The sequence below is a fragment of the Streptomyces sp. NPDC029014 genome, assembly GCF_055564695.1.
Genome location: NZ_JBVHVT010000081.1, coordinates 1 through 41553, shown reverse-complemented (window position 1 = coordinate 41553; position 41553 = coordinate 1). Strand labels below are relative to the sequence as shown.

General features: G+C 73.2%; 36 protein-coding genes. 18 read left to right on the top strand and 18 right to left on the bottom strand.

Annotation, left to right across the window (positions count from 1 at the left end; translation table 11 throughout):
- Positions 1 to 236 precede the first annotated feature (236 nt).
- The 5 genes from ACZ4VL_RS32565 to ACZ4VL_RS32545 form a co-directional block, all read right to left on the bottom strand.
- Positions 237 to 722, bottom strand: a complete 486-nt coding sequence (locus ACZ4VL_RS32565; RefSeq protein WP_361097569.1) for a hypothetical protein — start codon at positions 720 to 722, stop codon at positions 237 to 239.
- A gap of 231 nt (positions 723 to 953) precedes the next feature.
- Entirely contained in the window at positions 954 to 1766 is an 813-nt protein-coding gene (locus ACZ4VL_RS32560) for an arylamine N-acetyltransferase family protein (RefSeq protein WP_468207263.1), read from the bottom strand.
- Positions 1767 to 1801: 35 nt separating this feature from the next.
- A complete protein-coding gene (locus tag ACZ4VL_RS32555; RefSeq protein WP_468207260.1) occupies positions 1802 to 3193 on the bottom strand; it encodes an FAD-binding oxidoreductase in 1392 nt (463 codons plus the stop codon).
- Between the two features lie 26 nt (positions 3194 to 3219).
- Positions 3220 to 4452 carry an MFS transporter gene (locus ACZ4VL_RS32550; protein WP_468207257.1) on the bottom strand — a complete coding sequence of 411 codons (1233 nt, stop codon included), beginning with the start codon at positions 4450 to 4452 and terminating at the stop codon, positions 3220 to 3222.
- A gap of 73 nt (positions 4453 to 4525) precedes the next feature.
- A complete protein-coding gene (locus tag ACZ4VL_RS32545; RefSeq protein WP_468207254.1) occupies positions 4526 to 6145 on the bottom strand; it encodes a carboxylesterase/lipase family protein in 1620 nt (539 codons plus the stop codon).
- A gap of 233 nt (positions 6146 to 6378) precedes the next feature.
- On the opposite strand from ACZ4VL_RS32545, the gene ACZ4VL_RS32540 reads away from it, so the two are divergent.
- The 6 genes from ACZ4VL_RS32540 to ACZ4VL_RS32515 all read left to right on the top strand — a co-directional run bounded on the left by ACZ4VL_RS32540 (position 6379) and on the right by ACZ4VL_RS32515 (position 12028).
- On the top strand, positions 6379 to 7182 hold the full coding sequence (locus tag ACZ4VL_RS32540) for an arylamine N-acetyltransferase family protein (RefSeq protein WP_468207251.1): 804 nt from the start codon (positions 6379 to 6381) through the stop codon (positions 7180 to 7182).
- A 102-nt stretch (positions 7183 to 7284) separates the two neighbouring features.
- The gene (locus ACZ4VL_RS32535) at positions 7285 to 8388 is read left to right on the top strand and encodes a phenylacetate--CoA ligase family protein (protein ID WP_468207248.1); all 1104 of its coding nucleotides are present in this window, start codon (positions 7285 to 7287) and stop codon (positions 8386 to 8388) included.
- A complete protein-coding gene (locus tag ACZ4VL_RS32530; protein WP_468207245.1) occupies positions 8388 to 9761 on the top strand; it encodes an aldehyde dehydrogenase family protein in 1374 nt (457 codons plus the stop codon). Before ACZ4VL_RS32535 ends, ACZ4VL_RS32530 begins: the two co-directional genes overlap by 1 nt.
- Before the next feature lie 159 nt (positions 9762 to 9920).
- Positions 9921 to 11099, top strand: coding sequence for an acyltransferase family protein (locus ACZ4VL_RS32525; RefSeq protein ID WP_468207242.1), 1179 nt, complete (start codon positions 9921 to 9923; stop codon positions 11097 to 11099).
- Between the two features lie 454 nt (positions 11100 to 11553).
- Positions 11554 to 11787, top strand: coding sequence for a hypothetical protein (locus ACZ4VL_RS32520; RefSeq protein ID WP_468207240.1), 234 nt, complete (start codon positions 11554 to 11556; stop codon positions 11785 to 11787).
- A 13-nt stretch (positions 11788 to 11800) separates the two neighbouring features.
- Positions 11801 to 12028, top strand: coding sequence for a hypothetical protein (locus ACZ4VL_RS32515; RefSeq protein WP_468207237.1), 228 nt, complete (start codon positions 11801 to 11803; stop codon positions 12026 to 12028).
- A gap of 178 nt (positions 12029 to 12206) precedes the next feature.
- Here the strand turns inward: ACZ4VL_RS32515 and ACZ4VL_RS32510 are convergent, their stop codons facing one another.
- Positions 12207 to 12521 carry a 4a-hydroxytetrahydrobiopterin dehydratase gene (locus ACZ4VL_RS32510; protein WP_361097538.1) on the bottom strand — a complete coding sequence of 105 codons (315 nt, stop codon included), beginning with the start codon at positions 12519 to 12521 and terminating at the stop codon, positions 12207 to 12209.
- A gap of 1 nt (position 12522) precedes the next feature.
- Entirely contained in the window at positions 12523 to 13770 is a 1248-nt protein-coding gene (locus ACZ4VL_RS32505; protein ID WP_468207234.1) for a Twin-arginine translocation pathway signal, read from the bottom strand.
- Between the two features lie 144 nt (positions 13771 to 13914).
- On the opposite strand from ACZ4VL_RS32505, the gene ACZ4VL_RS32500 reads away from it, so the two are divergent.
- On the top strand, positions 13915 to 14229 hold the full coding sequence (locus tag ACZ4VL_RS32500) for a DUF6415 family natural product biosynthesis protein (RefSeq protein ID WP_468207231.1): 315 nt from the start codon (positions 13915 to 13917) through the stop codon (positions 14227 to 14229).
- A 145-nt stretch (positions 14230 to 14374) separates the two neighbouring features.
- Here ACZ4VL_RS32500 and ACZ4VL_RS32495 read toward each other — a convergent pair whose 3' ends face one another.
- From ACZ4VL_RS32495 to ACZ4VL_RS32455, 9 genes are all read right to left on the bottom strand, one after another.
- Positions 14375 to 15604: an FAD-dependent oxidoreductase gene (locus ACZ4VL_RS32495; RefSeq protein WP_468207228.1), complete on the bottom strand. Its 1230-nt coding sequence runs from the start codon at positions 15602 to 15604 to the stop codon at positions 14375 to 14377.
- Positions 15601 to 17022: an FAD-dependent oxidoreductase gene (locus ACZ4VL_RS32490; RefSeq protein ID WP_468207225.1), complete on the bottom strand. Its 1422-nt coding sequence runs from the start codon at positions 17020 to 17022 to the stop codon at positions 15601 to 15603. The genes ACZ4VL_RS32495 and ACZ4VL_RS32490 overlap by 4 nt, the downstream gene beginning before the upstream one ends.
- The gene (locus tag ACZ4VL_RS32485) at positions 17019 to 19268 is read right to left on the bottom strand and encodes a molybdopterin oxidoreductase family protein (RefSeq protein ID WP_468207222.1); all 2250 of its coding nucleotides are present in this window, start codon (positions 19266 to 19268) and stop codon (positions 17019 to 17021) included. Before ACZ4VL_RS32485 ends, ACZ4VL_RS32490 begins: the two co-directional genes overlap by 4 nt.
- On the bottom strand, positions 19261 to 20676 hold the full coding sequence (locus tag ACZ4VL_RS32480) for an MFS transporter (protein WP_468207219.1): 1416 nt from the start codon (positions 20674 to 20676) through the stop codon (positions 19261 to 19263). Before ACZ4VL_RS32480 ends, ACZ4VL_RS32485 begins: the two co-directional genes overlap by 8 nt.
- 70 nt (positions 20677 to 20746) lie before the next feature.
- On the bottom strand, positions 20747 to 22210 hold the full coding sequence (locus tag ACZ4VL_RS32475; protein WP_468207216.1) for a nitrosuccinate lyase: 1464 nt from the start codon (positions 22208 to 22210) through the stop codon (positions 20747 to 20749).
- Positions 22207 to 24192: an FAD/NAD(P)-binding protein gene (locus ACZ4VL_RS32470; RefSeq protein WP_468207213.1), complete on the bottom strand. Its 1986-nt coding sequence runs from the start codon at positions 24190 to 24192 to the stop codon at positions 22207 to 22209. Before ACZ4VL_RS32470 ends, ACZ4VL_RS32475 begins: the two co-directional genes overlap by 4 nt.
- Positions 24189 to 25424 carry an FAD-dependent oxidoreductase gene (locus tag ACZ4VL_RS32465; protein ID WP_468207210.1) on the bottom strand — a complete coding sequence of 412 codons (1236 nt, stop codon included), beginning with the start codon at positions 25422 to 25424 and terminating at the stop codon, positions 24189 to 24191. Before ACZ4VL_RS32465 ends, ACZ4VL_RS32470 begins: the two co-directional genes overlap by 4 nt.
- Positions 25424 to 27028, bottom strand: coding sequence for a class I adenylate-forming enzyme family protein (locus tag ACZ4VL_RS32460; protein ID WP_468207207.1), 1605 nt, complete (start codon positions 27026 to 27028; stop codon positions 25424 to 25426). The genes ACZ4VL_RS32465 and ACZ4VL_RS32460 overlap by 1 nt, the downstream gene beginning before the upstream one ends.
- Before the next feature lie 110 nt (positions 27029 to 27138).
- Entirely contained in the window at positions 27139 to 27690 is a 552-nt protein-coding gene (locus ACZ4VL_RS32455; protein ID WP_468207205.1) for an SRPBCC family protein, read from the bottom strand.
- A gap of 174 nt (positions 27691 to 27864) precedes the next feature.
- Here ACZ4VL_RS32455 and ACZ4VL_RS32450 point away from each other — a divergent pair, with 174 nt between their 5' ends.
- From ACZ4VL_RS32450 to ACZ4VL_RS32435, 4 genes are all read left to right on the top strand, one after another.
- Entirely contained in the window at positions 27865 to 28518 is a 654-nt protein-coding gene (locus tag ACZ4VL_RS32450; protein WP_468207202.1) for a TetR/AcrR family transcriptional regulator, read from the top strand.
- Positions 28519 to 28694: 176 nt separating this feature from the next.
- Positions 28695 to 29405, top strand: coding sequence for a DUF6232 family protein (locus tag ACZ4VL_RS32445; protein WP_468207199.1), 711 nt, complete (start codon positions 28695 to 28697; stop codon positions 29403 to 29405).
- A complete protein-coding gene (locus tag ACZ4VL_RS32440; protein WP_468207196.1) occupies positions 29402 to 29761 on the top strand; it encodes a hypothetical protein in 360 nt (119 codons plus the stop codon). The genes ACZ4VL_RS32445 and ACZ4VL_RS32440 overlap by 4 nt, the downstream gene beginning before the upstream one ends.
- A gap of 300 nt (positions 29762 to 30061) precedes the next feature.
- Positions 30062 to 30640: a Uma2 family endonuclease gene (locus tag ACZ4VL_RS32435; protein WP_468207193.1), complete on the top strand. Its 579-nt coding sequence runs from the start codon at positions 30062 to 30064 to the stop codon at positions 30638 to 30640.
- Between the two features lie 75 nt (positions 30641 to 30715).
- Here the strand turns inward: ACZ4VL_RS32435 and ACZ4VL_RS32430 are convergent, their stop codons facing one another.
- Positions 30716 to 31627, bottom strand: coding sequence for a pirin family protein (locus tag ACZ4VL_RS32430; RefSeq protein ID WP_468207191.1), 912 nt, complete (start codon positions 31625 to 31627; stop codon positions 30716 to 30718).
- 242 nt (positions 31628 to 31869) lie between these two features.
- Between ACZ4VL_RS32430 and ACZ4VL_RS32425 the strand changes: the two genes are divergently transcribed.
- From ACZ4VL_RS32425 to ACZ4VL_RS32405, 5 genes are all read left to right on the top strand, one after another.
- A complete protein-coding gene (locus ACZ4VL_RS32425; RefSeq protein WP_468207188.1) occupies positions 31870 to 32448 on the top strand; it encodes an NADPH-dependent FMN reductase in 579 nt (192 codons plus the stop codon).
- Between the two features lie 325 nt (positions 32449 to 32773).
- Positions 32774 to 33757 carry an NADPH:quinone reductase gene (locus tag ACZ4VL_RS32420; protein ID WP_468207185.1) on the top strand — a complete coding sequence of 328 codons (984 nt, stop codon included), beginning with the start codon at positions 32774 to 32776 and terminating at the stop codon, positions 33755 to 33757.
- Between the two features lie 186 nt (positions 33758 to 33943).
- A complete protein-coding gene (locus ACZ4VL_RS32415; protein ID WP_468207183.1) occupies positions 33944 to 35434 on the top strand; it encodes an MFS transporter in 1491 nt (496 codons plus the stop codon).
- A 209-nt stretch (positions 35435 to 35643) separates the two neighbouring features.
- Entirely contained in the window at positions 35644 to 37551 is a 1908-nt protein-coding gene (locus ACZ4VL_RS32410; RefSeq protein WP_468207181.1) for a C1 family peptidase, read from the top strand.
- A 23-nt stretch (positions 37552 to 37574) separates the two neighbouring features.
- A complete protein-coding gene (locus tag ACZ4VL_RS32405; protein WP_468207179.1) occupies positions 37575 to 37895 on the top strand; it encodes a hypothetical protein in 321 nt (106 codons plus the stop codon).
- Here ACZ4VL_RS32405 and ACZ4VL_RS32400 read toward each other — a convergent pair.
- Complete coding sequence (locus ACZ4VL_RS32400) at positions 37867 to 39126, bottom strand: DUF418 domain-containing protein (RefSeq protein WP_468207176.1); 1260 nt, start codon at positions 39124 to 39126, stop codon at positions 37867 to 37869. The genes ACZ4VL_RS32405 and ACZ4VL_RS32400 overlap by 29 nt on opposite strands.
- Before the next feature lie 146 nt (positions 39127 to 39272).
- Here ACZ4VL_RS32400 and ACZ4VL_RS32395 point away from each other — a divergent pair, with 146 nt between their 5' ends.
- Positions 39273 to 40025: a GntR family transcriptional regulator gene (locus tag ACZ4VL_RS32395; protein ID WP_468207174.1), complete on the top strand. Its 753-nt coding sequence runs from the start codon at positions 39273 to 39275 to the stop codon at positions 40023 to 40025.
- The gene (locus ACZ4VL_RS32390; RefSeq protein ID WP_468207172.1) at positions 40022 to 41413 is read left to right on the top strand and encodes an MFS transporter; all 1392 of its coding nucleotides are present in this window, start codon (positions 40022 to 40024) and stop codon (positions 41411 to 41413) included. Before ACZ4VL_RS32395 ends, ACZ4VL_RS32390 begins: the two co-directional genes overlap by 4 nt.
- Positions 41414 to 41553: the final 140 nt, after the last annotated feature.

Sequence of the window (41553 nt, the reverse complement as noted above, 5' to 3'; positions counted from 1 at the left end):
CCCCCCCCCCCCCCCCCCCCCCCCCCCCCCCCCCCCCCCCCCCCCCCCCCCCCCCCCCCCCCCCCCCCCCCCCCCCCCCCCCCCCCCCCCCCGGCCCCGTTCTCCGTGCGTCCGCCGGGGCGGGGAGGACCGTACGGGGTTTTCCGTCGGGGGAAAGCCGTACGGGCCCGGCGGGGGGATCGCCGGGCCCGTACGGGCGCCACAGGGGGAAGGGACGTGGCGGGTGGAGCGGTGGGTCAGCGGGGCTGGACGTTGATGCGGTAGCCCTTGCCGGTGGAGGAGCCGCCGGTGACGAGGGTGCCGTCCAGCTGGTGGATCTGGTAGGCGAAGTCGAAGTTGGCGGTGGTGCGGCCGGTGACGGTGATGTTGGCCTTGAAGGTGATGGTGGAGTTGGCCTTGCCGTCGGTGCCGATGAGCAGCGCGGTGTCGGTGTCCGAGTAGGTGCCGCAGCCGGTCAGCTTCCACTCGCCGTGCGAGGCGGTCGTGGTGTTGTTGGGCGAGGAGAAGTTGACGGTGCCGGCCGTGGCGGTGGCGCTGCCGTGGTAGCTGCCGAGGAAGGTCTCCTTGGTGTTGTCGTCCACGACCCGCCAGCTGCCGGGCAGGGTCAGGCAGCCGCTGCCGCCCTCGACCGCGGCGTTCGCCGAGCCCGTGACGGCCGTCGCGGTGGCGAGCGCGGCGATACCCGCGAATACCGCGGCCTTGATACGGGTGCTCTTGCGCATGTGAGTTTCTCCCAATGAATTCGAAACGGGGGGGTTTTCGGTACCGGGGCCGGCGGGTGAACGCGGCGGCTTCAATTTCTATGATGGCCCGCCGAATTCCTGTGCGGTATGGACCAGCTTCCGATCCGTCAGGTCGAATTCTCGGCCGGTACCGGCCCGTAAAAGGCCCCTGTGCCGCACCCGGGACACGGGATGCGGCACAGGGGCCGGACCTGCGGAGAAAAGGCGCGGTCAGTCGATCTGCATGATGATGCGGACCGCCGGGTCGACGTCCGGCTGCTTCGGCATGGTGTCGACCACGATGCCGAAGTGCTCCTCGTACGCGGCCCGCAGCGCCGCGTCGTCGGCCAGCAGGACGGTTTCCTTGCCGTCCGCGGTGGTGAGGGTCAGTTCGCGGCCGTTGACGGTGGCGCGGCCGTCCTCGTTCTGCTGGCAGGCGATGAGGTTGTGCAGGAACACCGAGTCCGGCGCCGTGCGGTACCACCACAGCGTCGGATAGAAGTCGGCGATCCGCACCGGGCGCTCGTCGAGCCGGTACTGGACCTGACCGTCCAGCTCGACCTGGAGGCCTCCCTCCGCGGGCTGCAGCACGCGGAAGTCGCCGTGCGGGTCCTTCTGCACCTCGTCCGTGCCGATGGGCAGCGGGAACCGGCTGCCCTTGCCGAAGCCCACGTCGACCATCCAGTCCTGGCCGTCGACGTGGACGCGCAGCGCCAGGTGGCACAGCGGGGCGCCGAACTCGCCGCCGAGGAAGACCGCCCCGGGGAGGATCTCCACCGCGAAGCCGAGGGCCTCCAGCAGGTGACCGAAGGACGGGTTCAGCTCGTAGCAGCCGCCGCCGCGCCGCCGGGTGACGATCTTCTCGTAGAGGAAGTCGCGCTCCAGGCTCAGCTCGGCGCCCTCCACGTGGTAGTCGATGTTCTCGAAGGGGACCGACAGCACGTGGCGCTCCTGGAGGTGCCGCAGCGCGTGGATGTCGGCCTGCTCCGGCCGGCGCGCGCCGATGCGCTCCAGGTACGCGTCCACCATCGCTTCGCTGAGCATGTCGTCTCTTCTCTCCTCGTTCGTCGCGCCCCCCGTCATCGGGAACGCCAGCCGGTCGGCGGGATGTTGTGGTTCACCCGGAACAGGTTCTGCGGGTCGTGGGCGTCCTTGACGGCCACGAGCCGGGCGTAGGTCTGCGCGTCGTACGCCGAGCGCAGGTGCTCGGCGGAGGATTCGAGGGCGCTGATGAAGCTGAGGAACGGGCCGCCGATGCGCCACGGCTCCATGGTGTCCATGAGCCGTTCCTGGAACTCCCGTACGTCCTGGATGTGTTCGGGCCACACCGGGGCGCCGGCGAACAGCGTGTACGCGGTGTCGCGGTGCGGCAGCGCGTTGGGGTGCTCGGGCTCCCGGCCCAGCGCGCCGCCCAGGTGGCGCAGCTCGACGCCGGGGCGGACGGAGTCCGCGCCCTCCTTGATCAGCGGGATCAGGGTGGCGATGGCGGCGTCGTCCAGCTCCCGGATGCGGGTGGAGCGCTCGTAGTACACGGCGGGCACGGTCGGGTCCATGTTGATCTCGGCGACCCGGGTGTAGGGCATGTCGCCGACGGTGTCGAGGACCGGCGGGACGATCTCCCGCAGCGGGCGGACGAGTTCCTCGCCCTCCTCGTTCGTGCCGTTGAAGGCGATCCGGACGTGCGCGAGGAAGCGGCCGCGGACCGGCTCCGGCAGCACGTCGATGTCGGGGAAGCGCATCACGGCGATCGAGGACTGCATCGCGTCCGGGAGGGTCCGCGTCCAGTCGCGCCAGGCCGGCAGTATCTGCTCGATGTGCTCGCCGGGCAGGAAGAGGCCGCCGCCGTAGAGCCGGGAGACGGGGAAGAGGCCGATCTCGATGGAGGTGACCACGCCGAAGTTGCCCTTGCCGCCGCGCAGCGCCCAGAACAGGTCCGGGTGGTCCTCGGGGGAGACGTAGCGCAGCTCGCCGTCGGCGGTGACCAGGTCGACGTTCTTCACGTGGTCGGCGGAGAAGCCGTACGAGCGGCCCAGCGGGCCGAGGCCGCCGCCGAGGGTGTACGAGACCACGCCGACGCCCGGGGAGGCGCCGTTGAGGGGGGCCAGGCCGAAGGCCGCCGCCTCCTCGATGACGCGGCGCCACTGGGCGCCGGGCTCGATGCGGGCGGTGCGGGCGCGCGGGTCGATCCGGACGCCCGTCAGGTTCCGGGTGTTGATCAGGATCGCGCCGTCGGCGGGCAGCGAGGTGCCGTGGCCGGTCGCCTGGACCGCGACGGCGAGGCCGGCCCGGGCGGCGAAGCGTACGGCGGCGATGATGTCGGCGGTGCCGTCGGCGAGGACCACGGCGGCGGGCCGGTTCTCCGGCAGGATCCGGTTGAAGCCGAGCGTCTCCTCCTTGTACGCGTCGGTGCCGGGCAGCAGCAGCGGCCCGCGCAGCTCGGCGCCGAGTGCGGACAGGTCGGTGGCGGACACGGAGGTTCCTTCCTGTAACGGGCGGCTCACTGCGCTGCCTTGGCGGGGGCGCGCAGGCTGGGGAGGGTGAGGGCGGTCAGCAGGACCACTGCGCCGCCGATCCAGGCGACGGTGGTCAGCTGCACGTTGTCGACGATCAGGCCGCCGACGAGGGCGCCGAGCGCGATCGACAGGTTGAAGACGGACACCCACAGCGCGGAGGCGGCCTCCATCGCGTCGGGCGCGTACTTCAGCATCCAGGTCTGCAGGCTGACGGAGACGCCGCCGAAGGCCAGGCCCCACAGGACCAGCAGGGCGATGCCGCCGGCCTGGCTCTTGCCGAGCAGCGGGAACAGCAGCATCGCGGCGGCCAGCGCCACGATGATCACCGTCATGGTGCGGCCCAGGTTCTTCGAGACGGCCGAGCCGGCGACGAAGTTGCCGATGATCCCGGCGACGCCGAAGCCCAGCAGCAGGACGCTGATCAGGTCCTCGTCGATGCCGGAGAGCTGCTGGAGCATGGGGCTGACGTAGGTGTACGCGGCCAGGTGGCCGGTGACGATCAGGGCGGTGGCGATGATGCCGGCGCGCACGCCGCGGTTGCCGAACTGGCCGATCAGCTCGCGCACGCTGACGGGCTTGGTGGCGGGCAGCTTCGGCAGCAGCACCAGCAGGGCGACGAGGACGGCGAACGCGAGCACGCCGACCGTGGCGAACGCGGTGCGCCAGCCGGCCAGGCCGCCGATCAGCGTGCCGGTGGGGACGCCGAGGACGTTGGCGGCGGCCACACCGCCGAAGATGAGCGCGGTGGCCCGGGGCACCGCCGCCGGCTGGACCAGGCGGAAGGCGAGACCGCCCGCGACGGCCCAGAAGCCGCCGATGGTGACGCCGACGAGCACGCGGGAGGCGAGCAGCACCCCGAAGTTCGGCGCGAGCACGGTGATCAGGTTGGCGGCGGCCATCACCGTCATCAGCCCGACCAGCAGGAAGCGGCGGTCCATCCGCCCGACGACCACCGGGATCAGCGGCGCGGACAGCGCCGCGACCAGACCGGGCACGGTCACCATCAGGCCGGCGGTGCCCTCGGAGACGCTCAGGGCGGAGCCGACCGAGGTGAGCAGGCCGATCGGCAGCTGCTCGGCGGTGACCAGGGTGAAGATGCCGACGGCGACGGATACGACGGCGAGCCAGCTCTTCAGCGGGGTGTGCTCCGCGGTCTGCGGCGGCGCGCCGGCGACCGCGGCGTCCGCGGTGTCGGCGGGTGTTTCGAGTGTTGCCATGACAAGAACCTCATTCGTGTAACCGGGGGCGGGGGCCGCCCTGCGGGGAGGCGGCAGGGCGACCGCGGGCAGGTCAGGTGCGGGGGACCCAGCCGGACTCGTCCCAGAACCGCAGTTGCCGGGCCTTGGACGTGCCGGCCACCTCGGTGATCCGCTCACCGCCGAGGACCAGCGTGCTCGGCGTGCCGGGGTCGAAGACCGGCCACGCGGGCAGGCCGGGACCGGCGGGCACGCCGTCGCGGGCGAAGGCGGCGACCAGGTCCATGAAGGTCTCGGACACGGTGCGCTCGACGGGCCCGTCGTGGAACAGGGGGGTCGTCTCCGGAACCGGGTAGGTCGCGGCGATCGCGGCGGTGTCGGCGTACGTGCCGAACAGGAACGGCGAGGTCGCCTCGTGCGGGGTGCCGTGGTGCGGGGCGCGCACGGGGTGGGCGAACTCCATCACGTACTGCGGGGTCCTCCCGTGCCGGGCGTGCCGCTCGGACAGCCGCACGATCTGGTAGCGGAACAGCGCGTCGCCCCAGACCTCCGTCCACAGCGACAGCGGGTCCTGCGGGAGCCCCTCGGTCTCGGCGGCCTCCCGGTACGCGGCGATGCAGGCGTCCACCAGCTCGTCGGTCACCTTGGCCGCGCCCTTGTCCAGCACGCCCCGCACGGCCTCGCGCAGCTCGGCCGAGTCGGCGGGCGGCGGGGTCGGGGTCGGCTGCGGCGGGCAGGGGCCGGTGTAGAACGAGCCCTCGGTGCGGGTGTGGACCGCCATCACCGGGACCTCGGGGGTGGGCAGTTCCCAGTCGAAGGCGCTCATCCAGCGGCCGTCGACGACGGGGCCGCGGAACTCGCGGCCGCTGCCGATCGCGCGGTCGCCGGGCAGCCCGCCGAACAGCTCCTCCCAGGCGTACATGAGGTCCTTGGCGGGGACCTCGCGCAGCCCCGGCACGGTCGTGCCGAACCGGCGGGCGAGGGACTCGTACGCGGTGCGGGCGTCGGCCGGGGTCAGTGAGGTGGACGGGTCCCACACGTGGCAGACGCTGATCGGGACGATCCGACGGATGATGTCGCGCAGTTCGGGCAGCAGGGCGAGCTGCCAGGTGCTCGATCCGCCGGCCGAGGTGCCGGCGACGGTGATGTTGTCGGGGTCGCCGCCGAACGCGGCCGCGTTGGCGTGCACCCAGCGCAGCAGCGCCGCCTGGTCCTGCAGGCCCCAGTTGGCGAAGCCGCCCGTCTCCGGGTCGGTGAACTCCTCGTGGAGGCCGAACCCGAGCGCGCCGAGGCGGTAGTTGAAGGTGACGACGACCAGGTCGCCGCGGTCGGCCAGGCGCGCCCCGTCGTACACGGGCAGGCTGCCGCCGCCGACCATCCAGCCGCCGCCGTGGATGTAGACGAGGACCGGGCGGGCGTCGTCCGCGCCGGTGCCCGGCGTCCAGACGTTGGCGTACAGGGAGTCCTCGGAGCTGTCCCGGATGATCGGCTGGAGCGATTCGGGCGCGAACGCGGTCGCGTCGCGCACCCCGTCCCAGGCGGCGGGCGGGCGCGGCGAGGCGAAGCGGAGCTCGCCGACCGGAGGTCGGGCGTACGGGACGCCCCGGAAGACGGAAAGCCGTCCGGCGCGCTCGCCGGCGACCACGCCGGCGGTGGTGCGGGCCAGCACGTCCCCGGTCTCCGGCGAAGGGCTGTGGGCGGCGGAAGGTGCCATGGCCGTGAGTTCTCCATCGTCATCGGCGGGCGGGCAGTCACACCGACTGATCGAATGCCGCGTCGGATGACTCTGGACCATCCGATGCTGGTAACCGCGCGAGGGGCCGGCAACAAGCGACGGGGCACTCTGTCAGGTACCGCTTTGTCCGTCAGCTCGACGGGACGGCTCCGGGTGGCCGTGTATTTTCATTCGGCGTACGCTGCCCGGTTCGAATGGTCGAGGAGAATGCGATGCTGGACGACGCAGAAGTGGCGGGATATCTCGATCGGATTGGCGCGAAGAGGCCCGGTAAAGCCGATCTGGAGGGCCTCGCCCACCTCCAGGAGCGGCACGTCCTGTCCGTTCCGTTCGAAAACATCGACTACCACCTCGGCCGGGAGATCCACCTCGGCGAGGAGGCCGTCGACAAGATCGTGCGGCAGCGCCGCGGCGGCGGCTGCTACGAGGTCAACTCCGCCTTCGGCGTGCTCCTGACCTCCCTCGGGTACGCCGTCGAGGTCCTCCCTGGCCGGGTGTACCGGCCGGACGGGCTGGGCCCGGCCATGTGCCACCTGGCGCTGCGCGTCACCCTGGACGGCGAGCCCTGGCTGGTGGACGCCGGCTTCGGCCGCAACAGCCGCCGCCCGCTCCGCCTGAACGGCCCCGACGTGCAGCAGGACCCGCACGGCGGGTACCTGGTGGCGCCGGCGGAGGCCGGCGGCTTCGACGTGTCCCTCGACGGCCGGCCGCTCTACCGGGTCGACGACCGGCCCTGCCGCCTCGCCGACTTCGGGCCCACCCTGTGGTGGTGGCGCAGCAGCCCGGACTCGCCGTTCCTGCAGGAGCTGTTCTGCTCCCTGCCGCTGGCCGACGGCGGCCGGGTCACGCTGAAGGACAAGCGCCTGGTCAGGATCGAGGGCGGCGAGCGCACGATCGAGGAGCTTCAGACGCCCGAAGCCCTCCTCGACGCGTACCGCAGCCACTTCGGGATGGAAATAGACGAGCTTCCCGAAGGCGACGGTGCGAACCCGGCCGCGGGCGTCCGCCTGGCCTGACACGGGCAGTTGACGGACTCGGCCGAATTGCGTGGACCGGCTCCCGCGGACCGGCGCACGATGCGAAGAGTACGGCGTTACTCCGTACCCGGAAGGAGCATTGTGTCCACCGTTGACCCCCTGCTGGAATTCCCACTCGACACCCAGCCGGACCCCGACGAATTCCTGCGCGCCGCCCTGCGGTGGCATTTCTCCCCGGAAACGGGTTCGCCGTTCTGGCTGGAACGCGCAGGAACTCTCGGGTTCGACCCGCTGACCGACATCAGCGGATTCGACGACCTGAAGAAGTTCCCGAACCTGGCCAACGAGCTGCGCGACGTCCGGGCCGAGGACCTCATACCCCGCGGCTACGGCGAGCGGCCGGACGTCGTCGGCGTCTACGAGAGCGGCGGCACCACCGGCGCGCCCAAGCGCATCGTCCTGCTCAAGGAGTGGCTGGACCGCCTGCTCGCCTGGAGCAGCGGCCAGCTCGACCGCCACGGCGTCCCGCAGGACGTGAACTGGCTCGTCGTCGCCCCGACCGGCCCGCACATGGTCGGTGACGTGATCAAGCGGCAGACCGCTTTCCGCGGCGGCCTCGCCTTCACCGTCGACCTCGACCCGCGCTGGGTGAAGAAGCTCATCGCCGACGGCAAGACCGCCGAGGCCGGCGCCTACGCCGAGCACATCGTCGACCAGGTGGGGTTCCTGCTGCAGACCCAGGACATCGGCGTCCTGATGTGCACCCCGCCGGTGCTGGAGCGCCTCGCGCGCCGCCCCGACCTGGCCAAGCTCATCGACGAGAAGGTCAAGGCGATCAACTGGGTCGGCACGCAGATGGACGCCGACACCCGCTACCTGTACCGCACCGAGGTCTTCCCGAAGGCCCACCTGTACAGCGGCTACGGATCGACGATGATCCTCGGCAACGCGAGCGAGCGCCCGGGCCTGACCGACGACGACCCGTGCATCTACGACCCGTTCGCCCCGCACATGGTCTTCGACGTCGTCGACCCCGAGACCCGCGAGACCGTCGCGTACGGCGAGCGCGGCCAGGTCGTCATGCACCACGTCAGCAAGAGCCTGTTCATGCCGAACAACCTGGAGCGCGACTACGCGACCCGCGTGCCGGCCCCCGAGGGCGTCTGGCAGATCGGCGACTCCGTCGCGGACATCGCCCCGGTCCAGGAGTTCGACAACGAGACCGTCATCGAAGGGGTCTATTAATGAGTGCCGGCCTGATCACGCTCGACGCGCTCGGGCCCGCCGGATCCTTCCGCGCGCGCAAGCGCATGACCGTCACCGACGTGACGGGTGCGCCGGTCGCCGAACTCAGCCTGGTCCCGAAGCTGTTCGTGACCCGCGCGATGGACGCCCTGCGCAAGGCCCGCACGATGCCGACCGCCGAGCGCACCGAGGCGCTGGCCCGGGCGGGGCGCATCTTCGCCGAGGAGACCATCGACGGCCTCACGTTCGCCGAGTACGAGCGCACCGTCGCGCGCGTCTCCGGCGTGCCGATCGGCGTCGTGCAGGCGGCGACCGCCGCCATCATCGAGGCCACCGAGGTGGCGCCGGTCGCCGCCTACCAGGCCCGGCCGACCGGCGCCGTGGACGACTGGCGGGACGAGGGGACCCGGCGCGGCAGCGCCGTGTGGACCCGCAAGGGCGACGTCTTCGCGGTGCACGCCGCCGGCAACCACCCCGGCCCGCACTCGCTGTGGGTCGAGGCCCTCGCCATGGGCTACCGGGTGGCCGTACGCCCCTCCCGGCGCGAGCCGTTCACCCCGCACCGCCTGATCTCCGCGCTGCGGGAGGCCGGCTTCGGCACCGACCAGGTCGTGCTGCTGCCCACGGACTACGAGGCGGCGGACGAGATCCTGCGCAGCGCCGACTACGGGCTGGTCTACGGCGGCGACGAGGTCGTGCGGAAGTACGCGGGGACCCGCGTGCTGCCGCAGGGCCCGGGCCGCTCGAAGATGCTGATCCCGGCCGACGTCGACTGGCGGGACCACCTGGACGTCATCGTGGACTCCATCAGCCACCAGGGCGGTGTGGCCTGCATCAACGCCACCACCGTGCTGATCGACGGGGACCCGGCGCCGCTCGCGCAGGCCATCGCCGAGCGGCTGGCGGAGATCCCGAGCCTGCCGCCGGAGGACGAGAAGGCGGTCCTGGCGGTGCAGCCGGTGGAGGGTGCCCGCAAGCTGGAGAAGTTCCTGCTCTCCCGGGCCGCGGGGACCACCGCGCACCTCGGCGGCGACGGCATCGTGGAGGAGCTCGGCGACGGCAGCGCCGTCCTGCGCCCCTCGGTGCACCAGCTCGACCGGCCGGACGCCGACCAGGCCGGCATCGAACTGCCCTTCCCCTGCGTGTGGGTGGCCCCGTGGTCGCCCGCGGACGGCATCGGCCCGCTGCGCAACTCGCTGGTGCTGACCGCGTTCACGAAGGACGAGGAGCTCATCGACGAGCTGTTGCAGGAGCCGACCGTCAGCAACCTCTACCTGGGCGACCACCCGACGTACTGGATCCGCCCGGGCGTTCCGCACGACAGCTACCTCGGCGAGTTCCTGATGCGGACCAAGACCGTCATCCGCGACTAGACAGCCCGTGTGAAGCACTCGCGCGTCCGGGCCGGCCGTACCCGCGGCGCCCGTACGGACCGCCGCGGCGGCCCGGACCCGCGCACTCCGCCCGCACCACCCTTTCCCGAGAAGGAGCTCGTTGTCATGTCCATGAATGGAACGGAGGGTTCCAGACCTGTGAGACTGCCCAGGCTCGACTCCCTGACCGGTCTCCGCTTCCCCGCGGCCCTCCTGGTCTTCCTCTACCACGCCTCCCTCGGCGTGCCGTGGATCCGGCTCTTCGAGAGCAACACCGCGAACGACCAGTTCGCCACGTACGTCTCGCAGGCCGGCGCCCTCGGCGTCACGTTCTTCTTCGTGCTCAGCGGCTTCGTCCTGACCTGGTCGGCCCGCGAGAAGGACACCTTCCGCGCGTTCTGGCGCCGCCGCTTCGTCAAGATCTACCCGAACTACGTGATCACCTGGGGGCTCGCCCTCGTCACGTTCGCGGCGGTCATGACCGAGCCCTGGCAGGCCGTGGTCAACCTGTTCATGCTCCAGGTGTGGGTGCCCGACTTCGCGACCAACTTCAGCGTGGACCCGCCCAGCTGGTCCCTCGGCGCCGAGGCGATCTTCTACCTCGCCTTCCCGCTGCTCATCCTGTTCATCAGGAAGATCGACCCGGCGAAGCTGAAGTTCTGGATCGCGGGCGTCATGGCCGCCGTCTTCCTCACCCCGACGCTGACCTACGCGGTGATCCCCGGCGGCGGCATGCAGATGCCCGGCGCCGACGGCACCTCCACCGTGCAGTACTGGTTCGCGTACGTCCTGCCGCCCGTGCGCCTGCTCGACTTCGCGCTCGGCATCCTCGTCGCCCGCGCCGTGATGACCGGCCGCTGGCGCAACATCGGCATGACCGCGTCGGCCGTCCTCCTCGCCGTCAGCTACGCGATCGCCCTGAACGTGGAGCACCTGTACGCCCAGCGCGCGGTGACCCTCATCCCGATCGTCCTGATGATCGCCGCCTTCGCCTCGCGCGACGCCGAGAGCAAGCCGACGCCGTTCAACAACCGGTTCATGATCTGGCTCGGCGAGATCTCCTTCGCCTTCTACCTCGTCCACTACATCGTCCTGGCCTACTCCAGGAAGCTGCTGGGCGAGGAGCTCTTCTCCACCCCGGTCGGCATCGCCCTGATCGCCGCCCAGGCGGTCGTCAGCGTGCTCCTCTCCTGGGCCCTCTACGCCTGGGTCGAGGCCCCGCTGACCCGCCGCTTCTCCAGTTCCCGCAAGGCCAAGGCCGCCAAGGCCGCCGCCGCGGCGGCTGCTGCCGCGCCGGGCAGCACCCCCGACCAGCCCCGCGACCGCCTGACGGTCTGACACCGGCCCGGCCCGCCCGGACCCACCCGTCCCGCCGCTCGGCCGCCCCGCCCCACCGGCACCGCACCGCCCCCACCGGTGGACCTCCACCCCACCGGAGCCCACGCCGCCCACCGGAGCGCCGCGCACCACTCCCGGCCGGAATTCAGGCCCGGCCGCCCGCCACGAGCCCATCCCCGCGCCCTTCGGGTTCCCACAGAACCCGAAGGGCGCCGTCATATACCGGGCGCGGCGAATTACCGGTTATTTCCGGTCGAGCGTATGGCCTGATTTCTCCCAACTGGCTGGAATGCGCCTTGCGGCTGGCGGGTTCGCGAAGGCGGAAGTTGATCAAGATCAAAATTCCCTCAAGCAGGGTTCCTGGGTTAGTGGACTGTGGGTAAATTTCTCGCGATCAAGGAGGCGCTGCCTGACCAGTGGCGCATCTCGAAAGTTGAATCGGGGAATTTTGATAATGAAGAAGATTGTCTCGAGCGTTGTCTCGGCTGCAATTAGCAAGCGGGACTGCGAATACCTGGTGAGCAATGTCAGGATGAACGACATGGTGAAGAACTGCCTCATCAAGGGCGGTATCGGAGGGGCGGGCGCCCTGATCGTCGGCCGCTTCGTCAGCAAGGATACCGCCAGGGATATAGCCTCCAAGACGGTCGTCGCCGGCGCCACCGGCTGCCTGGCCGCTCTCGTGTAAGACAGGTGAACTCATGGCCAAGACGGTGTTTACTATCCTCTGGGCAGCTTTGCTTATTGTGGTGAACCAGGTGCTTCATGACAATATCTGGGCGCAGTATGCGGCCACCTTCCTCCTTGGTGGCTGTTATGCCCTCGCCTTCGCCAAGGTGAAATTCCTTCGAGGCGGGAAGGCTCGGGAAGTGTCACATAATCGCGTCTTGGTCGCGGCTTTCCGGAAGTCGACCAAGGGTCGGGCGTGAGATTCGTCGGTGGTGCCTCTTTGGTGCCGCCCGCGAATTTTTTAGGCATTCCGGATCCGGAGATGCAGTTCAGACCAGGAGCGTGGAACGGTCTGGACAGCGATGACGGCTGCCTCCCGCGCCACCACGACAGCGAAGGCCGTTCGCCGCCATGCCCGGGCGTGGGCTTTGCCGTCCCTCAGTCCAGGGGGATGGCTTGGTGTGCGGCGACGATTTCGTCGATGCGGCGGGCGAGGTTGAAGTCGGCCGCGGTCAGACGATGGCCGGCGTCGTGCGTCGTGATGGCCGCCCGGAGGTGGTCGATCCGCAGGTCGAGGTCCGCGTGGTGCTGGATCCGCCGGGACCTGTCGGCGATCGTGACGATCGCGGCCACCGCGGCGTGGTAGCGGATCTCGTAGGTCCGGGTGATCTCGTTGCCCTCCCGCTTCCACCCCGGCAGGGCTGCCAGCTCCCGTTCGATCGATTCGTCGGACAGCGGCTGCGGTACACCCATGTCAGCTCCCCACGGTCACGGGTGCCAGTACCTCGGCGAGGTTCCGGCCTTCGGGCGCATCCTGCCATGGCGTCATGGTCCTCTTCAGGTAATGCAGTTCACGGACCAGGCGCGCGGAGCGGGTTTCGATGGCGATGTCCGCTGCCTCCCGCGCGATCTCGACGGCGTGGTCGGGCTTTCGGGCTGAGGCCGCGGCTGCGGCGTGGCGGCCGAGGTAGACGCCGCGATCCCGCCGGGCGGTCGGCGGCACATCGGCGACGAGCTGAGTCCAAAGGCTGTCGGCCTCGTTGCCCAGGCCGAGACGGCCGTAGCAGGTGGCGCGCTGCACCTCCAGGTAGCCCGGCGTCCGCCGGCATGCGTTGCCCCAGGGGAGGTGGTCGTCAACCCTGCCGAGCAGCCTTCCGGCGGTATCGATGAGCCGGTCCACGGCCTGCCGGTCGCCAGTGAGGCTGGCGCCATGGGCCTGCTGCTGCATGGCCATGATCCGCACCTTGGGGACGAGCCGGTCGGAGTCCTCCAAGGCCGCCTCGCACAGGTCGATGACCCCGGGGCCGTCACCGAGGTCCGTACGGACTTGGGCCAGGTTGACGAGGCTGTAGCCGATCAGCTGCGGGTCTCGGGAGCGAGCCGCGATCTCCTGCGTCACCCCTCGCCAGAACGCGGCCGCGCCGAGATCACCAGCGTCCTGGTACAGCCAGCCGACGAGCGCCGCATAGGCGGCACCGGCACCGAGCAAACCCTGGCGGGTTCGCCCCTCCGCGGACCTGACCAACTTGTCGATCAGCTGGTACTGGGCGGACACGGTTCCGATCAGGTCGTGCGGGCCGAGAAGCATGTCCGCGCGGTAGTGCCCCTCCAACTGTTCCTGGAAGTAGGTGACCAGTGCGGGGTCGACGTACTGCGGGGCGGTCGGGCCGGGCATGAGGGCTGCCGCTGTGACGGAGACGAAGGTCCTGCGCTTCACGTCTTCCTCTTGGTGTCTCTCAGGGCGCATCCACCCGTGGGACGCCGTGAATCCGAGGTCCTCCGGCCACCGTCCGAGCGCATCGTGCAGCACGATCGCGGTCTCTTCCGGCGGCCATCCGGGCCGCGCGCCCTCCCACCGGCGCCATGTCCGGGAACTGACAGTGAAGTGGACGTCATCGAGGAGTCGTTGACCGCGCTGCGTGAGCTGCGCAGCAGCGGCTTCCATGGTGCGCCAGCCGACCCGGAGCCGGGCTGCCCTCAACGCATCGTTGCGGTGGCTCATGAGCCCACTCTGAGGCGCCGTGGCGGCCGTATCCAGCGGTGGCCGCAACGTGGCCACGCGTGGCCACGCGATGGCCTATCCGCCCATCAGCTCGCCTCACCATCATCTACCCATCACACCCGGTGACGACGGCAAGGAGCACACATGGCGGGTATCGAGCAGGCGGAGCTGGACGCGGGGGCGCGGTTGATCGCGCGGGCGCTCGTCCCGTTCGAGCAGAAGCCGGCGGACGGCGAGATCGCCGGGATCGCGGTCGACCTTCAGGTGTACGGCGATCTGTGGTTCCCCGAGGCCGCGGCCATGGACTGCGCGGACGCGGTCCGGGTGCTGGACGAGTGGAACAGCCTGCTGCGCGAAGGGCCGGCCGAGTCGCCGTTCGGGCGGTGGACGCACGCCCGTGCGCTGGCCCGTGTGCTGCGGCGGCTGCACGCGCTGCTGTCCCGGGTCGGGGCCGCGTGAGCGGCGAGCGGGTCTGTGCGCGCTGTCAGCGCGCTATCCACACCGAGGTGTACGTGACGATCAGCCCGTTCTCGGCGTCCGGTGCTCGGCCCGATCTGTACGTCCATGTGTACGGCGATCCTGGCTGCGGCTCCGGTGCCGCGGGTCAGGGCGTCGGGGACAGGAGGCGGTGGGCGGTCGAGGGGGCCGGGCGGCCCACGAAGGGGAGGAGGTCGGTGTAGGCCTGGGCGTCGCCGACCAGGATGCCGCCCAGGAGGGTGCGGCAGTCGGCGTCCAGGACGAGCTTCGCGTATGTGCCCTGCGCCTCGTCCAGGCGGCTCAGTTCGAGGGAGCCCGCGGTGCCGGCGTGGGCGTCGCCGAAGCTTGCCACCTCCACCCCGAGGAGCTTCAGCTTCGTTGACATGTCCGCCTGTTCGAAGGGGGCCGAGGGCAGGTCGAGGAGTTGCCGGGCCACCGATTCGGCCATGCGGTAGCCGGGTGCGGCCAGGCCGTAGCAGCGGCCCGAGACGGCCGCGCACTCGCCGATCGCCCAGATGTGGTCGTCGGCCGTGCGGCACAGGGGGTCCACCCGGAAGCCGCCGCGTTCGCCCGTGTCCAGGCCGGCCGGGGCGGCCAGTTCGTCGCGGGGGCGTACACCCGCCGAGAAGATCACCACGGAGGCTTCGAGGACGGTGCCGTCCGCCAGGGTCACCGCTGCGGCCCGGCCGTCCGGGCCGGCCTGGACCGATGCGGTCGCGACCCCGCAGTGGGCGTGGAGTCCGCGCTCCGCGATCCGTTGTCCGAGGACGTCCCCGCCGGCCGCGTCGACCTGGAGCGGCATCAGTCGCGGGGCGAGTTCGACCACGTGCGGCTCCATGCCGAGCAGCCGGAGTGCGTTGGCCGCCTCCAGGCCGAGGAGGCCGCCGCCGATGACCACGCCGGGGCGGCCCGGCTGGGACGCCGCGCGGATCGCGTCGAGGTCGGTGAGGGTGCGGTAGGCGAAGCAGCCGGGCAGGTCGTGGCCCGGTACGGGCGGGATGAACGGCTTGGAGCCGGTGGCCAGGACCAGGGCGTCGTAGTCGATGGTGTCGCCGGCGGTGGTGGTCACCGTACGGGCGGCGCGGTCCATGGAGGCGACGGCCGTGGCGAGCCGTACCTCCACCCGCGGGTCCGTGAACAGGCCGGGTGCGGGAAGGCTGAGGTCCGTCGCGCTGTGGCCGTCGAGGTACGAGGAGAGGGCGACCCGGTCGTACGCGGGACGGGGTTCTTCGGCCAGGACCACGACCCGCCAGGACCCGGCCGGGTCGAGGGCGCGCAGTTCCTCCACGAGGCGGTGACCGGCCATGCCGTGGCCGGCGAGGACGAGGGTGCGGGGGGTGCGGGGTGTGTGCGTCATGACGTGGTGCTCCCGGGTCGGACCAGGCCGCACAGCGAGCGCACGGCGCTCGTGCAGCCGCCGCAGCCGGTGGTGGCGCGGGTCGCCGCGGCGACCTGTTCCACGTCGGCGGCGCCGGCCCGGCAGGCCTCGGTGATGGCGTGCTTGGTGACGTTGTTGCAGCGGCAGACGACGGCGTCGTCGGGGAGTTCGTCCGCGCCGGGCTCGGCCGGCGGGATGCCGAGCAGGAACTCCAGCCGCCCGGCGGACGGTACGGGCAGACCCCGCTCGTACAGCCGGCTGACGGCGGCGATGGCCCGCGGCAGGCCGAGCAGGACGGCGCCGGTGATCTGCTGGTCGTGCAGGGTGAGGCGGGCGTAGCGGCCGCGGGCCGGGTCGGTGAGCGTGATCACCTCGGCGTCGGCCGGATCCGGGCCCTCGGCTGCCGGGGACGGGTCCCCGCCCAGCCGGACCAGGTCGATGCCGGGCGCCCGCAGGCGGGTGATCTGACGGGTGCCGCGGTGTTCCGGTGCGGCGGTCCCGGTCAGCTGCCGGGCCAGCGACTCGGCCTGCTCCCAGGCGGGTTCGAGGTGTCCGGCGGTGTCCCCGGGGTGCTCCGCGCAGTCGCCGATGGCGTGGATCCGCGGGTCGTCGGTGCGCAGCCGGCCGTCGACGACGATCCGGGAGCGGACCGTGAGCCCGGCCCGGCGGGCGAGTTCCGTCTCGGGCACGGCCCCGGTGCACAGCAGCAGGGTGTCCGCGGCCAGCACGCTGCCGTCGTCCAGGGTGAGTTTGCCGGAGCAGTACCCGGCGGCGCGGCGGCCGGTGTGGAGCTCGACGCCCTGCTCGGCCAGGTGCAGGCCGAGCAGGTCGCCGGCGGTGGCGTCGACGTGCCGGTGCAGGAGGTGCGGCCCGCGGTGGACGAGGGCCACCTCGTGGCCGGCCCGGCGCAGGGCGGCGGCCGCCTCGACGCCGAGCAGTCCGGCGCCCAGGACGACGGTGCGGCGGGCGTCGGGCGCGGCCCGCAGTACGTGTTCGGCGTCGGCGAGGGTGCGCAGGGCCAGGACGCCCTCGGTGCCGCCGGGCCGGGGCAGTCCCGGGATCCGGGGGACGCTCGGGCGGGCGCCGGTGGCCAGGACCAGCGTGTCGTAGCGGTGGGCCGAGCCGTCGTCGGCGTACGCGAGGCGCCGCCGGCGGTCGATGCGGGTCACGGTGGTCCCGGTGCGCACGCGTACGTCCCCGGGCAGTTCGGGCAGGGCGAGGGCGGCGGCGGGCAGGGTGCCGTCGAGGACGGAGCCCAGCAGCACCCGGTGGTAGGGGGCCCGCGGTTCGGCGCCGAGCACCGTCACCCCGCCGCGGTGGCCGTGGTGGTGCAGCCGCTCCGCGAGCCGGTGGGCGGCGCTGCCGCCGCCGACGACCAGCACCTCGCCCGCGCTCACAGCCCGGCTCCGGCGTCGTCGCGGACGGTGGCTTCGGCGGCGGCTTCGGGGGCGGTGGCGTCGAGGCCGGCGGCTTCGGGGGCGGGCCCGACCCGGACCGCGCACACCTTGAACTCGGGCATCCGGCTGCGCGGGTCGAGGGCGTCCGAGGTGATCAGGTTGGCGCGTCCGGCCCCCGCGAAGTGGAACGGCAGGAACACCGTGTCGGTGCGCAGCGAGGGCACCAGCCGGACCCGGGCGGTGGTGCTGCCGCGGGCGGAGGCGACCTCGGCGGCCGCGCCCTCGGTCAGGCCGAGCCGGGCGGCGGTGTCGGGGTGGATCTCGACGAAGGCCTCCGGGGCGGCGGCCGAGAGTTCGGGGACCCGGCGGGTCTGGGCGCCCGACTGGTACTGGGCGAGGACCCGGCCGGTCGTGGCGTACAGCGGGTAGGAGGGGTCGGGGGTCTCGGCGGCGTCGCGGTGCTCGACCTCGGCGAACCGGGCGAGGCCGTCGGGGTGGGCGAAGGCGTCGAGGAACAGCCGCGGTGTCCCGGGGTGCGGGGCGGTCCCGTCGGGGGTCGCGGGGCAGGGCCAGTGCAGGGCTTCGCCGGCGTCGAGCCGCTCGTAGCTGATGCCGGAGTAGTCGGCGCGCCCGCCGCGGGAGGCCCGGCGCAGCTCGTCGAAGACCTCGCGCGGTGCGGCGGGGAAGCGGTCGGGGTCCTGGCCGAGCCGGACGGCGAGGCCGCGGAGCACCTCCAGGTCGCTGCGGGCCTCGCCGGGCGGGGTGAGGAGCCGGCGGCGGCGCAGGACGCGGCCTTCGAGGCTGGTCATGGTGCCCTCTTCCTCCGCCCACTGGGTGACGGGGAGGACGACGTCGGCCATCTCGGCGGTCTCGGAGGGTACGAAGTCGGCGACGACGAGCAGGTCGAGCGAGGCCAGCCGGTCGGCGATGCGGGCCGCGCGGGGTGCGGAGACCACCGGGTTGGAGCCGAAGACGAGCAGGGCGCGGGGCCCGCCGCCGGTGCCGAGGGCGTCGAGGAGTTCGTAGGCGCTGCGGCCGGGGCCGGGCAGGGTGTCGGGGTCGACGCCCCAGACGGCGGCGACGTGGGCGCGGGCCTCGGGGTCGGTGAGCATCCGGTAGCCGGGGAGCTGGTCGGCCTTCTGGCCGTGTTCGCGGCCGCCCTGGCCGTTGCCCTGGCCGGTGAGGCAGCCGTAGCCGCTGCCCTCGCGGCCGGGCAGGCCGAGGGTGAGGGCGAGGTTGATGAACGCGGCGACGGTGTCGGTGCCCTTGCTGTGCTGTTCGGCGCCGCGCCCGGTCAGGACGTACGCCCGCTCGGCGCCGGCCAGGAGGGCGACCGCCTCGCGCATCTCGGCGACGGGGACTCCGGTGACGCGTTCGACCCGCTCGGGCCACCAGGCGGCGGCCCGCCGCCAGGCGGCTTCGAAGCCGGTGGTGCGCTTGTCGAGGTACTCCCGGTCGGTGTGGCCCTCGGTGACGGCCAGGTGCAGCAGGCCGAGGGCGAGGGCGAGGTCGGTGCCGGGGGTGGGTTGGAGGTGTAGGGCGGCGGTCTCGGCGGTGGGGGTGCGGCGCGGGTCGATGACGATCAGCCGGGCCCGGTTCAGGTGGCGCATCAGCGGGGGCATGGTCTCGGCCGGGTTGGCGCCGGCGAGCAGGACGACGTCGGCGGAGGCGAGGTCGGTGACGGGGAAGGGCAGGCCGCGGTCGAGGCCGAAGGCCGCCGAACCGGCGGCGGCCGCCGAGGACATGCAGAACCGGCCGTTGTAGTCGATCTGGCTGGTGCCGAGGGCGACGCGGGCGAACTTGCCGAGCTGGTAGGCCTTTTCGTTGGTGAGGCCGCCGCCGCCGAACACGCCGACCGCGTCGGGGCCGTGCTCGTCGCGGAGCGTCCGCAGCCGGCCGGCGATCAGGTCGAGGGCGGTGTCCCAGTCGGTGGGGGCGAGTTCGCCGTCGGCGCCGCGGACGAGCGGGCGGGTGATGCGGCCGGGGGTGTCGAGGAGGGCGGGGGCGGTCCAGCCCTTCTGGCACAGGCCGCCCTGGTTGACGGGGAAGGCCGGGTCGGGGCGGACGGTGGTGCGGGCGCCGGTGCGGCCGGCGTCCCGGCCGGCGTCCTGGCCGCCGTCGTGGCTGGTGTCGCGGGTGAGCCGGGTGCCGCACTGGAGGGCGCAGTAGGGGCAGTGGGTGGTGACAGTCGCGGTGGTGGCGACGGTGGCGGTGGCGGTGGCGGTGGCGGTGGCGGTCTCAGACACGGGTGGCCTCCGCTCGGGCCGGCTCGGCGGTCGCGGCGCGCGGACGGCCGCCGCCGGGGGTTCCGGCCGGGGCGCTGCGGCGCAGGTAGACCGTCCAGGTGACCAGCACGCAGACCACGTAGAAGCCGAGGAAGGCGAGGAAGGCCGGTTCGCCGGAGGGTTCGGGCCCGCTGTAGGCGCTGCGGAAGACCAGGTTGACGCCGACCCCGCCGAGGGCGCCGACGGCGCCGGCGATGCCGATGACCGCGCCGGAGAGCCGGCGGGCCCGGGCGAAGGCGGCCTCCGCGTCCTGGCCGGAGGTGACCTGTTCCTGGGCCTGCCGGGCGAAGACGGCGGGGATCAGCTTGTAGGTGGAGCCGTTGCCGATGCCGGTCAGGACGAACAGGGCGGTGAACCCGCCGACGAACAGTCCGTACGAGCCGTTCGCGGAGGCGGTGAGCAGGACGCCGGTGCCGGCGGCCATCGCCAGGAAGGTGAGCAGGGTGACCCGGGCGCCGCCCCACCGGTCGGAGAGGAGTCCGCCGAGCGGCCGGAACAGGGAGCCGAGGAGCGGGCCGAGGAAGGTGTAGGAGGCGGACTGGAGGGGGGTGGCGCCGAACTGGCTCTGCAGGACGAGGCCGAAGGCGAAGCCGTAGCCGATGAAGGAGCCGAAGGTGCCGACGTAGAGGAGGGATATCCACCAGGTGTGCGGGTTGCGGGCGGCCTCGCGTTGGGCGCCGGGGGCGCTGCGGACGGCCGTGAAGTTGTCCATCTTCCAGGCGGCGAGGAGCGAGGCCAGCGCGATCAGCGGGATGTAGACGGCGATGACGTACGCGGGGTGGGTGCTGCCGGCGGTGGCGATGACGAGGAGGCCGATCAGCTGGATGGCGGCGACGCCCAGGTTGCCGCCGCCCGCGTTGATGCCGAGGGCCCAGCCCTGGTGGCGTTGCGGGAAGAGGGCGGTGATGTTGGTCATCGAGGAGGCGAAGTTGCCGCCGCCGACTCCGCCGGCCGCTCCGATCAGCAGGAACACCCACAGGGGGGTGCCGGGCCGCTGGACGAACCACAGGGCGGCCAGGGCGGGGACGAGCAGGATCCCGGAGGCGAAGACGGTCCAGTTGCGGCCGCCGAAGCGGGTGACCGCGTGGCTGTAGGGCAGCCGCAGGGCGGCGCCGACGAGGGTGGGGACGACGACGAGGAGGAACTTCTCGGCGGGGGTGAAGCCCAGGCCGATCGCGGGCGACATGAAGAGCACGAGGACGGACCACATGCTCCAGACCGAGAAGCCGATGTGCTCGGAGAGGACCGAGAGGACCAGGTTGCGGCGGGCGATCCGCTTTCCGGTGCGCTGCCAGAACTCCTCGTTCTCGGGGTCCCAGTCCTCGATCCAGCGTCCGGTTGCGGGACGTGCGGGCGCGGGCGACGTCATGGCTCCTCGGCTTTCTGTTCGGTGGCTGACACGTTGAACTATACAGTTCAGTTCAGTTCGAACTCAAGCGTCAGTTCGACCGCTTCAGTGCCCCGTCCACCAGTGCACCCGCGCCCCCGGTGTACGCCGCCGGATCGCACAGCCCGGCCAGTTCCGCACCGCTCCACCGCCCTTGGAGCGCAGGCTCCTCCGCGAGCAGCCCGGCCAGTGACCGGCCGCCGGCCTCCGCCGCCGCGGAGACCCGGGTCAGCAGCTGCTTCGCCGCCGCCTTGCCCAGCTCCGGCGCCAGCACCGCCGCGATCCGCTCGGATACCACCTGGCTGCCCGTCAGCATCAGGTTGTCACGCATCCGTTCGGGCCGGGCCGTCAGCCCCTCTGCGAGCTCGACCGCGGTGTGAGCCGCGCCACCGACCAACCGCAGGGCCTCGCGCAGCAGTTGCCACTCCGCGTGCCAGGCGCCGGCGGACCGCTCGTCCTCCGAGACCAGGCACTGCACCAGCCCCGCCGCCAGCACCGGCACCTGGAGCGCCGCGCTGCGCAGCAGCGTGCTCAGCACCGGGTTGCGCTTGTGCGGCATGGCCGAGGAGCTGCCGCGGCCGGCCACCGCGGGCTCGGCGACCTCGCCGACCTCCGTGCGGGACAGGTTCTGCACGTCGACGGCGATCTTCCCGAGGGCGCCGGCGGTGAAGGCGAGCGCCGCCGCGAGGTCCGCCACCGGGGTCCGCAGCACGTGCCAGGGCAGGGCGGGGCGGGCCAGCCCCGTCTCGGCGGCGTAGGCCTCGACCAGCCGGTCCAGGTACGCGCCCGGGTCCTGCTCCGCCGCGCCGTCGATCCGGGCGTACTCCAGGTATCCGGCGAGGGTTCCGGCGGCTCCGCCGAGGGACACCGGCAGGCCGCCGTCCGCGATCCGGGCGAGGCGCTCGTCCGCGTCCAGGACCAGCTGCCGCCAGCCCGCCGCCTTCAGCCCGAAGGTCGTGGGCACCGCCTGCAGGGCGAGGGTGCGGCCGGCCATCGGCGTGTCCCGGTGCTCGCCGGCCAGCCGGGCCAGGGCGGCGGCGGTGCGGCCCAGGTCCGCCCGGATCAGGCGCAGGGTCCGGGCGGCCACCAGCATGGCTCCGGTGTCGAGGATGTCCTGGCTGGTGGAGCCGCGGTGGACGTACTCGGCGGCCCGCGCGTCCTCGGCGGCGACCACCCGGGTCAGCGCCTGCACCAGCCCGACCACCGGGTTCGCGGTCTCCCGGGCGGCCAGGGCGAGTTCCCGCAGGTCCAGGTTGCCGGCCCGGGCCGCCCGGGTGATGGTGTCGGCGGCCTCCGCCGGGAGGGTGCCGAGCCCGGCCTGGGCGCGGGCCAGGGCGGCCTCGGCGTCGAGCATGGCCTGGAGCCAGGCGAGGTCGCAGACGGCCTCTTCGGCGGGGGTGCCGGCACGTACCGGCGACAGCAGCCCAGCGTCGGTGAGCGCGTCCTGCGCCCCGGCGGCCCTGGTGGCCCCAGAGGCCCCGTCGGTCCCACCGGCAGCGGCTCCGGTGCTGCTCATACCAGGACGCCGGTCAGGTCGGTCTCGGCGGGCAGGGAGACCCCGGCCGGGACGACGGCGGCGGGCGGCAGGGCCAGCACCGAGCGGGCGATGGAGTCGGAGTCGCCGAGGGTGACAGAGTCGACGCCCGGGCGGATGCCGGCCGCGGTGACCCAGTGCACGGACTCGGTGGGGACCCCGTACGCGAACCGGCGCGGGTGGGCGCGGCCGCGGGCGTCGAGGAGCCGGTACGGGCGCCCGGTGACCGCGAGGCCGCCGGACTCGTAGCCGGTGCCGTCGGGGCCGGAGATCCGGTACGTGGTGCACTGCTCGGTGTCGAGGAGGTGGCGCAGCAGCGGGTCGTCGGTGCGGCGCAGGTCGGGCTCGGGCAGTCGGGCCTCGATCAGCACGGTGGAGCGGACCGCGGGGCCGGGGACGTCGCGGGACCGGGCGAGGAAGGCGGCGTCGTCGCCGGCGGCCGTGTCGACGCGGATCTCGGTCCCGGGGCCGGTCAGGACCAGCACCCCGGCGTCGATCAGGGCGATCATCTCCTCGATCCGGGAGGCCGGCGGGCCGATGGAGAGGAAGGCGTTGAGCGGGGTGTACCAGCCTTCCAGGTCGTCGCGGTGCGAGTCGCCGGTCAGGCCGCCGTGGTCGACGGCGAGGCGGATCTCGTTGCGCAGGTCGCGCAGGACGTCCAGGGCCGCCTTGAGGGGGCCGCTGAGGTTGCCGGCCCGGGCCTCGCGGACGTCCTCGGCCAGGTACGCGACCAGCCAGGCCCGGAAGTCCTCGCGGCTGGTGAACTCGCGGTCGCCGTAGGGGCGGGAGAGCTTCTGCCAGTTCCATCGCTCGTCCGCGCCGATGCCGTACACGTCCAGGAGGGAGGCGCGGTCCTCTTCCTCCTCCAGCGACAGGAAGCGGGTGGTGAAGCCCTCGCGCTCGTCGCCGCGGCCGCGGGCCTGGAGCAGGGTGCCGTAGTAGACGCCCTCCGCCTCGCGGGAGATCAGCGGCCACAGGTCGGCGGTGAAGTCGATGCCCTCGCCGTTCTCGCAGCGGCGGCGCAGCTCCGCGATCCGGGCGGGGGTGAGCAGGCGCGGCAGGTACCGGCCGTAGGCGCCCTTCTCGTTCTCGCCGCGGGCGTGGTACGGGATGCCCCGGCGCGAACTGGCGTACAGCACGGGCTCGTTGCCGGAGGGCCGGTAGACGAGGCGGCCGTCGTCCCCGCGGTCGAACCGCCCGCCGCGGCCGGCGGTGAAGAGGGCCATGTGGTCGAAGAAGTTGAGGCCGAGGCCGCGCAGCAGGACGTTCTGGCCGGGCCTGACGACGTTCAGGTCGAGGTCGGCGGGGTTGGCGGGGGTGACGTAGGTGAGGTGGTGGATGCGGGCGAGGCTCGCGGTCTTGGCCTCGCGGGGGGTCAGCCGGGCCGGTACGTGGCCCTGGGCCATGACGATGGCGTCGAGGTCGTTGAGCCGGGTGCCGTTCTCCAGGCGGACGCCCTGCAGGCTGCCCGCGGTGCCGTGGGTGTCGGCCATGGCCACGGCCCGGGAGCGGTGGACCTCGACGGTGACGTGGGCGGGGGCGAGGGCGACGACCCGCTCGAAGGTGGCGCGCAGGTAGCTGCCGTAGAAGGCGCGGCTGGGGTAGGTGTTCGGGCCCAGCCGGCGGGCCTCGGCGACCGTGGCCGGGTCGCCCTCGCCGGACGCGGCGACGGACTGCGCCCACTCGTACAGGCTGGGGCCGGGCTCGATGGGGCCCTCGGTGCGGACGCTGTCGTCGGTGTAGATGGTGATCTGGGAGGCGACCGTGTTCATCAGCAGGTGCTGGGACTGGTCGGGCCGCCAGACCTGGCCGGCGCCGGGCGCCGAGGGGTCGACCACGTGGACGGTGACGGCCTCGTGGGCGGGGGTGCTGCGCTCGTTGGCGCACAGGCGCTCCAGGACGGACAGGCCGCGGGGGCCCGCTCCGATGATGGCCACCTGGATGCGGTCGCGGCGGGTGCTCATCGCTGGTCTCCGTTCGTGGCGGCGGTCGCAGCGGCGGCCGGGGCGGTCGGGGCGTCCGGGGCGGGGACGCGGAAGCCGTGCATCCAGGCGACGTAGTCGTGGAGTTCGTCGCGGGAGAAGGAGCGCAGGACGGTGTTGCGGTCGGTGGCGGCGGCGCCGGCGGTGTGCCAGAGCTTGATGCTCTCCCGGGCCAGGAGCTGGATCCGGCCGGTCCGCTCGGTGCGCTCCGCGTTGAACTTCTCGAAGCGCTGCGGGAACTCGTCGGCGTCGCAGTCGAGCAGGTCGCCGAGGGTCACCGCGTCCTCCAGGCCCTGGCAGGCGCCCTGGGCCACGTAGTGGAGCATCGGGTGGGCGGCGTCGCCGAGGAGGGCGACCCGGCCGTCGACCCAGTTCTCCACCGGGTCGCGGTCGACGAGGACCCAGGACTTCCAGCCCTCGCCGAGGGCGAGCAGGCGCTGCGCGTCCTCGCCGAGCGCGGCGAACTCGCGGCGGATGTCGCCCTGGCTGGCGGGGACGCCGGCGACGGCGTCGGTGGCCTTGTTGTCGCTGCTGGCGGCGAGGTTGAGGTACTTGCCGCCGGCGATCGGGTAGTGCACGAAGTGGCAGCCGGGGCCCGTCCACCAGGTGACGGAGGTCAGGTGGCGCAGCTCCTCGGGGACCTGCTCCATCGGGATGATCGCCCGGTAGACGGTGATCCCGGAGTTGCGGGGGGCGCCGTCGCCGACGAGCTGGGCGCGGATCGCGGAGTGGATGCCGTCGGCGCCGATCAGGGCGTCACCGGTGATGCGCTCGCCGTCCTCCAGGACGACGGTGGCGCTGGTCGCGTCCTGCTCGTAGCCGACCGCGGTGACGGCGCTGCGCAGCCGGATCGCGTCCTCGGCCTGGCAGGCCTCCAGCAGCTTGGTGTGCAGCTCGGCCCGGTGGACGACCGCGTACGGGTTGCCGAACCGCTCCCGGTAGTGCTCGGTCAGGTCGATGCTGGTCACGTGCTCGCCGGTCACGCCGTCCATGAAGGTGAGCGCGTCCATCTGCACGGCGGTGGAGCGGACGGCCTCGCCGAGGCCGAGCCGGTCGAGGGCGTGCAGTCCGTTGGGGGCGAGCTGGATGCCCGCGCCGATCTCGGCGAACTCGGGGGCGCGTTCCAGGACGAGGACCTCGTGGCCCTGCCGGGCGACCGAGAGGGCCGTGGCCAGGCCGCCGATTCCGCCGCCGATGATGATGAGCTTCGACATCAGATCTTCTCCTCGGTGAGCTGCGGGTCGGTGAGCTGCGCGCCGGCGCCGGCGGCGATGAGCCGGGCGAGTTCGAGACGTTTGATCTTGGTGGTGGCCGTCTGCGGCAGGTCGGACTGCCGCCACTGGACGGGGTCGGCCATCGGGGGCAGGCCGACGGTGGCGGCCTTCCAGGCGGTGGCGTCGAGCGGCTTGTCGTCCCGGGTGCAGACCACGGGCACGGCACGGCCGTTCTCGTCGGGGATGATGATGACCTCGGCGAGCTCCTCCAGCCGGGTGAACAGGGTGTCCTCGGCGGCGAGGGTGGAGCCGAAGCCCTCGATCAGGTCGACCTCGCGGTCGAGCAGGTGCACGCAGCCCCACTTGGTGCGGTAGCCGACGTCGCCCATGCGCCACCAGCCGTCGTTGACCTGCTTGTCGTAACGTTCCTGCTCGCCGAGGTAGGTGACGATCCGGCCGTCGCTCCTGACCTCGATGAAGCCGGGGTTGGACTCCGAGACCGGCAGTCCGTTGCGGCTGACGACACGGACGTCGGTCATGCCGGGGAAGGGCATCCCCACGCAGCGTCCGTCGGCGTCGAGCCCGCGCCGCTTGGAGAAGGACCGGGCCACGGCGGGGCCGATCTCGCTCTGCCCGTACAGCTGGCCGAAGATCGGGGCGGTGCGCTTGGTGGCGGCCAGCAGCCGCTGCACGGTGCGCGGGTGGATGGCGTCGAAGGTGCTGGAGAACAACTTGACGTTGGCGAGCGGCCCGCGCGGGTCGTCGGCGAGCTCCTCCCACTCCATGAAGGAGTTGGGGTGGGCCTCCAGGATGCCGGGGCGCAGCTGCGCGAAGAGGTCGGCGGCCTTCTTGGGGTCGGAGTCGGCGAGGACGACGATCGGGTAGCCGCGGAAGAGGGAGATGGCCAGGGCGGTGATCAGGCGGGAGTGCACGAAGGAGACGTGCATCGCGATGGTCTCGCGGCCCGGGAGGAGCGGTCTGGTGATCGCGGCCTGCGGACGGTAGCGCGCCTCCAGGGTGGCCCCGGTGTGGACGGCGAGCTTGGGGGTGCCGGTGGTGCCGGAGGTGTGGGTGATCAGGGTCGGGTGCTCGGGCGGCATCGTCACGGCGGGCACCCGGGGGGAGCCGGCCAGCGAGGCGAGCTCGGTGGCCTCCTTGTAGCTGCCGGAGGTGAGCAGGACCTGCTCGGCCTCGTCGAAGACCGAGGCGGGCAGCTCCGTCTCCAGCTTGTTCTGGTCGGTGAGCAGGTAGGGCTGCTCGGTGCGGCGCACCAGCTCGGCCACGGTCTCGCCGTCGAGCTTCGGCGACAGCAGCACCGGTACCGCGCCGATGCGCACCGCGGCGCAGGCCAGCAGGGTGATGTCGAAGCCGTCGGACTTGTAGATCACGACCCGGCGGCTGGGGCGGACCTGCGCGGCCCAGAGCCGGGAGGCCAGGTCGTCGATCAGGTCGGCCACCTCGGCCACGGTGGCCCTGCGCCCCAGCTCCGGGGCGACGTCGAGGTCGTGGTCGAGGATCACGACGTTCGTCGGGTGCTTCTTGGCGGCCCGCTCGAAGAGGGTCCCGAGCCGTATGCCCTTGTTCCCGATGCGCTGCAGAATCATCGCCTTGCCCTTCTCAAGTCACGTACGGATGGCGTCGGTTGTCGGTGCCGGCGTCGGTTCCCGGTGCTCGCCGGTCGGAGGGTGGAGGGTGGAGACAAGAGGAAGGGCGGTCAGGCGCCCCGGGCGGCCGTCTCCTTGTCGATGACGGTCTTGATCCGGCCCAGGGTCTCGGCCAGGTCGCCGGCGACCTTGTCGCCCCACTCGGCGAAGAACTGCTGCTTGCGGTCGGCGTCCATCTCGGCGGTGATGCCGCGGATGCCCTCGGTGGGGGTGCCCATCCGGAAGTGGTGCACCAGGAGGCTGCCCTCGCCGTCGGCCTCGATCGAGAAGCCCCAGACGCTGTCCTGCTTCTCGCCCCGGCTGTTGTGCATGGCCCACTGGAAGGTCCGGCCCGGCTCGGCCGCGACGACCTCGGCGTACGTCGTCCACTTGCCGCGCACCACCGGCGCCCAGGCGACGACGTTCTCGCTGCGCTCGTTCTCGCCGCGGAAGACCGAGCCGACCGCGCCGGGCTCGCCGGTGGTCCACTCGCCGCCGAGGCACTCGGGGCTCCACTCGCCGCTGCGGGCGAGGTCGCTCACGACCGCGTACACCTCGGCCGGGGTGGCCGAGAGGTGGATCTGGGCCCGGGACCGGAAGAGGGGGGTCTGGGTGCCGCTCATAGCGGGTGTCCTCCTGGTGTGGTGCAACGTCGGATGGCTTCAACTTCCGCTTCTGCCGCCTCGCTTGGGCTGCTCAGCTATATGAACCATACAGTTCAGTTTAATTGAACGCAACGGTTCAGTTCAGTTGGGATCTAGACTGGGTGCGAGCCGAGGAAGTTAGGGACGAACGCCATGACCGCACGGACCAGCACCGTCGAAGCCCCCGCAGGCCCATCCGGGGCGCGCGCCGCGCGCAAACGGCAGGCCATCCTGGCCGCGGCCCGCACGGTCTTCCTGCGCGAGGGGTTCGGGGCCGGGGTCGACCAGCTCGCCGCCGAGGCGGGGGTCTCCAAGGTCACCGTCTACAACCACTTCGGCAGCAAGGAGAACCTGTTCAACGCCGTCATCGGGCAGACCCTCGACGAGGCGCTCGAAGTCGCCCAGTCGGTCATCCAGGCCAAGCTCGCCGAGTCCGACGACGTCCGCGCCGACCTGCTGGAGGCCTGCCGGATCTGGGTCGCCGGACTCACCACACCCGACGTGCTGGCCCTGCGCAACGTGATCGCGGGCGAACGCCACCGCTTCCCCGAGCTCGGCCGGACCTGGCAGGAGGAGGGCCCCGGGCGCCAGCACGCGTCCCTGGCCTCCGCCCTCGGTCGGCTGGACCAGCGCGGGCTGCTGCGCATCCCGGACATGGAACTGGCCGTGCTCCAGCTGTCGGGGCTGGTGCTCTCCCCGCACCTGGTCTACGGGGTGTACGGCACGACGCTGGACGAGGAGCTCGCCGAACGGTTGCTCCGGGGCGGGGTGGACATGTTCCTCAACCAGTACGGGGTGGACCTATAGGCGTCCGCTGCGGCGCCGAACGCTGCCGCCGCCCGGACCGCGCTTGACCATCCGTCAATTTCCTGCGCGGAAAGCCAACTCGGCGGTGAAAGCGGCTTGCCCGGGCCGGGCGGTGCGTGGTTATGGTCGTCCCCCGTTGACGGATCGTCATCCGAAACCCAGGGGGATCACACCGCATGGAGAACACGCAGCCTTCCGGCCGCACGGACAGCGCGTTACCGGGCCGGCCGAGTGGCCCGCCGAGCACTCCGCCGGGCACCGCCTCACCGACCGCCGCAGCACCGAGTGCCCCGTCGTCCCCGCCGCCGCCGCCGACTCCGCCGGCACCGCCGGGCGTCGCCGTCGGCGGCGGGATCGAGCTCCGGATCAGCAGGCGGATCCTGTGGCTGGGCGGGGCGGCGTACCCGCTGGAGAACATCGCGCGGGTGTACACCTTCACGCTGCACCCGCGGCGCAAGGACGCGACCGTCCACTTCCTGAAGAACCTCGGCATCATCCTCTCCGTGGCCTTCGCCCTGACGATCCTCGGCGGTCTGACGTCCCTCGCCAGCAGGGACGCGTCGGCCACGATCCTGCAGTTCGTCTGGCTCGGCACCGTCGCCGCGCTGATCTACTGCATCGTCCAGCTGATCAGCGTGCTGACGGCGCCGTCGTACTACGTGCTGGCCGTGGAGACCGCCGGGCCGTCCATCGCCGTGGTCACCAGCAAGGACCACGCCCACCTGCACCGGCTCGTCGGCCAGATCACGCACGCGATCGACAACCCCGACACCGAGCTCTACGGGGTGCGGGTGGACACCATCTCGATCACCTCGAAGAACTACCACTTCGGGGACAACGTGAACATGTACGGCGGCACCGGCAACGTGGGGATCGGTACTCGATGAGCGGCGACAACTACCACTTCGGCGACAACGTCACCATGAACGGCGGCAGCGGCAACATCGGCATCCAGAAGAACCTCGGGGCCGCGGACGGCCCGGAGGGCCTGCCCGCGGACCTCCGGGCGGCCGTCGAGGACCTCCGCAACCTGGTCGAGGCCCTGCGCGGCGAGCTCCCGCCCGCGAGCACGCAGGTGCTGGACGCGGCCCTGCCCGACGCCACCGGCGGGGCGGCCGTCCCGCAGCAGGCCCGTCAGGGCGCGCTGATGTCCATCGCCGGCATCGCGGCCGTCGTCGGCCCGCTGGGCCAGCCGATCGTGGAAGCGGTCACCCGGATCCTCGACCTCCTCACCGCCGGCTGACCCCCACGGGGCTGGCCGTACTGAGCACGGCCGCGAGCCGCGGCCAGGGCACCTGCCCGATCCGGGCGGCCCGCCGGGCCTCGGCGCGACCGTGACACGACTGCTGCCCGATCTGCTCCGGTACGGGCCACCGGCGCCCTGCACGACGCGGCCCGGGGCGGCGCTGCCGCCCGGGCCGTGGACGCCCGGCCCCCCAGAGCGGGCCTACCCGCATCCCGCGCAGGGCCCCGGGGGGTTTGCCCTCGGTACGACCGCCCCTTCGACTCCCGTCCCGCCTAGACTGGGCGCGGGAGGTGTGTGGTGACCGTCACTGAGGACCGGCCGCAAATGCTGGCCGAGGAGTTCGAGCGCATCGCCGCCGCCGCCGAGCGCGAAGGCGTCCGGATGGAGTTCATCCACGGCAGGCTGGGAGTCAAAGCGGTGCCGGACGGCGACCACGACGAGATCATCCGGTGGCTCATGGAGCGCTGCATGCAGCATCGCCCCGATCTGTGGCTCTACCCCGAACGCGGCCTGCGCGTCGAGCGTTACCGCAAGGGCCACGCGAAGCCCGACGGTGCCCTCGCCCCCAAGGGCACCTTTGCCGGTCAGGGCGAATGGGCCGACCCCGGTTCGGTAGTCATGATCGTCGAGGTCACCTCCTACGACAGCGATACCGACAAGCGCGACCGCGAAGAGAAGCCGAGCGCCTACGCGCAGACCGGTATCCCCGTCTACCTGCTCATCGACCGGGACACCCGCGAAACCCTGGTCTACACCGAGCCCGACGGCGACACCTATGCCAACCTCTCCCGCCGTCCCTTCGGCCGCACCATCGACCTCCCCGACCCCGTGGGCATCACCCTTGACACTGAGCCCCTCAAGGACTGGGTGCGCTGACGACACGCGACGGGGCACGGACACCTCCGGCGCGGTGGAGTCCGGAAGCCTCCACCGCACCGGAGCGTGGCTGCCCTACTGGTCCTCGTAGCGGCCGAGGCGGTCGGCGGCGTAGTCGTCGAAGGCCTGCTCGATCTCCTGCGGGGTGCTCATCACGAACGGGCCGCCGCGGAAGACCGGTTCGCCGATCGGCTCGCCGCTGAGGAAGAGGAAGTCGGCCCCGATCGGCCCGCCCTCGATGCGGACGGAGTCGCCCTCGTCCGCGAGGACGGCCAGGTCGCCGTCCGTGACCTCCGCCCCGCCGACGGCGCCGCTGCCGGAGACGACGTACACGGCGGCGTTGCGGCCCTGCGGCGCGGGCAGTTCCGCGCTCTCGCCCGGGGCGAGGGAGGCGTGCACGACGGTCACGGGGACCTGCGTCTCGAAGGGGCCGGTCACGCCGAGCGCGGTACCCGCGATCACCTTGAACCAGGACCCGTCGAGTCGGCGGACCACCGGGATCTCGCCCGCGTCGCGGTTCTGGGTGCGCGGGCGCAGCCCCTTGCGCACGGCCGGCAGGTTCACCCAGAGCTGGAGGTTGTGCTGGAGGCCGCCGGCCGCGCGGAAGGCGTCGGTGGGCTCCTCGGAGTGCACCACGCCCGCGCCCGCGGTCAGCCACTGCACGCCGCCCGGCAGGACCACGCCGCGGTTGCCGGTGGAGTCGGCGTACTCGATGTCGCCCTCCAGGACGTAGGCGATGGTCTCGAAGCCGCGGTGCGGGTGCTCGGGGGCGCCCTTGGGCTCGCCCGGACCGAGGTCCACCGGCCCGACCTGGTCGAGCAACAGGAAGGGGTCCAGCTGCGGGATCTGCGGGGTCGGGAAGGACCGGCGCACCGGGAACCCCTCGCCCTCCAGGGTGTGGACGGGCTGCAGGACGTCGGCCACCGAGCGGGTCGCGGCGGCGATGGCGGCGGCAGCGGTGCCGAGGGCGGGACCCAGCGTGGTCATGATGCCTTCTCTCGTCGTTCGGGGTCGTCGTCTACCAATGCAATGAACTATACAGTTCAGTTCAGTTAAGCGCCAGGGGAGACCCCCGGCCCTTAACTGACAGATACCGGCGACCGCGATTGTCGGTGCCCCGCGCCCGCGGACAGACTCCTTTCCATCGCACCGACGCACACCCCGTTCATCGCAGGGGCATGCCACCCCCGGCATTCGCTGCGCATGTCACCTTTGCGGAAGGACAGTCCATGCCCGAGCTCAAGATCCTCGCCATCTCCGGCAGCCTGCGCAGCCAGTCGTTCAACAGCGCCCTCGTCCGCGCCGCGCAGAAGTACGCCCCCGGGGACATGGACATCGAGATCTACGAGGGCCTGCGCGACATCCCGCTCTACGACGAGGACCAGGACGTCGAGCCGGCCCCGGCCGCCGTCGCCGACCTGCGCCGCCGCATCATCGAGGCCGACGGCCTCTTCATCGCCACCCCCGAGTACAACTACGGGATCCCCGGCGTCCTGAAGAACGCCCTGGACTGGGCGAGCCGCCCGGCCTTCGACTCCTCCCTGACCGGCAAGCCGATCGCGATCGCCGGCGCCGCCCCGACCAACTTCGGCACCGTCCGCGCCCAGCTGGCCATGCGCCAGTCCTTCCTGTGGACGGACTCCAAGGTCGTCGGCAAGCCCGAGCTGCAGATCTTCCGCGCCGCCGAGCGCTTCGACGAGGCCGGCAACCTGACGGACGAGACCGCCATCGAGATCCTCCAGCAGCTGCTCGACGCCCTCGGCACCAAGATCCGCGAGACCCGGGCCCTGGCCGACGGCACGGTCTGACCGGCAGGCCGAGAGGCCGACCGGCTGCCGTACCCGCTCCACCCCGACGCCCCAACGCCCCAACGCCCCAACGCCCCAACGTTCCACCCCATCCCCATCACCCCCCACGCACCACCCGTCGACCGGAGTCGCCAGCTCCTGTTCGTCTCCCCCCTCACCGAAGGGCCGCCCACCCCCGGGGCGGCCCTTCGGCACGTCCCGGCCCGGATCCGCCCCGACCGGCCCCACCTCGCGACCGGCCCCACCTCGCCCCGCCCCGCGGGAAGTTGACGAAGCCTGCACGGAGCGGTGCGCCGCCGCTCCGGCCCCTTGCGAGGATCGGCCCATGCGTGCAGCCTTCATCGAAGAACTGGGCCCCGCCGAGAACATCCGCTACGGCGAGATGGCCCCTCCGACCCCCGGCCCCACGGACGTCCTCGTCGAGGTCGAGGCCGTGTCCGTCAACCCGGTGGACACCTTCGTGCGGTCCGGGATCTTCCGCACCCCCGTCGAGTTCCCGTTCGCCGTCAGCCGCGACCTCGTCGGCACCGTCGTCTCCGCCGGCCCCGGCGCCACCGGGTTCGCCGTCGGCGACCGCGTCTGGTGCAACAGCCTCGGCCACGGCGGCCGTCAGGGCGCCGCCGCCGAGCAGGCCGTCGTCCCCGTCGACCGGCTCTACCACCTGCCGTCCGGCGTGGACGCGGCCGAGGCCGTCGCCGTCGTGCACCCCGCGGGCACCGCCTACCTCGCCCTGTTCACCCACGGCCGGGTCCGCCCCGGCGAGACCGTCCTCGTCGCCGGCGCCGCCGGGAACGTCGGCAGCGCCCTGGTCACCATGGCCGTCGAGGCCGGCGCCCGGGTCATCGCCACCGCCGGCGCCCGCGACGCCGAGCACTGCCGCTCCCTCGGCGCCTGCGAGGTCCTCGACTACAAGGACCCCGCGCTCGCGGCCCGGATCCTCGATGCCGCCCCGCAGGGCATCGACGTCCACATCGACACCTCCGGCACCAACGACCTCTCCACCGCCGTGGAGGTCCTGGCCCCCCGCGGCCGGATCGTGCTCCTGGCCGGCGCCCGCTCCCAGCCCGTACTGCCCGCCGGCCCGCTCTACATGAAGGACGGCGCCGTCGTCGGCTTCGTCATCTCGCACGCCACCACCGCCGAACTCGCCGAGGCGGCCGTCGCGATCAACCGCCTGATGGCCAACGGCCGCCTGCGCGCCCGCTCAATCGAACGCGCCCCGCTGTCCGACGCCGCGCGCACCCACCGCCGCATCGAGGCCGGCGAACTCCACGGCAGCCGCGTCGTCCTGCTGCCCAAGGAGTCCTGAGCACCGGGCGGCCGACACGGGGGCGCGCAGCCCGCACGCACCGCGCGCCCCCCCGCGCCCGTCCGCCCCCGTGCCGCCGCCCCGCCCCCGCCCCCGCCCCCGCCCCCGCCCCGCCCCGTCCGCCGACCTGACGGACTGATGAACATCCGCCGGGGCCCCTTGTCCGGCGACTGCCAGACTCCCCGCATGGACGCCCTCCCGGAGACCTCGGCCGGACCGCGGAGCGCTTGGGGCGGCTTCGCCCTCCTCGGCGCCGTACAGCTGCTGCTCAACGCCTCGGTCTCGGTGACCTTCGCGGCAGGACCGGCCATGCAGCGCGCACTCGGCCTCGGCCGCATCGACCTGATCCTCGACAGCGCCGCGTACGGGATCTCCTTCAGCGGGCTGCTGCTCCTCGGCGGCCGGCTCACCGACCGGATCGGCCAGCGCCGCCTGTTCACCCGGGGGACCGCCCTCTTCGCCCTGGCCTCGCTGGCCGCCGCCCTCGCCCCCGTCTCCCACGCCGTGCTCGCCGCCCGCTTCCTCCAGGGCTGCGGCGCCGCCCTCGCGGCCCCGGCGGCCCTGTCCCTGCTGCGGGTCGTCTTCCCCGAGGGGCGGGCCCGGGCCGTCGCCCTCGCCCGCTGGGGGCTGCTGACCAGCCTCGGCGCCGCCGTCGGCATCGTGCTCAGCGGGGCGCTGTCGACCTGGGCGAACTGGCGGTGGAGCTTCGGGGCCCTCGCGGCCGTCGCCGTCGCCGCGCTGGCCTTCGTCCGCCGGGCCCTGCCGACCGGTCCCGCGCCCGTACGCGTCCCCCTCGACCTGCTGGGCGCCGTGCTCGGCACCCTCGCGCTCTCCACCCTCGGCTACGGCTTCGTGATGGTCGGCCCGCACGGCTGGTCCGCCGCCGCCGTCCTCGGCCCGCTGGCCCTCGGAGCCGTCCTGCTCGCCGCCTTCGCCGCCGCCCAGCGGCGGGTGGCCGCGCCGCTGCTGCCGCCCGGCTTCCTCGCCTCCCGGTACCGGGCCACCGCCCTGGTGTGCGCCCTCCTCGGCCCCGCGATCGGCGCGGCCACCGCCTTCCTGCTCGCCCTCTGGTTCCAGCAGGTACGGGGCTGGTCGGCGCTGGAGAACGCGCTCGCCTTCGTCCCGTACAGCGCGGTGCTGGTGGGCGTCGGCTTCGTCGCCGGCCGGATCGTCGCCCGCCACGGGGTGCGCGCGGTCGCCGTGGCCGGGCTGGCCGTCATCGCCGCCGGGCTGCTCCTCATCGGCGCCGTGGGGCTGCGCAGCGGCTCGGCGGCGGCGGTGCTGGCGGGCCTGGTCGTCCTGTCGGGCGGGAACGGCATGCTGATGTCCGCGGCCGTCGTCGGCGCCGTCTCCGGCGTCCCCGAGGGGCGGTCCGCCCTCGCCGGGGCGGTGGTCAACACGGCGATCCTCGCCGGCCCGACGATCAGCCTCGCCCTGATCAGCTCGGCCGCCGACGCCCGTACGGCCACGCTGCTCGCCGCCGGCGACCCGCACGCGGCCACGGGCGGGTACGCCTTCGCCTTCGAGGCGGCCTGCGCGGTGTTCGTGCTGGCCGCCGGCCTGGCCTGGTACGGGCTCGCCCCGCACCGCCGCTCCCGCACCGCCGGACCGACCGCCGCCGGGGCCGCCGAGCAGGCCGCCGGCCGGCGGCCCCGAAGCTCCTCCACCCCGGCCTGACCAAGGGGGGCAGGCCGGGGTGGGGGACTCAGGACCCGGCCCGGGGGCCCGGGGGGCCCGGGGCGGCGGGCCGGGGCACGGGCCCGCCACCCCGTACGCCGTTACGACCCCCGTGCGACCGCGCGACCGTCCGGACCCCCTTGACGCCCCGCCCTGCCAGGTGGACGCTCCCGCGGTCGCGAACACACGGTTGCAGCTGGGGGGCCGCCATGCCGGAGCAGTCAGTCGAGTCCGTACAGACGGCGGGAGAGTTGCGCGCGCAGCTGGCGGAGCAGGGCGCGCGCTGGTCGGTCTCGGAGCACCTCGCCGACGACGAGGCCGTGCCGCGGCCCGCGCTCGGCCTGGAGCCGGGGGCCGACCTGACGACCGCCGCGCAGGCCGGGACCGTCGACCTGCACGCCCTCCTCGGCCGGCCCAGCGCCAACCCGCACCTGACCCGCCGCCGCGCCGCGCACGGCCTGCTGCCCGGCACGCCCGCCGCCGTGGCCGGCCCGGCCGGGGGCCGGCCCGCCGCCGTCGACTGGCGCAGCCGCTGGGGCTGGCCCTGGATCACCAAGGTCAAGGACCAGAACCCGTGCGGCTCCTGTTGGGCGTTCGGCGCCACCGGCCTGGTGGAGTCCATGGCCCGGATCGAGCACGCCGTCTGGGCCGAGCGTTCCGAGGGGGACGTGCACGACGGGCTGCGCTTCTGCTGCGGCCAGGGCTCCAACCCGGAGACCGCCCTCGACTGGATCCGGGCCAACGGCGGGCTCGCCGACCCGGACTGCTGGCCGTACTCCCCGCCCCCGCCGTCCGTGCCCGCCGACCGGCGCGACGCCTGGCGCGCCGAGTACACGCCCAGTTGGGACCGGTCCGGCCGCACCGTCCGGATCGGGGACTACGTCCGCCTCGGCGACGTGGAGCAGCAGAAGGTCTGGCTCGACACCGTCGGACCGCTCACCGCCTGCTTCGACGTGTACGACGACTTCTTCGGCCTCGGCTCCGGCGTCTACCACCGCACCAGCGACCGCTTCGCGGGCGGCCACTGCGTGCTGGTCACCGGCTACGACGACGCCGCCGGCTGCTGGCTGTTCAAGAACTCCTGGGGCACCGGCTACCACGTCGGCGGCCACGGCCGGATCGCCTACGGCGAGGTCAACATCGACCACTGGGCCAAGTGCGGACTGCGCGGCACCAACGTCGACCCCTGGACCAAGCGCCGCCTGCACTCCGGGAACGTCTACGAGAGCGGCAACGGCCGCGCCCACCGCAACTTCGAGCTGCTCGCCACGACCGCCGGCGGCCGCCTCCAGCACTGGTGGCGCGAGGGCGACGACCCCTACCCGTGGGCCCGGGCCGCCGTCTTCGCCGCCGACGCCTCCGGCCAGCCCGCCTTCACCGGCACCACCTACAACCGCAACATGGAGTCGGTGCACGTGACCACCGGCGGCCGGCTGCGCCACTGGTACTACGAGCAGTCCGCCGGCACCTGGCGCGACGGCGGCGCCTTCGGCCCGGGCGACGCGGCCGTCGGCTCCACGCCCGCGTTCATCCAGAGCGACTACGGCAAGCCGGGCAACTTCGAGGTGGTCGTGCGCACCGCCGACGGCCGCCTGAACCACTGGTGGCGGATCAACGGCGCCCCCTGGACCTGGAACGACGGCGGCCGCTTCGCCTCCGGCATCGCCCACTTCGGGCCGGCCCTGGTCCAGACCCGCAGCCGCCACCTCGACCTCGTCGCCACCCGTACGGACGGCCGCATGCAGCTGTGGTGGCGCGACGACCCGAGCGGTTTCGCCTGGCGCCCCGGGGAGGTCTTCGGTAGCGCGGTCACCTCCGCGCCCTGCCTGATCGAGGGGCAGTACGGGGCCGCCGACGAGGACGCCGCAGGCAACTACGAGCTGTGTGTGGCCGTGTCCGGCGGCCGGGTGGAGCACTGGTGGCGGGGCAACGGGGCCGGCGCGGACTGGCGGCGCAGCGCCGTGTTCGGGCACGACGTCCTCGCCGTCACCGGGATGCTGCAGGGCAGCTTCGGGTTCAACCTGGAGGTCGTCGTGCTGCGCACCGACCGGCGGCTCCAGCACTACTGGCGGGACGGCGCGGGCTGGCACGAGGGGCCGGTGATCGGCCCCGCCTGAGCCCGGGAGGGAGGCGGTCGCGGGTGGAGGTGCGCAGGCTGGTCCTGGGCGCGGGCGAGGCGTACGAGGTGCGGCTCGCCGGGCGCGGCGCCCGCGGCTACGTGTGGACCTGGCAGGTCACGGGCGATGCGGACGCGGTCGCGGTGGACGCGGCCCCGAGCCCGCCCGTGGCGCTGCCGCCGGGCGCCGCGGTGGAGCTGGTGTACACGGTGCGGGGGACCCGCGCGGGCGGGCGGGCCCGGATCCGCTTCGCGCAGGTCCGCCCGCCCTACCCGCAGGAGGCCCCGTACGACGAGCTCGTGCTGGAGGTGGCGGTCACCGCCGGGCGGTCCCGCGGGGCTTGAGCGCCCAGTGCTGTACGGACTCCAGCGGGCCGCGCGCGAAACGGCGCAGCCACAGCCAGGACCCGGCGGCCAGGACCAGGGACACGGCCGCCCACAGGCCCATCACCCACCAGGGGCCGGTTCCGGCGAAGCGGGCGGTGAGGCCGAGGCCGATCCCGTAGCAGAGCAGCATGCACAGCAGGTTCTGGCCGACGTAGGCGGACAGGGCGGTGCGGCCGATGTTCCCGAGGGCGGCTGCCCCGGGGAGGACGCGGCGGTCCAGGGCCCAGCCGATGAGGCCGATGTAGCCGACGGCGACCAGCGGGGCGATCGCGTAACGGCCGAGCACGAAGAAGTCGGACCCGCCGAGCGCGGCCGCGGTGCCGAGCGGCAGGCCGAGGCCCAGGCCCCAGCCGGCCATGCGGGCCCGGATCCGGCGTCCGGCGGCGGTCGCGGTGAAGGCGCCGGCCCGGTGGAGGCGTACGCCGAGCAGGAAGAGGAAGACCAGCAGGCCGAAGGAGAAGACGGGCTCGATGCGCAGGGCGAGGGCGTTGTCGAGGCGGAAGCCGATCTGGTCGGCCCAGCTGCCGTCGGCGTAGAGGCGGACGGCGGCCGGGTCCGGGGCCTCGGGTCCGGTGTCGGGTCGGGCCAGGTCGCCGAGGGTCACCAGGCCGACGAGGGCCAGGTGCAGGGTGGCGGCCGTCCACAGGGCGGCGCGCCGCACCCGCTCGGAGCGGGCCAGCAGCCACGCCACCAGCAGGGCGGTGACCGCGTACCCCATGAGCACGTCCCAGGCGAAGACCAGCAGGAAGTGGACGGTCCCCTCCAGGAAGAGGAAGGCCGCCCGGCGGGGGTAGCGGCCGGGCCAGGGCTGTCCGCGGCGGGCGGCGGAGTCGTACTGGATGGCCAGCCCCACCCCGAACAGGATGGTCAGCAGGGACAGGAACTTGCCGTCGGCGAGGAAGCGGAAGACGAACTCGGCGACGGACGCCGGGCCCGGGTCGGCGATCGGGTCCGGCGGGTGCATGCTCCCCTCGAGCACGCTCCACTCGGAGCCGGGGGAGGTGAAGATCCAGACGTTGGTCATGAGCGTGCCGAGGATGGCGGCGCCGCGCAGGACGTCGAGGAGCGGGAGCCGGGCCCCGGCGGCGGCCGTGGCGGTCGCGGTGGCGGTGGCGGTGGCGGTCGTGGTGGCGGTGGCAGGCGCGGTCTGCCGGGGTCCGGGAGCGTCGGGGCGGGTGCTGTGAGCCATGTCCTCAGCGTCCCGGCGGGTGGGGGCCGTCTCGTCCTGCGGGCGGACGAAGCCGGTGTACATCCTTCGATGCAGCGGCCGGGGGCGGCGGTCCGCATCCTGGACGGCACAAGCGGGTGCACCCTTCATGTATCTAACCTGTGCCCATGGCCGCTCCCGCATCCGCCCCTGCGTCCGCACCCGCCCCCGTCGCTGCCGCCCCGGCGCCCGTCACCGCCGCGGACCGGGTCTACCGGCACGTCAAGGACGGCGTACTGGACCGCCGTTACGAGGGCGGCACCCTCCTCACCGAGGGCGAACTCGCCGACGCCGTCGGGGTGTCGCGCACCCCGGTCCGCGAGGCCCTGCTCCGGCTGGAGACCGAGGGGCTGCTGAAGCTGTACCCGAAGAAGGGCGCCCTGGTCCTGCCGGTCTCCGCCCAGGAGATCGCCGACGTCATCGAAACCCGGCTGCTGGTCGAGGAGTTCACCGTGCGCCGGGCCGTGCCCGCGCCGCCCGCACTGCTGGACCGGCTCGCCGGCCTGCTCGACGAGCAGCGCCGGCACGCCGCCGCCGGCGACCTCGCCGCGATGACCGCCGCCGACCGGTGCTTCCACGCCGAGATCGTCCGCCACGCCGGGAACCGGATCCTGGGCCGCCTGTACGACCAGCTCCGCGACCGGCAGCTGCGCATGGGCGTGGCCCTGCTGCACGCCCACCCCGAGAGGGTGGAGAAGACCCTGGCCGAGCACTCCGGGATCCTGGCCGCCCTGCGCGCCGGCGACGCGGACGCGGCGGCCGCCGCCGTACGGGGCCACGTGGGCCGCGTCGAGGCCCTGGTCCGGGGAACGGGCACGGGGATGCAGCCGGAAACGGCGACGGGCGCGACGACGGGCGCGACGAAGGGGACGGGCCGGTGACCGGGGCCGCACCGCAGGAGCCGCCGGGCGGGCGGCGGGCCGCGGCCGTCTGGTCGATCGGCGTCGCCGTCTACTTCGTCGCGGTGATCTTCCGTACCAGCCTGGGGGTGGCCGGCCTGGAGGCCGCGGACCGCTTCCACGTGAACGCCTCCGCCCTCTCGACGTTCTCGCTGCTCCAACTGCTCGTGTACGCGGGCATGCAGATACCCGTCGGCCTGATGGTGGACCGGCTCGGCACCAAGCGGGTGCTGACCCTCGGCGCCGTCCTGTTCACCGCCGGCCAGCTCGGCTTCGCGCTGGCCCCCTCGTACGGCACGGCGCTCGCCGCCCGCGCCCTGCTGGGCTGCGGGGACGCGATGACCTTCATCTCCGTCCTGCGGCTGGGCACCCGCTGGTTCCCTGCCCGCCGCGGCCCGCTGATGGCGCAGCTGGCCGGCCTGGTCGGCATGGCCGGAAACCTGGTCTCCACCCTGGTCCTCGCCCCCCTCCTGCACGGCCTGGGCTGGGTCCCGGCCTTCGCGGGCAGTGCGGGCGCCGGCCTGCTGGTGCTCGTCCCGCTGGTGCTGTTCCTGCGGGACCACCCCGGGGACGCCGAACCGCCGCCCCCGGTCCGGCCCGCCGCGGGCGGCGGGGGCTTCGTCCGCCGGCAGATCCGGGACTCCTGGCGGGAGCCCGGCACCCGCCTCGGCCTGTGGGTGCACTTCACCACCCAGTTCCCGGCGATGGTGTTCCTGCTGCTGTGGGGCATGCCCTTCCTGGTCGAGGCGCAGGGCCTGGAGCGGACCACCGCGGCCGGGCTGCTGACCCTCGTGGTCGCCTCGCACATGTGCTTCGGCCTGGTCTACGGCCAGGTCATCGGCCGTCGGCAGGGCGCCCGGCTGCCGCTGGCCCTGGGCACCGTCGGACTGACGGCCGCGCTGTGGGCCGCGGTCCTGGTCTTCCCCGGCGACCGGGCCCCGATGTGGCTGCTCGTCACGTTGTGCGTGGTGCTGGGCAGCTGCGGGCCCGCCTCGATGATCGGGTTCGACTTCGCCCGGCCCGCCAACCCGCCCGAACGGCAGGGCACCGCCTCCGGCATCACCAACATGGGCGGCTTCCTCGCCTCCATGACCACCCTGCTGGCGATCGGCGTGCTGCTCGACGCCACCGGCGGCGACTACCGGCTCGCGTTCTCCTCGGTCTTCGTCGTGCAGTTCCTCGGGCTCGCCCGGATCCTGCGGCTGCGCGGGCCCGCCCTCGCACGGGAGCGGGAACGCGACACCGCCCGCCCGGCCGGGCTCCCACCGCAACGACCGGCGCCCGCGGCGGCTCCCGATCAGGCCCCGGCTCCCGCTCATGCTCCGGCATCCGCTGCCGTCCGTACGACCCCGGGCGGCAGCGCCGAGTGACGGGCGTCCAGGTGGGCGGCGGGGCCGGGTGCGTGCCGGTCCAGGGGGGGGGGGGGGGGGGGGGGGGGGGGGGGGGGCGGTGGGGGGGGGGGGGGGGGGGGAGGGGGGGGGGGGGGGGGGGCGGGGGGGAGGGGGGGGGG

Coding starts and splice junctions, on each gene's coding strand:
- ACZ4VL_RS32565 (WP_361097569.1), bottom strand. CDS start 722: ATGCGCAAGAGCACCCGTATCAAGGCCGCGGTATTCGCGGGTATCGCC.
- ACZ4VL_RS32560 (WP_468207263.1), bottom strand. CDS start 1,766: ATGCTCAGCGAAGCGATGGTGGACGCGTACCTGGAGCGCATCGGCGCG.
- ACZ4VL_RS32550 (WP_468207257.1), bottom strand. CDS start 4,452: ATGGCAACACTCGAAACACCCGCCGACACCGCGGACGCCGCGGTCGCC.
- ACZ4VL_RS32545 (WP_468207254.1), bottom strand. CDS start 6,145: ATGGCACCTTCCGCCGCCCACAGCCCTTCGCCGGAGACCGGGGACGTG.
- ACZ4VL_RS32540 (WP_468207251.1), top strand. CDS start 6,379: ATGCTGGACGACGCAGAAGTGGCGGGATATCTCGATCGGATTGGCGCG.
- ACZ4VL_RS32530 (WP_468207245.1), top strand. CDS start 8,388: ATGAGTGCCGGCCTGATCACGCTCGACGCGCTCGGGCCCGCCGGATCC.
- ACZ4VL_RS32520 (WP_468207240.1), top strand. CDS start 11,554: ATGAAGAAGATTGTCTCGAGCGTTGTCTCGGCTGCAATTAGCAAGCGG.
- ACZ4VL_RS32515 (WP_468207237.1), top strand. CDS start 11,801: ATGGCCAAGACGGTGTTTACTATCCTCTGGGCAGCTTTGCTTATTGTG.
- ACZ4VL_RS32510 (WP_361097538.1), bottom strand. CDS start 12,521: ATGGGTGTACCGCAGCCGCTGTCCGACGAATCGATCGAACGGGAGCTG.
- ACZ4VL_RS32505 (WP_468207234.1), bottom strand. CDS start 13,770: ATGAGCCACCGCAACGATGCGTTGAGGGCAGCCCGGCTCCGGGTCGGC.
- ACZ4VL_RS32500 (WP_468207231.1), top strand. CDS start 13,915: ATGGCGGGTATCGAGCAGGCGGAGCTGGACGCGGGGGCGCGGTTGATC.
- ACZ4VL_RS32495 (WP_468207228.1), bottom strand. CDS start 15,604: ATGACGCACACACCCCGCACCCCCCGCACCCTCGTCCTCGCCGGCCAC.
- ACZ4VL_RS32480 (WP_468207219.1), bottom strand. CDS start 20,676: ATGACGTCGCCCGCGCCCGCACGTCCCGCAACCGGACGCTGGATCGAG.
- ACZ4VL_RS32475 (WP_468207216.1), bottom strand. CDS start 22,210: ATGAGCAGCACCGGAGCCGCTGCCGGTGGGACCGACGGGGCCTCTGGG.
- ACZ4VL_RS32470 (WP_468207213.1), bottom strand. CDS start 24,192: ATGAGCACCCGCCGCGACCGCATCCAGGTGGCCATCATCGGAGCGGGC.
- ACZ4VL_RS32465 (WP_468207210.1), bottom strand. CDS start 25,424: ATGTCGAAGCTCATCATCATCGGCGGCGGAATCGGCGGCCTGGCCACG.
- ACZ4VL_RS32460 (WP_468207207.1), bottom strand. CDS start 27,028: ATGATTCTGCAGCGCATCGGGAACAAGGGCATACGGCTCGGGACCCTC.
- ACZ4VL_RS32455 (WP_468207205.1), bottom strand. CDS start 27,690: ATGAGCGGCACCCAGACCCCCCTCTTCCGGTCCCGGGCCCAGATCCAC.
- ACZ4VL_RS32450 (WP_468207202.1), top strand. CDS start 27,865: ATGACCGCACGGACCAGCACCGTCGAAGCCCCCGCAGGCCCATCCGGG.
- ACZ4VL_RS32445 (WP_468207199.1), top strand. CDS start 28,695: ATGGAGAACACGCAGCCTTCCGGCCGCACGGACAGCGCGTTACCGGGC.
- ACZ4VL_RS32440 (WP_468207196.1), top strand. CDS start 29,402: ATGAGCGGCGACAACTACCACTTCGGCGACAACGTCACCATGAACGGC.
- ACZ4VL_RS32430 (WP_468207191.1), bottom strand. CDS start 31,627: ATGACCACGCTGGGTCCCGCCCTCGGCACCGCTGCCGCCGCCATCGCC.
- ACZ4VL_RS32425 (WP_468207188.1), top strand. CDS start 31,870: ATGCCCGAGCTCAAGATCCTCGCCATCTCCGGCAGCCTGCGCAGCCAG.
- ACZ4VL_RS32420 (WP_468207185.1), top strand. CDS start 32,774: ATGCGTGCAGCCTTCATCGAAGAACTGGGCCCCGCCGAGAACATCCGC.
- ACZ4VL_RS32415 (WP_468207183.1), top strand. CDS start 33,944: ATGGACGCCCTCCCGGAGACCTCGGCCGGACCGCGGAGCGCTTGGGGC.
- ACZ4VL_RS32410 (WP_468207181.1), top strand. CDS start 35,644: ATGCCGGAGCAGTCAGTCGAGTCCGTACAGACGGCGGGAGAGTTGCGC.
- ACZ4VL_RS32400 (WP_468207176.1), bottom strand. CDS start 39,126: ATGGCTCACAGCACCCGCCCCGACGCTCCCGGACCCCGGCAGACCGCG.
- ACZ4VL_RS32395 (WP_468207174.1), top strand. CDS start 39,273: ATGGCCGCTCCCGCATCCGCCCCTGCGTCCGCACCCGCCCCCGTCGCT.